45 protein-coding genes are annotated in these 57,671 nt (G+C 33.1%); 21 read left to right on the forward strand and 24 right to left on the reverse strand.

The features are described 5' to 3' along the window. Window positions 1-2,345, reverse strand: a 2,345-nt coding sequence (locus ACRBBL_RS16685; protein WP_431370208.1) for a TonB-dependent receptor domain-containing protein, incomplete at its 3' end; no start/stop codon positions are given. Window positions 2,346-2,548: 203 nt separating this feature from the next. On the opposite strand from ACRBBL_RS16685, the gene ACRBBL_RS16690 reads away from it, so the two are divergent. From ACRBBL_RS16690 to ACRBBL_RS16725, 8 genes are all read left to right on the forward strand, one after another. Next, entirely contained in the window at window positions 2,549-3,586 is a 1,038-nt protein-coding gene (locus ACRBBL_RS16690) for a sensor histidine kinase (RefSeq protein ID WP_431370209.1), read from the forward strand. After that, complete coding sequence (locus ACRBBL_RS16695) at window positions 3,583-4,293, forward strand: LytR/AlgR family response regulator transcription factor (protein ID WP_431370210.1); 711 nt, start codon at window positions 3,583-3,585, stop codon at window positions 4,291-4,293. Before ACRBBL_RS16690 ends, ACRBBL_RS16695 begins: the two co-directional genes overlap by 4 nt. A 523-nt stretch (window positions 4,294-4,816) precedes the next feature. After that, entirely contained in the window at window positions 4,817-5,521 is a 705-nt protein-coding gene (locus ACRBBL_RS16700) for a toxin-antitoxin system YwqK family antitoxin (RefSeq protein WP_431370211.1), read from the forward strand. Between the two features lie 162 nt (window positions 5,522-5,683). Continuing rightward, a complete protein-coding gene (locus tag ACRBBL_RS16705) occupies window positions 5,684-6,055 on the forward strand; it encodes a BlaI/MecI/CopY family transcriptional regulator (protein WP_431370212.1) in 372 nt (123 codons plus the stop codon). After that, complete coding sequence (locus ACRBBL_RS16710) at window positions 6,052-8,760, forward strand: ankyrin repeat domain-containing protein (protein ID WP_431370213.1); 2,709 nt, start codon at window positions 6,052-6,054, stop codon at window positions 8,758-8,760. Before ACRBBL_RS16705 ends, ACRBBL_RS16710 begins: the two co-directional genes overlap by 4 nt. 255 nt (window positions 8,761-9,015) lie before the next feature. Continuing rightward, complete coding sequence (locus ACRBBL_RS16715; protein ID WP_431370214.1) at window positions 9,016-11,121, forward strand: flavin monoamine oxidase family protein; 2,106 nt, start codon at window positions 9,016-9,018, stop codon at window positions 11,119-11,121. A 171-nt stretch (window positions 11,122-11,292) separates the two neighbouring features. After that, window positions 11,293-12,987: a patatin-like phospholipase family protein gene (locus ACRBBL_RS16720; RefSeq protein WP_431370215.1), complete on the forward strand. Its 1,695-nt coding sequence runs from the start codon at window positions 11,293-11,295 to the stop codon at window positions 12,985-12,987. Window positions 12,988-13,400: 413 nt separating this feature from the next. Beyond that, window positions 13,401-17,996 (forward strand): immunoglobulin-like domain-containing protein, encoded by a 4,596-nt coding sequence (locus ACRBBL_RS16725; protein WP_431370216.1) that lies wholly within the window; start codon window positions 13,401-13,403, stop codon window positions 17,994-17,996. A gap of 94 nt (window positions 17,997-18,090) precedes the next feature. Here ACRBBL_RS16725 and ACRBBL_RS16730 read toward each other — a convergent pair whose 3' ends face one another. Then, window positions 18,091-18,651, reverse strand: coding sequence for an ExbD/TolR family protein (locus tag ACRBBL_RS16730; RefSeq protein ID WP_431370217.1), 561 nt, complete (start codon window positions 18,649-18,651; stop codon window positions 18,091-18,093). A gap of 158 nt (window positions 18,652-18,809) precedes the next feature. Continuing rightward, window positions 18,810-19,031, reverse strand: a complete 222-nt coding sequence (locus ACRBBL_RS16735) for a hypothetical protein (protein ID WP_431370218.1) — start codon at window positions 19,029-19,031, stop codon at window positions 18,810-18,812. Window positions 19,032-19,486: 455 nt separating this feature from the next. Between ACRBBL_RS16735 and ACRBBL_RS16740 the strand changes: the two genes are divergently transcribed. Continuing rightward, a complete protein-coding gene (locus ACRBBL_RS16740; protein WP_431370219.1) occupies window positions 19,487-19,687 on the forward strand; it encodes a class I lanthipeptide in 201 nt (66 codons plus the stop codon). An 82-nt stretch (window positions 19,688-19,769) separates the two neighbouring features. Here ACRBBL_RS16740 and ACRBBL_RS16745 read toward each other — a convergent pair whose 3' ends face one another. Then, entirely contained in the window at window positions 19,770-20,906 is a 1,137-nt protein-coding gene (locus ACRBBL_RS16745) for a sodium:calcium antiporter (protein ID WP_431370220.1), read from the reverse strand. Window positions 20,907-21,116: 210 nt separating this feature from the next. Here ACRBBL_RS16745 and ACRBBL_RS16750 point away from each other — a divergent pair, with 210 nt between their 5' ends. The 4 genes from ACRBBL_RS16750 to ACRBBL_RS16765 all read left to right on the forward strand — a co-directional run bounded on the left by ACRBBL_RS16750 (window position 21,117) and on the right by ACRBBL_RS16765 (window position 23,753). Further along, the gene (locus ACRBBL_RS16750) at window positions 21,117-22,790 is read left to right on the forward strand and encodes a helix-turn-helix domain-containing protein (protein WP_431370221.1); all 1,674 of its coding nucleotides are present in this window, start codon (window positions 21,117-21,119) and stop codon (window positions 22,788-22,790) included. 109 nt (window positions 22,791-22,899) lie between these two features. Continuing rightward, entirely contained in the window at window positions 22,900-23,199 is a 300-nt protein-coding gene (locus ACRBBL_RS16755) for a hypothetical protein (protein WP_431370222.1), read from the forward strand. Window positions 23,200-23,291: 92 nt separating this feature from the next. Beyond that, window positions 23,292-23,501, forward strand: coding sequence for a hypothetical protein (locus tag ACRBBL_RS16760; RefSeq protein ID WP_431370223.1), 210 nt, complete (start codon window positions 23,292-23,294; stop codon window positions 23,499-23,501). A 27-nt stretch (window positions 23,502-23,528) separates the two neighbouring features. Then, entirely contained in the window at window positions 23,529-23,753 is a 225-nt protein-coding gene (locus ACRBBL_RS16765; RefSeq protein ID WP_431370224.1) for a hypothetical protein, read from the forward strand. A gap of 129 nt (window positions 23,754-23,882) precedes the next feature. Here ACRBBL_RS16765 and ACRBBL_RS16770 read toward each other — a convergent pair whose 3' ends face one another. The 3 genes from ACRBBL_RS16770 to ACRBBL_RS16780 form a co-directional block, all read right to left on the reverse strand. After that, window positions 23,883-24,146, reverse strand: coding sequence for a hypothetical protein (locus ACRBBL_RS16770; protein ID WP_431370225.1), 264 nt, complete (start codon window positions 24,144-24,146; stop codon window positions 23,883-23,885). Window positions 24,147-24,429: 283 nt separating this feature from the next. Next, window positions 24,430-24,645, reverse strand: coding sequence for a hypothetical protein (locus ACRBBL_RS16775; RefSeq protein ID WP_431370226.1), 216 nt, complete (start codon window positions 24,643-24,645; stop codon window positions 24,430-24,432). Window positions 24,646-24,731: 86 nt separating this feature from the next. Next, complete coding sequence (locus tag ACRBBL_RS16780) at window positions 24,732-25,421, reverse strand: pseudouridine synthase (protein WP_431370227.1); 690 nt, start codon at window positions 25,419-25,421, stop codon at window positions 24,732-24,734. Between the two features lie 124 nt (window positions 25,422-25,545). Between ACRBBL_RS16780 and ACRBBL_RS16785 the strand changes: the two genes are divergently transcribed. Continuing rightward, window positions 25,546-26,088 carry a DinB family protein gene (locus tag ACRBBL_RS16785; RefSeq protein WP_431370228.1) on the forward strand — a complete coding sequence of 181 codons (543 nt, stop codon included), beginning with the start codon at window positions 25,546-25,548 and terminating at the stop codon, window positions 26,086-26,088. Between the two features lie 28 nt (window positions 26,089-26,116). Here ACRBBL_RS16785 and ACRBBL_RS16790 read toward each other — a convergent pair whose 3' ends face one another. From ACRBBL_RS16790 to ACRBBL_RS16815, 6 genes are all read right to left on the reverse strand, one after another. Further along, the gene (locus tag ACRBBL_RS16790) at window positions 26,117-28,318 is read right to left on the reverse strand and encodes a PepSY domain-containing protein (protein ID WP_431370229.1); all 2,202 of its coding nucleotides are present in this window, start codon (window positions 28,316-28,318) and stop codon (window positions 26,117-26,119) included. Window positions 28,319-28,330: 12 nt separating this feature from the next. After that, complete coding sequence (locus tag ACRBBL_RS16795) at window positions 28,331-28,825, reverse strand: DUF2271 domain-containing protein (protein ID WP_431370230.1); 495 nt, start codon at window positions 28,823-28,825, stop codon at window positions 28,331-28,333. Window positions 28,826-28,829: 4 nt separating this feature from the next. After that, window positions 28,830-30,332, reverse strand: a complete 1,503-nt coding sequence (locus ACRBBL_RS16800; RefSeq protein WP_431370231.1) for an ankyrin repeat domain-containing protein — start codon at window positions 30,330-30,332, stop codon at window positions 28,830-28,832. A 3-nt stretch (window positions 30,333-30,335) separates the two neighbouring features. After that, entirely contained in the window at window positions 30,336-31,241 is a 906-nt protein-coding gene (locus ACRBBL_RS16805) for a DUF6607 family protein (RefSeq protein WP_431370232.1), read from the reverse strand. A 138-nt stretch (window positions 31,242-31,379) separates the two neighbouring features. Continuing rightward, window positions 31,380-32,009: an HmuY family protein gene (locus tag ACRBBL_RS16810; RefSeq protein ID WP_431370233.1), complete on the reverse strand. Its 630-nt coding sequence runs from the start codon at window positions 32,007-32,009 to the stop codon at window positions 31,380-31,382. Window positions 32,010-32,028: 19 nt separating this feature from the next. Next, entirely contained in the window at window positions 32,029-34,116 is a 2,088-nt protein-coding gene (locus ACRBBL_RS16815) for a TonB-dependent receptor plug domain-containing protein (RefSeq protein WP_431370234.1), read from the reverse strand. 298 nt (window positions 34,117-34,414) lie between these two features. Here ACRBBL_RS16815 and ACRBBL_RS16820 point away from each other — a divergent pair, with 298 nt between their 5' ends. The 6 genes from ACRBBL_RS16820 to ACRBBL_RS16845 all read left to right on the forward strand — a co-directional run bounded on the left by ACRBBL_RS16820 (window position 34,415) and on the right by ACRBBL_RS16845 (window position 41,298). Next, window positions 34,415-35,980, forward strand: a complete 1,566-nt coding sequence (locus ACRBBL_RS16820) for a protein adenylyltransferase SelO (protein WP_431370301.1) — start codon at window positions 34,415-34,417, stop codon at window positions 35,978-35,980. A gap of 91 nt (window positions 35,981-36,071) precedes the next feature. Further along, complete coding sequence (locus tag ACRBBL_RS16825; protein WP_431370235.1) at window positions 36,072-37,823, forward strand: hypothetical protein; 1,752 nt, start codon at window positions 36,072-36,074, stop codon at window positions 37,821-37,823. Between the two features lie 94 nt (window positions 37,824-37,917). Continuing rightward, the gene (locus ACRBBL_RS16830; protein ID WP_431370236.1) at window positions 37,918-39,138 is read left to right on the forward strand and encodes a bifunctional alpha/beta hydrolase/OsmC family protein; all 1,221 of its coding nucleotides are present in this window, start codon (window positions 37,918-37,920) and stop codon (window positions 39,136-39,138) included. A 255-nt stretch (window positions 39,139-39,393) separates the two neighbouring features. Beyond that, complete coding sequence (locus tag ACRBBL_RS16835; protein WP_431370237.1) at window positions 39,394-40,416, forward strand: hypothetical protein; 1,023 nt, start codon at window positions 39,394-39,396, stop codon at window positions 40,414-40,416. Between the two features lie 159 nt (window positions 40,417-40,575). Then, window positions 40,576-41,025 (forward strand): KTSC domain-containing protein, encoded by a 450-nt coding sequence (locus tag ACRBBL_RS16840; protein WP_431370238.1) that lies wholly within the window; start codon window positions 40,576-40,578, stop codon window positions 41,023-41,025. Window positions 41,026-41,106: 81 nt separating this feature from the next. After that, complete coding sequence (locus ACRBBL_RS16845; protein ID WP_431370239.1) at window positions 41,107-41,298, forward strand: cold-shock protein; 192 nt, start codon at window positions 41,107-41,109, stop codon at window positions 41,296-41,298. Window positions 41,299-41,407: 109 nt separating this feature from the next. Here the strand turns inward: ACRBBL_RS16845 and ACRBBL_RS16850 are convergent, their stop codons facing one another. The 9 genes from ACRBBL_RS16850 to ACRBBL_RS16890 form a co-directional block, all read right to left on the reverse strand. Then, entirely contained in the window at window positions 41,408-43,111 is a 1,704-nt protein-coding gene (locus tag ACRBBL_RS16850; RefSeq protein WP_431370240.1) for a cytochrome P460 family protein, read from the reverse strand. 95 nt (window positions 43,112-43,206) lie between these two features. Beyond that, the gene (locus ACRBBL_RS16855) at window positions 43,207-43,848 is read right to left on the reverse strand and encodes a thiamine phosphate synthase (protein WP_431370302.1); all 642 of its coding nucleotides are present in this window, start codon (window positions 43,846-43,848) and stop codon (window positions 43,207-43,209) included. Window positions 43,849-43,852: 4 nt separating this feature from the next. Continuing rightward, complete coding sequence (locus ACRBBL_RS16860; protein ID WP_431370241.1) at window positions 43,853-44,464, reverse strand: DEAD/DEAH box helicase; 612 nt, start codon at window positions 44,462-44,464, stop codon at window positions 43,853-43,855. A gap of 67 nt (window positions 44,465-44,531) precedes the next feature. Further along, entirely contained in the window at window positions 44,532-46,490 is a 1,959-nt protein-coding gene (locus ACRBBL_RS16865) for a serine hydrolase (protein ID WP_431370242.1), read from the reverse strand. Window positions 46,491-46,634: 144 nt separating this feature from the next. After that, on the reverse strand, window positions 46,635-47,357 hold the full coding sequence (locus ACRBBL_RS16870; RefSeq protein WP_431370243.1) for a T9SS type A sorting domain-containing protein: 723 nt from the start codon (window positions 47,355-47,357) through the stop codon (window positions 46,635-46,637). Between the two features lie 144 nt (window positions 47,358-47,501). After that, a complete protein-coding gene (locus tag ACRBBL_RS16875) occupies window positions 47,502-49,682 on the reverse strand; it encodes a T9SS type A sorting domain-containing protein (RefSeq protein ID WP_431370244.1) in 2,181 nt (726 codons plus the stop codon). Between the two features lie 56 nt (window positions 49,683-49,738). Beyond that, the gene (locus tag ACRBBL_RS16880) at window positions 49,739-50,953 is read right to left on the reverse strand and encodes a multidrug effflux MFS transporter (protein ID WP_431370245.1); all 1,215 of its coding nucleotides are present in this window, start codon (window positions 50,951-50,953) and stop codon (window positions 49,739-49,741) included. A gap of 1,210 nt (window positions 50,954-52,163) precedes the next feature. After that, complete coding sequence (locus ACRBBL_RS16885; RefSeq protein ID WP_431370246.1) at window positions 52,164-52,394, reverse strand: hypothetical protein; 231 nt, start codon at window positions 52,392-52,394, stop codon at window positions 52,164-52,166. 16 nt (window positions 52,395-52,410) lie between these two features. Further along, window positions 52,411-52,620, reverse strand: coding sequence for a helix-turn-helix transcriptional regulator (locus ACRBBL_RS16890; protein WP_431370247.1), 210 nt, complete (start codon window positions 52,618-52,620; stop codon window positions 52,411-52,413). Between the two features lie 193 nt (window positions 52,621-52,813). On the opposite strand from ACRBBL_RS16890, the gene ACRBBL_RS16895 reads away from it, so the two are divergent. Then, entirely contained in the window at window positions 52,814-53,011 is a 198-nt protein-coding gene (locus ACRBBL_RS16895) for a hypothetical protein (protein ID WP_431370248.1), read from the forward strand. 128 nt (window positions 53,012-53,139) lie between these two features. Here ACRBBL_RS16895 and ACRBBL_RS16900 read toward each other — a convergent pair whose 3' ends face one another. Both ACRBBL_RS16900 and ACRBBL_RS16905 read right to left on the reverse strand, forming a co-directional pair. Next, entirely contained in the window at window positions 53,140-55,806 is a 2,667-nt protein-coding gene (locus ACRBBL_RS16900) for an NACHT domain-containing protein (RefSeq protein WP_431370249.1), read from the reverse strand. A gap of 474 nt (window positions 55,807-56,280) precedes the next feature. After that, window positions 56,281-57,549 carry a M18 family aminopeptidase gene (locus ACRBBL_RS16905; protein WP_431370250.1) on the reverse strand — a complete coding sequence of 423 codons (1,269 nt, stop codon included), beginning with the start codon at window positions 57,547-57,549 and terminating at the stop codon, window positions 56,281-56,283. Window positions 57,550-57,671: the final 122 nt, after the last annotated feature.

The following is a 57,671-nucleotide window of genomic DNA, read 5'->3' on the forward strand; positions in this document are numbered from 1 at the left end:
CCAGAACCAAAATTATACGTCAATGAAAGTGTAAACTTGCGCACTTCCCAACGATTTTGCCATTCCGTTCGTACATTATCTTGTTCCGTAATACTTCGCCATCTACTCGTTTTAAAGATGTTATCGGCTCTGACTAACAAACGTAGTTTTTCATTAAAAAAGAACTTTTTAATACGAAACGACATATCATACGAAGGTTTAGAAACCGTATTTCCATTACGTCCACGACCAGAATAGAAGCTATTCCAATACACTGTCCAATCATTTTTTAAATTGAATGTTTGATTAATGGTTGCATACCAATTCGTTCCAGTTTCATCATAACGAAAGTTTGGAACCTCTGATCGTGCGTGATTGTATGAGAAATCGCCATAAAAATCGATATCCCAAAAATTGAAGGGTGAAACAGAAGTATTCAATGAAATACCAACATCTTCTGAAGTGGCAATATTCGCCTGAAACATCGTTGTAATTTGAGTCGCTTCATCATAATCAAACACACGATCCATCATGTCATTAGTGAATTTTGCATAGATAGAAGCAGCTGTCTTTTGCTTATAAACCCACGTAAAATCTAACGAATGTGTGAATTGTGGCTGTAAATTCGGATTTCCAACTTCCACATTATACGTATCTACATATTCGAAGAAAGGATTTAATGATAAATAACGTGGACGCTGAATTCTTCTACTATACGAGAATTTAAACTGATTGTGATCTAAATTATGATTCACACTAAACGATGGAAAGAACGATATGTAATTATCTGTATTTGAGGTTGCTGCCGTGATGGAAGTGGCGTCATAATCTATATATTCGGCACGCAAACCTGCTTGAAAACTCCAATTTTTACGATTATAATTCATGATTCCGTACAAAGCACCAATCGATTCTTTGTATTCCAATTCATTGCTACGATTGGTGTCTAACTCAAAATTTGTATTTGTGGTACGTTCAAACAACATATTGTTATAATCGTTAGACACATAACTATATTTTAAACCTGTTTCAAGTGTAAATTGATCGTTTAATTGCTTTTCATAATCGATTCGTGTGCTTAGAATATTGTATTTCGTTGGATTGTCATTTCGAATAATCTCTGGATTTCTATATTGTTGATTGTCAGCTACCGTAAAATACGAGTTTGTCGTAGTTTGATCTTGCGCATTTGTATATGTTGCATAATTTAATTGTGCATCAAACTTTGTGTCCAAACTATCGGAAGCATAACTGTAATACAAGTTTCCTGTCAAACGTTTATTGTTTTCATCGAGCGAATTGTCTAAAATGGTAAAACGTTCGTAATTACCATTATAAAACTCATTTGTACGTCCTTCTGTGACTTCATTACTATTATAAATATTGAAATTCCATGAAGTTCCTACGGTTGCATTTTTTGAAACAGCGTACGAAACACCAAGCTTTGACGTCAGACTTGTAGAGATAGGAAACCAATCGTTGATTTGATCCAAAGTGGTTTGCAAATTTGGTTCTTCAATAGATTGTACTACGTTTCTGTGATTTACAGATTCAAAATAACCGTAATAAATTCCAGCATTCAAATTCCACTTTTCTGTTTGGTTGAACAAATTCAGTCCATAACTATTTTTAATAAACTCTGCATAGCCAACAGAACCATACACATTTCCTGTAAACCCAAGATATACAGGCTTTTTTAAGCGAATATTTAAAATTCCGCCTGTGCCAGCTGCATCGTATTTTGCAGAAGGATTCGCTATAATTTCTACCGCTTTGATGTTATCGCCAGCCATGGTTTTTAAATACTGTTTTAACGCATCGCCAGATAGGAGAGAAGGTTTTCCGTCAATTAAAATTTGTAGATTTCCATCACCACGAAATAGAATGTTCTCATCCTTATCCAAACGCATACCTGGCAATTTGCTTAAGGTTTCTAAGGCATCGTTTCCTGCGCCAATTCCCGATTTGTCAACATCGACAATCATTTTATCGCCTGTCATTTTTATGAGTCGTTTCTTTTGTAGAATGACTACAGCATCCAGCTCAGATGCATCTACCGTAAGAGAAATGTTCAGTGTTTTTTCTGTAGAAGTTTCCGTAAATGTTTCACTTTTAAACGTTACATAACCAAGTGTTTCTACCTTTACATAAAAAGTTGCAGTATTGAATGTAATACTATAATTTCCATTTTCGTCACTATACGCATAGCCAAGTAAACGATCTGCGGAAGCGTCAAAAACAGTAACAGCAGCAAGTTGAAGCGTTTCGTTTGTATTTATGGCTGTAATGGTTCCTTTCAGTGTTGTTTCTTGCGAAAGCATTATTGTAGAAAAAAAAAGTGTGAAGATAATGATGAACTGTTTCATGTTTTTTGATTTTGATTAGGTCAAAACTAGGTTTGAAACGACGTATAAAATGGCAAAAAAGTTGAGCGTATAAAAAGCCATGACGAAACCCTAAAACCATTCCACTAGATATTTTGTCGGCTCTTTTTTAGGTTTGATATAATAAAAAGAAGTGTTTGTCCTAAAAACACAAGAAACAGTAAGAAATAAAATACATTTGTGTTATGGAAATTAAAAAGCATTGGAAATATCATGTTATTTTGGGTATTGCACTTTTACTCTTGGAATGGTTGGAAGACTATACTATTAACGGAATGAAAGGCTTAATGACCAATTTTAGTAGTGAATATCAAGGTTTGCTCATTACATTTTATCTGTGTTCCGTTGCTATTTACTTTTTAAATTTCTTTGTAATTGCTCCTAAATTATTATCTAAAAAACGCTTGATTCCTTTTGTTTTAGCGGTTTTTGGAATGATTTTACTCTTTGCAGGATTGCGGTATCTTACACAAGAAGTGATTCTATTTGAAATTACGGGCGAACACAATTATTACAACAAATCGCGCCAATTGATTTATTACGTTTTTGATAATTCGTATTATGCAATCAAACCAATTTTATACAGCACAATTGTGTTTTTAGTGTTGCAATACAATGAAAATAAAGACAAGATATTTCAGCTGAAGCTGGAACGTAACAAAGGCGAAATCAGCTTTTTAAAGTCACAAATAAGTCCACACTTTTTATTCAACACATTGAATACTTTTTATAGTGAATTGATTGATAAACAACCAAATACAGCCAAAGATATTCACCGATTATCTGAATTGTTACGCTATGTCACCTATGAATCTACACAGGATTATATGCCGCTGAAACAAGAATTGAAGTTTATAGAAGATTATATGTATTTTTATAAAATTCGTTTTGAAGATCAGTTGTTTGTCAATGTTACAATTGATGGTGAAATAGGTGACAAGCAAGTGCCATCGTTGGTATTGATTCACTTTGTGGAAAATTTATTCAAACACGGAATTGTGAATGATGAAGAGAGTCCTGCGAAAATTTCTATTTCAATTGAAAAAGATTTTTTAACCTTGACGACGAAAAACAAAGTGTTGTTTTCAGACAAATATATGGACAATGGTATTGGCGCTGAAAATGTTCGAAAACGTTTAAAAGCGATGGTTAACGATCAATTTGAAATCAAATATACCAACGAAAACGGACAGTTTGAAGCCTTTTTAAAATTGCCACTATGAGTACAACTATAAAATGCATCATTGTAGATGACGAACCGCCAGCAATTCGCTTGTTGGAAAAGTATGTAGCAAAAGTGTCGTTTTTAGAATTGGTGACTTCGACCACAAAACCATTACAAGCGTTACAAATTCTTGAAAAGGAACAAATTGATTTGGTATTTTTGGACATTCAAATGCCGGAATTATCGGGAATTCAGTTGTCGAAAATCATCAACAATAAAACAAAAATTATATTCACTACAGCATATCCACAATTTGCGTTGGAAAGTTACGATTTAGCTGCCGTAGATTATTTACTAAAACCCTTTGAGTTTGAACGTTTCTACAAAGCCGTACTCAAACTCAACGAACCTGTAAAAACTGTTGAACCTTCGACCATTACAGACGATTTCCTATTCGTAAAAACTGATGGTAAAAACAACTTTGAGAAAATCTACATCAAAGATATTCAATACATTGAAGGTTTAAAAAACTATGTTGCTATTCATTTAGTAAACAAGCAAATTATTACCTACAATACCTTAAAAAACATTGAAGAATGCTTGCCGACTTCGATGTTTATCAAAACTCATAAATCGTATATCATTTCCTTATCGCACATTACTAAAACGGATTCTAATTCGGTGTATATAAACGAGCATACAATTCCTATTGGTGATACGTATAAAAAGGGATTCTTTGATAAAATACAGGAACGGAAACTTTAAACTCTTAATAGCTATAAACGTCAGTTCGAGTACTTGTGCTGAGCAAAGTTGAAGCATCGAGAACAGCTTTGAAAAACAAGTACTTCTCGATACAATTCGCTTAGGCGAATCACTCGAAGAGATGTAGAGAAATCAACACGTCAGTTCGAGTGGCAAATCTATGATTTGGTGTATCGAGAACAGCTTTGAAACGAAAATATTTCTCGATAGCTCTATTGAGCGCAGTCGAAATACAATTTTTCTTCATTGCATTCCGAAAAACCACTCCAAGAGACGTTCGAGGTTTATAATGCAACTATGATTCGTCTTTACGAGCGTAAGCGCGGTAATCTCATAGACTCACTTAGCTTTTAGATTGTTAGATTAATTTCAAACACGAGTTCGAATATTTCTACTGAGTTAAATCAAAATATATAAAAGTATTTCCAAAGAAAAATGCTAACTTTTAACCGTTCTTAATACTAAACTTCTTGCAGAGTTTTACTTGAACTGACGTCTTGAATATTTAATAAACTAAACAATAATGGAAGATTTAATAAAAAAGCATAGAAAAATTCTTAAACATTATAATATTGAAAATTTCGATTTATGTATTAGTGCTATATTTTGTGTAGAGAGTATTGAGAATATTGAAAAAACCTTAGTAGAATGTAATAATGCACTTTTAGGAATTCCATTCAATCAATATTTACAAACTCCAGGTGAAGGTTGGAGCGTCAATATTGATCCAGAGAATATAGGAGAAAAACTTGTAGAAGTAGAATTTATTTATACCGATGAAGCTGAAAGTGTAAGTAATATTCCTTTATGGTTATATAAGTCTCTTTTAAATGAGAGATACATGCATATTAAAGATAAAGAGCTATTTTATTGGAATAACCAAGTAAAAAGAAAAGGATGTTATCTAAATGGATTGCGAGAAGGACTCTGGATTGAATATTTTGATAATGGAAATATAAAAAGTAAAGGAAAATACGAAAAGTATAAAAAAATAGGAATTTGGAAATATTACTATTTTAATGGTCAGATAAAAGAAGAAAGAGATCATGAAGTGAAATTTCATTTTATTTCACAAAAGTTATGGTATGAAAATGGACAAATAAAGTCCAATTTGGATTGGGATGAAAAAGAACAATGTTTTAATGTTATTCATTACTTTGAATCTGGAGAAATTAAATCTACTCAGTTTCTAAATAAGGAAGGTGTATCAATAAGAAAATCACTTTAATAATTTGCAATAGCATAATAGCAAGTTGAATCTACTAACTTTTTAGTAGATTTAACTTTTTAAAAATCAAGTATTTAAATTTTTCTTAATAAAATTACCTACTAAATAATTAGTAGTTCTACTAAAAAGTTAGTAGGTTTGCAATGTAATCTTTTAGAAACTATGCAAAAACTAACGAAGAGAGAAGACCAAATTATGCAAATCGTATGGCGATTAAAAACTGCTTTTATTCGCGATATTATTGAACAACTTCCAGAACCAAAACCACATTACAATACAGTAGCTACTATTGTAAAGATTTTGGTAAAGAAAGGTGTTTTGCAATCTGAAATGATCGGGAATACGCATCAATACAGCTCTGCAGTAGATTTTGAAGCGTATCGAGATGATAATTTGGGAAGCATAAAAAAGAAGTTTTTTGGCAACTCTTTTCCGAAGATGATGGCGTATTTTGCCAAAGAGGAAAATCTCTCTGAAGCAGAAATTGAAGAATTAATGGACATGATTAAATCTAATAAAAACAAGAAATCATGATCGCAATTCTTCTAAAAGCATCCATTGCATTACTCATTTTTCTAGCATTCTATAAATTGTTTCTAGAAAGAGAAAGTTTCTATACAGTAAATCGCTGGTATTTAATCATTTGTTTAGCCTTAGCTTTTGTGTTGCCTTTTATTTCGGTACCACAATTAGTGTCAAATCAAGGGTATATTTCGGAAGTTATTACGTCTATCGAAACAGCTAAAACTCCTGAGAAATCTGTAGTGCTAATTCCAGAAGAAACAACTTTAAAAGAAATGTTTCGCAATGAAGAAACAAAGAACCAAGCTATAGAGAGTACTACAAACTCAGCTGTTTCAACGATTTCAACACCATCATTGTCTTTATTAGATTGGATTTTAGGAATCTATTTCTTTGGTGTGATCGTTTTTGCACTGAATTTACTGTTTCAAGTAGTAAGTATTTGTCTCAAAATCATCCGTGCAGATGATAAAATACATGACGAAAATGCAATTATTATCAATCATCCGAGTATCAAAGAACCTTGTTCTTTCTTCAACTATATCTTCATCAATCCAGAAAGTTACGATTATAAAACCTATGAACAAATTCTAGCGCACGAACGTGTACATGTAGATAAGAAACATAGTGTAGATTTATTATTTGCTGAATTGGTAAAAGTATTTTTATGGTTCAATCCGTTTGTATGGATCTACCGAAAATCAGTTGAAAAAAACATTGAATTCCAAACAGATGCTGCATTATTAAACAATGATATGATTGAAAATGATCAGTATCAGTTGAGTTTGCTAAAGATTGCCACGTATACAAAGCCGTTAACCATTACGACGAATTACAATCAATCATTAATCAAAAAACGAATCGTAAAAATGAATTCAAAAAAATCGAATCCGCATAGCTATTGGAAATATACGTTTCTAGCGCCGACACTAATTGTTTTAATTTTATTTTTAAACAAACCTTTAACAGCTGCTACTATAGAAAAAGCCATTATCGATACACCTATAGTAAATACGCCTGAAAAAGAAGAGTTAATTATAAGTGAAGCTGCGCCTAAAATAACAGCACAAAAACCATTAACTGCAGCCGAACTTGCCGCTTCTTCCGATTGCGCACGTTTGTTAAAAGCGATTGAAGACAATGATGTTGCCAAAGTTAAGGAACTTCTTAAAACGATAGATGCAAACTGTATTGACAAAAACGCAGGTTTTATAGAAACCCGTACAAAAAAATACACCTATCGTGAGCGTAAACCGCAAACACCTTTAGTTGGTGCTGCACGCATAGGAAATGTAACAATTGGTAAATTATTATTTGAAGCAGGAGCAAAAGCAAACTTTTATTCTCAAGAAAATCATCCACCTGTAATTGCAGCGGCTAGAAATGGTTCTGTTGAATTTTTAAAACTATTAGTGGCAAATAATGTAAAAATAGACGAAGCCATTACAAATCATGGAACTGCGTTAATTGCAGCAGCTCAAAAAGGACATTTAGATGCCGTAAAATATATTCATGGCCAAGGTGCAGACGTAAATAAATCGGTTATGAATGTGGGAACACCATTGATTGGAGCTTCCAGAAGTGAAAACATTGAGGTTGTCAAGTTTTTATTAGGCAAAGGTGCCGATGTTGACAAACATGTAATGAATGTAGGAACACCGCTCATTTACGCGGCTCGTACTAACAATTCAGAAGCTATAAAATTATTAGTTGCCAAAGGCGCAGATGTTAATAAAGAAGTTGCCAATGTGGGAACACCATTAATTTATGCAGCTCGCAAAGGGCATCCAGAAATCATCAAATTATTATTAGATAAAGGAGCTGATGTAGACAAACAATCGGCCAATGTAGGAACTCCAATGATATATGCTGCTCGTAACGGACATACGGAAGCTATTAAACTCTTACTAAACAAAGGTGCTAATATTGACAAACAAGTAGCCAATGTAGGAACTCCGTTATTATATGCCGCTAGAAACGGTAATATAGAAGTGATTAAATTACTTTTAAACAAAGGAGCCAATATTGACAAAGAAGTTGTGAATGTCGGAACTCCGTTAATTTATGCTGCAAGAAATAATCATGTTGACGCTATCAAATTATTACTAGATAAAGGTGCTAATATTGATAAAGAAGTTGCAAATGTCGGAACACCTTTAATTTATGCTGCACGAAATAAACATAAAGAAGCATTAAATTTATTAATAAAAAGAGGTGCAACGGTTGATAAAATTGTTGCAAACGTAGGAACAGCACTTTTATATGCAGCAAGAAATGGACATGTTGAGATAATTGAACTATTATACTTAGCAGGTGCAGACATGAATAAAGCTGTCCCAAATGTAGGAACACCATTGATTTATGCTGCACGAAATGGACATAAGAATGCTATACAATTTTTATTATTACACAAAGCAGACATTAATAAACCACTTCAAAATGTGGGAAGTCCACTAATTTATGCAGTACAAAATGGAAATGAGGATATTGTAAAACTACTGATTGATAGAGGAGCAGAAGTAGATTTAGACACACCAAATGTTGGCACTGCATTGACCAAAGCTGTACGCTCCAAAGATCAAAAAATGGCAAAATTATTACTAAATGCTGGCGCAGATCCTTATTATGTAACTGGTCATAATAATTATCCAATGTATTACGCTAAAAAGAATAATGATAAAGAAATGGAGAAACTTTTAGAACGTTACAAAAAATAAAACATCTCATCAATCAATTATAAAGCACGTTTTTCATCCTAACAGATGAGAAACGTGTTTTTTTATATTCCAAAACTACGATGAAATCAAATCTAAGTAGTCTAAAAACCTAAGAGCGCCAGCAATCCAAAAGCAAAGCAACGAATCTTATATAGACAAAATCACGTGAAAACGCCTATTGTCAATATCTATTGTGTTTGGTAACTTTGAAACTATCAGTTGTACAACTGATAATTAACCTCAAAACCATATTACATGAGTTATTTATCATTTAGCCCTGGAAATCAATCTACAGGAAAAGGTAAAAAAAAGAAAGGTTCTGTTCGTAGAGCTTTTTCTGATTGGATTATTGAAAACTACGGAGAAGACTACAAAGATACACTCCTTAAACAACGTTCGGAAACTGAAAATATCGGTTTACTGAAAAAACAAATTGTAGAAGTAAGTGACGAAAAAACACCTTTAGTTGGAATTATTGGTGGAGGATTTGCTGGAATGTATGCAGGACTCATTTTACAATCGTTAGGAATAGAATTTGAAGTTTTTGAAGCTTCCGATCGTGTTGGTGGACGAATTGACACGTGGTACTCTACAGACTACGATCCTAAAAGTAAGGATAATAAAGGACTATATGGAGAAGTAGGAGGCATGCGTATTCCACAATTCTCAGACGATATGTTGCCTGTGCAGCATTTGGCCTTATCATTAAACTATGTGTTGGAACGCAACGGATTGACAGATAAAATGCTGCGTTGGCGTAAATTCTATTACAACTCAGACTATCAACGCTTGCGTTATAATAATATGAAAGATCCAATCATAGCGAAAAATGCGAGTTTAAATTCCTTAAACTTTGGAAAAACACAAGGAGGCGATTTACCAGAAGTTTGGGTGACTGAAAAAACAGACGAAAACGGAAACAAATATTTGCCAGTAAATGTCATTTTAGACAAAGTAAACGGTCCATTCTTAGAAGCAATCAATAAATCCTTTGAAACTGGTTTTGCGAAGCTGATGCGTTATGACAATTACTCCATGTGGGCATATTTGACAAATGTGTTCACCTTGGCGGATATGGAAGAATACTACGATCCTGCAATGGGCGCACCATGTGAAAATTTATCATACAATATTGCGAGTTATTTAGAAACTTTAAATGTTGGAACTGGTATGTACAGTGTTTCTTTTGTGGAAATGGTTATTGCTGTATACGATTGGGATGGAAGTAAAAATTCATACGATCCTTCCGATCCAAATGTCTATATGATAACGATGAACGAAGGAATGCAGCATTTTCCAGATGCTTGTAGAACCGTTTTAAATCTTGAAAATGGTGTTACAGCAGATGATGGATATCTGTCGAAAGTATTGATAGGAATGGAAAAAGGTCAGAATAACGAATATGGATATTCACCGCCAAACCTTACCAAAGATGCAGAGCCACCAAAAACAGTTCCGCCAGCAGATCCAAAAGGAAGTGCCAATACAAAACCTGTAGAACGAAAAGAAAAGAAACGTGTCTTTATGAAACATAAAGTAACACAAGCTGAATATGACGCTAATTTGTTTGACAAAAATGGAGGAATGCGTTTAAGCATTGAACATACACATGAAAATGGTAAAAAAGAAAAACTCCATAAAGAATATGCTTATGTAATAAGTACATTACCAAACGGTGCATATTTAAATGGTCAAAAACACAAAAACTTCTTTGAAGGATTGTCATTTGCAAAAGCCAGAGCATTGCGTGAATGTAACTATATGCCATCATTCAAAGCATTTATCACATTCAACAAGCAATTTTGGAAAGATGTTGGTGAACGTCAATATGAAACAGGTTTAGGAGTTTCTGCCAGCGATCGATCTAACAGGCAAATTGTATATCCATCGTACGGATATGATGCTCAAAAAGGAGTATTACAAATCTATTCTTGGGCGCAAGATGCAGAACGTATGGGCGCATTAACAGATGAAGAACGTGTAAACGAATGCTTAAAAGGAATTCAATTCATGTATCCAGAAATTGATATTTACGAACACTTTGCAGGTTATGATGACGGAACCACTACAAAAACATGGTTTTGGGATCAACATGCAGGCGGTGGTGCATTTGCATTATTCAATCCAGGGCAATTCAAAAACTTATATCCAACACTATTAACTCCCGAATTTGGTGGTGCACTAAATATTGCTGGTGAGTGTTGTTCTGTACATCACGGTTGGATTGTTGGCGCATTAGATTCAGCATACAACTCTGTGTACAATATCTTAGAAAAAATGAAGGCTACAAAACACATTGTTAAAATGAAAGCTACTTGGGGCATACTAAACGCACCAGATATTGCAGCAAAAAAGAAATAGTACACATAAAAATAACAAACAACTACATACTAACAACTTGTAGTAAATTCAAAAAGGAAAGCCTATTAAAAGCTTTCCTTTTGGGTTTTATAGGAGTAAATCATTATATTTGAGAGACTTCCCCAATTGAATATAGCCTTTATAAAGAATAACTAACCATATATACCTATTATGTCAAAAGACTTTATTCCCTTTAAAAACATTGGACTTTGTTTTAGTGGCGGCGGTTATCGCGCTACATTCTTCTCTTTAGGAGTTGTTTCCTATTATGATAAAATTCAATATCAAGGAAAACCATTGTTGGATCATGTAGAAGCCATCAGTACAGTAAGTGGCGGAACATTGTTTGGTGTAGCATTTTCAAAGGCTTCTCAACAAAAAGACTTTGATTTTAAAACATTTTTCAATGAATTTTACGATAATTTCAAACCCGGAAATGACAAACTCCTAGAAACTGCCATCGCAAAACTTGGCGATGATCAGGTTTGGAAGGACAATCCGCATAAGAAACGTTCACTAATCAATTCATTTGCGTTAACCTATGCAGATATGGACGTGTATAAAGGAAATTTTGATCTGTTTTTAGATAAAGAACAACTATCAAATCTAAAATATGTCTGTTTCAACTCAACAGAATTCTCGTTTGGTTTGGCGTTCCGATTCCAAAATTGTGGCATGTTTGCTAACAAACCATTAAACAACAAACATTTAAATGAACTAGAAGGACAGTTGCAATTAGGAGACATTACAGCATCTTCTTCTTGTTTTCCTTTAGGGTTTGAACCATTAGTTTTTCCTGATGATTATATAAAAGATCAAAACTCATCCGCATATAAAAATGTAAAAAGTTTAGAACGTTTTGCCGATGGTGTCGGAATTATGGATGGAGGAATTGCCGATAATCAAGGAATTGGAAGCATGATGAACATTAGCTTGGCTAGAAAGCGTGACGATGAACTCAACAAAGAACTTGACTTAATTGTGGTAAATGACGTAGGTAGTTTTAAAATGAACCCTTGGCAACCAGAAGCAAAAAAGAAAAATGAAAGTGCTAGTATAAAAAGTGTTGTCTCAAAAGTATTAGACTATTTTAAAATTAAGCCTTTATACTTAATCATATTAGTTTTAGGTATACTATTGATGGTGCTTAATTCAATGGAAATCTTCAAGGGGCAAGCATGGCCTGCCTTATATATAGTAGGTGGAATCATTACAGGAATAGGTCTACTACTAACTATTTTTGGATTAGTAGCTGGAATGGCAAAAAGTTTTGCAATTCGTTCCGTAAAATCATTATTCAATAAAAACATACCAGCACCATTAGTAGATGATGTATTAAGTTTCCGTAAACTAAGTGTTGGTTTAATTCAACGAATGTTAACGGAACGTATCTCATCTACCGTAATTATGGTAAATGATATCTTTTTAAAGCAAATAAGACGCTTAAACTACAAATTACTGTATTCTGATCCTAGTTTACGACACAGAATCATTACATCGACTGTATATGAATTAAATGGTGAAAAAACGGCGTATAGCAAATCATTCAGTTTTAACAAAAATATTAATCCTGCGCCAAGCACATTATTAACAAGTGTTGGATTAATAGCATCCGAAATGCCTACGACACTTTGGTGGGATGAAAAAGATATTCAAAAAGACCGAATGGACGCATTGATTGCCTGCGGTCAGTTTACCTCATGTTATAAGTTGATGGATTATATTTTAAAACTAAAAAAGAATAAAAAAATAAAACTTTCTGAAGAAGAGGTTGTAGCCATTGATGCTTTGTATGATGCCTTAGAAAAGGACTGGAAACAATTCAATGAAAACCCTTTATTTCATGTAAAATCACTAAAACACTAATACATAGTTTCTTACCTTAAAAGGGCGTTTTTCGTTAAAAACGCCCTTTTTTATTGAAAAATATTTAAAAAACGGTTCAATAAAACAATATTGTACGTTTATACCTTAACAACTGTAAGGTAATTTAAATCTTTTTGAGTTCTTTATTCTTTAATTTTATAATAATAGTTATCATTTCAAAGATGAAAACATACACTTAATCGATAAACCTATACCTTTTAACGATGTTTTTTGTGCGGTCGACTAAATACTTTAGAGATCACTTTAAATGAGACTAGCTTTATAATAGTGTTGAAAATAGCCCTCGAAATACACATTTTGCCCTAAATGCATATTTCAAAACACTGAACTGTTTTAATAGAATATTTTCCCAAAAATTTTCTTTTCGAACTTAACCTAACTATCAAAAAACTATGAAAAAACTATTACACTTAGTTGTACTATGTTTGCTTGCATCTTATGTTCAGGCACAAACACCAGGAGTATCAACCTTTTACGAACAAACACAAGGAGATACACGTAATTACATTGAATACATTCCAGGGAACTTACCAATAATCATATCTGCCCCTCATGGCGGTGTACAACAATCAGGAGAAACTATTGGAGGAATTTTTTATCCGGATAACGACAGCTCATTGCCCGATAGAAGTTGTGGAACTAATGAAAGAGATGATAATACAGACATATTAATACGCGAAATTCAAAAAGAAATCTTTGAACTTACAGGTTGCTATGCACATGTAATTATCAATAACTTGCACAGATCAAAACTCGATCCGAATCGTGAAATCAATGAAGCAACTTGCGGTAATGCAAATGCTACAGATCATTGGAATGCTTTTCACGGATTCATTGATCAGGCAAGTGCTTCAGTAGAAGCAAACTGGGGAAAAGGTATCTATATTGACTTACATGGGCAAAGTCATTCTGTTCCTAGAATAGAAGCAGGATACAACATTACTGCAGCAGAATTGAACTCTTCAGACTTAAATTCTGCCGGGATCATCAATAAATCTACAATACGCAATCTTGTAAACAATAATCTAAACAATTTAACACACGAACAGTTAATACGTGGAAATAGTAGTTTAGGTGAGATGTTTCAAAATGCATCAGGAACATTTTATGCTAGTCTAGGACATGCAGGTTGTGGAAGTACAAATGGCTACAGAACAGTGCCTAGTGCTACCAATAATGGTGGAGGAACCTGTGATGATACGCGTCCAAACGGAAATGCATATTTTGATGGTGACTTTTACAACAACCGTAGACACGGATCTGGAAATGGAACAAGCGACGGAACTGGAGGATCAGGAAATATTGATGGAATTATGACAGAAGTGAACCGACGTGTACGTGATTTAGGTACATATAATGGTCAAGTGTATGATTCTCGCCCGCAAACTTTAGTGCCATTTGCAAAAGATTATGCAGCTGTTGTACTGAACTTTATCAATACACATTACAACAATTATGCTAAGTTTCAATATATGGCAAGCATGTATGCTATTAATGGACCAAGTCCAACACCAATCCTTATAGGTAGACCAAACGGAACATTCTCGGCTCCAGCAGGACTTGCTATCAATGCAGCCACAGGAGAAATTGACGCAGCAAACTCAACTGAAGGAGTATACGAAATCACATATACAACAGGAACATGTGGCTATTTTACAAGCTCGCAAACTATTTCTATTGTTGCAGATCTTTCACAAGATACAGAGCCGCCAACAGTTCCCGGTAGTTTGTCAGCCGTAAATGTCACCGAAACGACTACAGATTTATTATGGACAACTTCCACAGATAATGTAGATTTAGTTGGATATAACATATATCAAAATGGTACATTACGAGAAACTATTGCTCCAGTAACAAATTTTGTTGTAACCAATTTAACGCCAGACACAACTTATGCATTTACCTTAACGGCACTCGATTTAGCTGGAAACGAATCTGCGCCTAGTAATGAAGTAACAATTACAACGCTACCAAACGTGGTATTGAATTATTGTACTTCTGCAAGTACAAATGTAAATGACGAATTTATCAGCAGAGTACAATTAGGAGATATTGACAATGCTTCTGGAGCGCAATTCTATTCAGATTTTACAAGCATATCTACGGAACTAACTAAAAATGGACAATACGTACTAACAGTAACTCCAACTTGGACAGGAACTGTATACAATGAATCGTATGCAGCTTGGATTGATTACAATCAAGATGGTGACTTTTCAGACTCAGGAGAACAAGTATGGACACAAACAAATACACAAGAAACTCCTGTAAGTACAACAATTACAATTCCGACTTCAGCGCCAAATGGAATGACAAGAATTCGTGTTTCAATGAAATACAATGCATTACCAACACCTTGTGAAACCTTTACGTATGGAGAAGTTGAAGATTATACTGTAAATATTGTTTCAGCCGAACCAGATTCTTCTCCACCAATTATCACATTATTAGGAGAAAATCCAATTCAATTATTTGTAAACGATACTTATACAGATGCTGGAGCTACTGCTATAGACAATGTAGATGGTGATATTACAGACTTAATTGAAGTAACTGGAAGTGTAAATACTGCTGTTGCAGGAACGTACACATTATTTTACAATGTAAGAGATGCCGCAGGAAATGAAGCTGCTCAAGTAACAAGAACTGTCAATGTTGTAGAACTTGTTGACGATACTCCGCCAACAATCACGCTAAATGGAAGTGGTTTTATAAGCTTAAACGTAGGTGATACTTATACAGAATTAGGCGCCACAGCAACAGATAATATAGACGGAGACATTACAGCAAACATTAGCATTAGCGGAAACGTTAATACAACTACAGCAGGAATGTATGTGGTACGTTATAATGTAAGTGATGCGGCAGGAAACGCTGCAGCAGAAGTAACTCGCGTTGTAAATGTATTGGCAGATACAACAATTCCTGTCATTACTTTAAACGGAAGTGAAGCAATCAATCTAAATATTAATGATACCTATACAGAATTAGGCGCAACAGCAACAGATAATGTAGATGGTGACATTACGGCAAATATTAGCATTAGCGGAACAGTTGATACGTCTACACCAGGAATTTATATAATTCGTTACAATGTAAATGATGCTGCTGGTAATGCTGCCGCAGAAGTAACTCGTACCGTAACTGTGCTAGCAGATACTACAATTCCAGTTATTACCTTAAACGGAAACGGAACAATCAACCTTAATGTTGGTGATACGTATACAGAATTAGGCGCAACAGCAACTGACAATATTGATGGAAATATTACAGCAAACATCAGCATTAGCGGAACAGTTGATACTGCTACAGCTGGAGTGTATGTAATTCGTTACAATGTAAATGACGCTGCTGGTAACGCTGCCGCAGAAGTAACTCGTACTGTAAATGTAATAGCAGATACTACAATTCCTATTATTACCTTAAACGGAAACGCTACTATCAACCTAAATGTTGGTGATGCGTACACGGAATTAGGCGCAACTGCAACAGACAATATTGACGGAGACATTACAGCAAATATTAGCATTAGTGGAACTGTTGATACGGCTACAGTAGGAGTATATACAATTCGTTACAATGTAAATGATGCCGCTGGAAACGCTGCTGCAGAAGTAACTCGTACCGTAAATGTAGAAGAAGTAAGCATTGGTTGTTCTAATGGAATAGATACATTCCCATACACAGAAAGCTTTGAAAATACACTTGGTGGATGGACACAATCTACTCAAGATGATATCGATTGGACATTAACGAATGCCAGAACACCATCAAACGGAACTGGACCAGAAAGTGCTAACGATGGAAGTTACTATCTATTTGTAGAAGCTTCTGTAAATGGAGGTGGATATCCTGACAAACAAGCTATATTAACATCTCCATGTTTCGATTTAACACAATTGACACAAGCAACATTTAGTTTCAATTACCACATGTATGGAACAGATATGGGAACATTAGATGTAGAAATTAGTGAAGATGATGGCGCTACATGGACTTCAATCTGGACAAAAACAGGAAATCAAGGAAATGCTTGGCAAACAGCTAATTTAAACCTCTCAACATATACAGGAAGTAATGTACAAGTACGCTTCAATAGAGTAACTGGAAGCACTTGGAGAGCAGATATCGGAATTGACAATATTAGTCTAATCGATGAAGAAATTACGGTTGAAGGTTGTGCTAACGGAATAGGAACGTATCCATATACTGAAAGCTATGAAAATACATTGGGTGACTGGACACAATCTGGACAAGATGATATTGATTGGACAGTAGATTCAAATGGTACACCATCAGACAATACAGGTCCTACAACTGCAACAGATGGAAACTTTTATATTTATGTGGAAGCTTCTGGAAATGGAACAGGTTTTCCAAACAAACAAGCAGTAATCAACTCACCATGTTATGATTTAACAAACGAAGCTAGTGCTTCATTCAGCTTTAGCTATCACATGTTTGGATCGAATGATATGGGAACTATTTCGCTAGAAATTAGTAATGATAATGCATTGTCTTGGACAACTATTTGGACAGAATCTGGAAACAAAGGAAACCAGTGGTTAAACGTAGACCTAGATCTTGCTGCTTATGTTGGCGGAAGCGTTCAATTACGATTCAATAGAGTCACAGGAGGAACTTGGCAAGCAGATGTTGCTATTGATAATATAGCATTAAATACAACATTGGCCGCACGTCAAGAAACGACCACAACAAAAGACAAGGAAGATGCTACTATAATTGTAGCTTCAAGCGGAGCAAATACAATGACTATTTTTCCAAACCCAGTTCGTGGAAACGTATTAAACGTAAAACTAGATCATGGAACGGTTCAAACATATAAAATTATTAACCTATACGGACAAGCAATAACTTCTGGAACTGCAAGCAATCAAATACAGGTAAACAAATTACCGTCTGGTGTATATTTCATTGAAATCTTTGATGGAGAAAACACATTGACAAAGAAGTTTATCAAACAATAATGTAAAAGCTATTTTACTAAACTACAAAAGCCCGATATGTATGCATATCGGGCTTTCATTTTATTCAGTTGAATCAAAGATAATTGAATCATCATCAATTCAATTCTGCTTCCGTAATTCGAAATGGATACGATTCTTTGAGTATTTTAAGTTCTTCCGCAGTCAAATCTTCAACTTCCTTGTTAAACTTAGTTTTACTCAACTCTTTGCGCAATTCGTAATATGCACCCATTAATTCGTTTTGCACGTTAATATACGCGTCGTACGTAGCTTCTCGATCGGTTTCAATGGCAATGATAGCTTTCTTTGGACTCTCAGAAGAATCTTCTTTTTTATCACCTTGGCAGTAATCGCAAGATTGATCTCCATTGTTGTCTAAAAAAACTTTGACATTTTCGCGCAATTCATCTAAAGAAATAATTTCATTGTTTGCCATTAATTGATCATTTCGATTCAATTTAATCGTAAAAACATTCTTCTTAGGAATCTCTGCATTACAATCCACACCTTCGGGACAAGGTTTCGGAATTACACTACGAATACCTTGATCTTCCTCAAAAGTAGTAGTGACTAAAAAAAAGATGAGTAATAAAAACGCAATGTCGGCCATAGAGCCTGCGTTTACGCCGGAATTGGTATTTCTGGACATTTTCATAATAAATCGGTTTTAATGTTAATGCTTTAATTGCATCAAAAGTAATGCCGAATAGATTTTATTATGAACTAGGAATGAATAGGGTAGATGTGAAAATGACCCAAAAAGAATTCAATAAAACAACATTAAATCGAATGCTTTTTGGGCACTTATTTCTATTATGGACAAGGTACATTATGTTCCCAATCTGACCAAGAACCAGTTCCTATTCCTAAAAAAGAAGGTCTGCATCTTACCATACATAATGATAGTCCGGCTTCTTGTTCAAATGGACTCATTGGCTCATGAAGGTATTCACATTTTTTTCCTCCATTTACAGCGTTTTGTTCGCTTTTGCTCAATTGTTGAACACCAGCTACGTTTAAAAGATTTTTTAGCATAATTTAAAAATTAATATCAGCTCTGAAATATTGGTAGTCAGAGTTTCTACCATAAAAATGATTTCCCAATAATGATTTAAAACTATAGGATAAAGGCTCGTAAAACAATGAAAAGCTATCGGATTTAAATAAATAAGACTTCAAAAAAGGGTTCAAGAAACACATGAAGTATTGATCGTAAAAACATGCGAATCAGTAGCTTAAAAAACAATTCTGTCTAAACATATATAAAGTGATTCTTTATAGAATTTTCATTGCTATAAAAGAAGATGATTCTCTAGTTTATTTGATAAAATGGAACAAAAAATTAATGAGGTTTTTATCTTTTTGTAGTGAAAATTTGAATGAGACCCAACAATTTATAAATGACGACTACTAAATTGACTTTTAGAAGTTCAATACTTTTTTAGATACCAATTTACTGCTAATTTTAAAGAAACATAAAATCCTTTATTATGAAGAAAAATAAGAATTTACAAAAAATGAAATTAAACAAAACAGCAATTTCAAGACTATCGCAAAACGAAGTTACTGGTGGAGTTACAATTACAATTACAACTACAATTGATACTCTTAACACAATTACTTTATGTGGTACACATTGTCAAGCTAATACTGTTGACGATTATTCCTGTACCTTTTGTACAATTGCCTAATCTAATTTTTAAAAGCGAGTTTCGACTCGCTTTTTTTGATCATTTGAGTACAAAAAAATCGAGGGCAGCAATCTAATTCAATCTAAAATAAACTACTAAAGAAATTAGAAATTCCTGAAAGGACATCAGAAATACTTGTCACAACTGCCAAATCACTATTCACACCTTTTAAAACAATATAAATTACAAAAAGTGCATATAACGTAATTAAGAAATAACCATGTGTTTTTTTAATAGCTTTTGGCACCAAATAAATAAAGAACGCTATAATTGTAATGATTAAAAGTAATACTCGTAATTGTCCAACGTTTTCTAAAGTTTCTGGACTCATTGTGATAGGTCCGTAGATAAGCGTAAAAAGAAACAACGGAAAACCAAGCGCAAAACAGATATCAAAAATATTGCTTCCCAATGCATTGGCAACTGCATCATCATAATTTCCTTTCATAGCATCTTTCCAAGAAATAATAGTATCTGGAACACTTGTAGCAGCCGAAGCCAATACAACCGAAACAAAATACACAGGCATGCCAATAGCATTCCCAAATTGTTCGCAAGCTTCCACCAACCAATAACAGGCAATTCCGATAAAGAAAACAGAAACCAACATTAAAGCCCATGCTCTTGTTAGGTTTATCTTTTTCGCCCCCAAAACAGTTGTTGCAAAATCTCCTTTAAAGAAAGCGACTGTACGATTTCCGCCATTCGCAGTAGCTTCATAGTCATTATCAATAGTTCCAGAACCTTGACTCAACAACATATACGTAATATAAATTGCATACAAAAGCATCAATATAAAACCGTGATACCAATACAACGTAGTATCTGTAATGAGAAGAATCAATACCAATTCGCATAAAATAAGCGAAATTCCATCACGTTTTATCACTTTTTTAGAAACATCAATACGATCAACAATTCCTTTACCAATCACAGCCATAATCACAACTGCGGGAATAATCATAGCATTAAAAACGGCACTTCCAGCTGTAGTTCCAATTCCGCCCGAAAAACCATCTTTATCTTTCAATACAAACAGAAAAAATAATGTGGTAAACAATTCTGGTAGACTACTTCCTATAGCATTAATTGTTGCGCCTTTAATACCATCTTTCATATTTCTACCCAAATAATCAGAAGCCATTTCAAAGCCGTCGCATGCACGCCAAATAATAATACACGTGATACAAATTAAGCCAAACGCAGAAAGTATTTCCATAAAAATAAATTAGAGCACAAAACTACAGTTTTCAATAGACATTTAATGATTAATACCATTTACAATTTAGAAAACGTTGATAGATAAATTATATCTGTAATAAATTAACGATTCATGATTATTTATTTGCTATAAATTTTAGACATTGTAACAGATTTAAAACAATTGATCTTTTCCCGAATATCTTAGTTTTTTTAAAAGGGCTTATTTATGAGACAATTACTATTAGTACTATTTTATGCTTTTCTGAGTTTTGCGAATGCACAGGATACTATATCAAACAACGAATCATTTGATAGATTAATACAATCATCTAAAGATTCTATACATGAAAATGCTTCTAAAGCATTAGATTATGCACTACAAGCAAAGGAACTGGCTCTAATTAATGGAAATGATGAACAGTTGATTAAAGTGTCTTATTATATTTCCAAATGTCAAAACAATTTAGCCAAAAACAAACTTGCCTTACAAAACATTGAACTTGCTATACAACAAGATAAAACGATGCAAGATGCGCAGTTTTTGTATAAATGTTTCCTTTTAAAAGGGAATATTCTTTCAGAATTGGGCCAAGATTCTAAAGCGCTGATTGCTTATTTGAAAGCGACTGAATACGTCAAAAGTATCGGGAATATTACTTATGAAGTTGGATTGCTTACAAGTATTGCTTTTATAAAAAAAGCACATAAGGATTTTAAAGAAGCCATTACTATATATAAAAACATCTTAAATACTTTAGAAAGTAATTCAAATACTTTAAAAAGCCATAATTTAAGATATTACAGACTTCTAACATTGATGAATATTGCTGATGCCTATTTATGGATAGAAAAACCAGATGACGCAGAAATCTATAACAAAGCCGGATTGAGCAAATGTTCTGATACGGTTAGCAAATGGGCATATTATCCTTTATTAATGAATAAAGCGATCATATTTTATCAAAGAAAACAGTACAAAGAATGCACGTTATTAGCGAAACAAATTAGAGATTGTACAAAAGTCAATACAGAAGGTTTATATCTTACGTCTCTATTTTATCTTGGAAAAAGTGCTTATAAGTTAAATGACTATAAACAAACTATAGACTATTTAGAAAAAGCGCAGCGTAAAATAAACGCTTCAGATAATGTTGATTTGAATGAAAAAGAGATGCATGAACTCTTAACACTTGCGTATCATAAAGAAAATAAACATGAAAAATCACTATTTCATTTTCAAAAATATACAGCCTTAGAAAAAAAGCAAAGTATAGAAGATTTAAAACTCAATAATGAAATGCATGAGCTAGTTGATGTTTCTCCCTTAAAAACAGAAATAGACACACTAGGAGAGGAGTTAACAAAGCAAACAAAGAGTCATAAAAAGTATTTCATTTTATCTATACTCTTAATTCTTCTTTTTATTGCTAGTCTGGTATATTATAAGCTAAGAGAAAAATCTACAAAAAATAAATTTAAGGAACTTCTCAAAAAAGTCTCTGAATTAGAGAATAATCAAGAGAAGAAAGTAGTGCCTCAAAAAGATAAAGTATCTGATGAAAATGTGAGAGTAATTTTAGATAAGATTGACAACTTCGAAAAAAATGAATATTACTTATCTACCGAATGTAGCTTAAGTTTTATGGCTGAAAAATTGGAAACGAATCCTACCTATTTATCCAAAGTAATTAATAGATATAAAAGGAAATCATACACAGCTTATATTACAGAATTACGAATCAATACAGCTTTAGTACGATTAAAAAATGATAAAAAACTTCAATCGTATACAATTAAGGCTATCGCAGAAGAGTTTGGATTTAAAAGACAAGAGACTTTTTCAAGAGCTTTTAAAGCACATACAGGAATACATCCATCTCAATACTTGAAAAATCTTTAACAAAAACAGCAGATTTATTGATAAATCATGATTTGTCAATAGTATAATTTTTGTTTTAGTTCAATATTTCTTTGCTTCATCAGATATTAATCATTCAACATAAAATATTATGAAAAAAAAGAACCTAAAAGGACTATTACTACACAAGTATAGTATTTCGAACTTAAGTTTACTTCATCAAAAAATAGGAGGAGATATTGAAACAGTAACTACAGAGCTAGGCACAACAAGTCCTAATACTGTACTATCCATTAATCCAGAGTGTACAATTGTGAATATGTCCGATATAGCTGATTGCGCTTTTACTGGCATGTATACTGTATGTAACACAAATACTGGAGTTACAAAAGCGCAACCTCCAACAGAGCATCAAGAATGTCCTACGAACGATACTAATATAATATACTGAAACGCTTACAAATCATGATTCATCAACAGCTTTGTTTTATGTTTTAAAGGAAAATTGATTGCTTTACATCACTAATTTTAAACATAATTATGATGAAAAAAAAGAATCTAAAATCATTGAAACTAAACAAGAAATCTATTTCTAGTTTTTCTGTCTATGGAGGCGAACCTGTGACAACATGGCGTTATTGTGAATTACCACCTGAAAGCTATCTAGAATGCCAACCAACCCAGAAAGAAACAGTTGCAAGGATGTGTGGGACAACAATTCCAACAACAACCTGTCCATCAGTATACTGCTAATAATACAAAACGTAAAACAATGTAATCATGAAGAAAAAAATAAAAACATTAACACTAAATAAAAAAATAGTAAGTGATCTGCAAAAAAATATAAAGGGAGGAGAAGAAGATAACGCCTCAGGAGGTATACTATGTAAAACGTATACGCAGGCTCCACTTCCTCCAATCACAATACCTGCAGATGCATGTAGAGATACCATACATAATTGGTGCGATTCACGATTTGGTGGTTGTGAATCTTACTACTGCTAGTTTAGCACCTAAAAGAAGTGAAAAGACAAGATATGATAAAAGCATATCTTGTCTTTTAAAAATTATTACTTTGGCAATGGGCAAACATATACATAGAATTACGTATAGATCCCATAATCAATAGTTAGACTAGTTACAAATTATAGGGGCACAAGTGTGTGGATGTATCACAGATGCACAATTATTATCTCCCAGGCTAGTAGCTTTATATGGCCGACACCAAAATGTAGCAGGACAAGCGCCAAGTGATTCGCATCCACCAGCTAATGTATTATCTGGGCAATCGTTTTGATCCGCAGTTTTATTGACTACTCCACCTGAAAGGCTACGATTTTTGAAGTTACTAATCACTTTTTTGTTGAATTGTAAACTCTTTAAATGTTGTTTTTTCATAATATATTTGATTTTAATGTTACTATTCAATCTTCAAGAAATGTTCCAAAGTTTACGTATAAAAAATAATTTTTTTTTGATATATATTTAGGGTAAATTCTAGTAAAACCGTTTTGAAATCTCTTGCTAATATTTTGAAAATTCACAATCAATAGGAATCTATTTTTTTAAAAAATAGTGGAGCTTTTAAAAGAAATAAGAGTTCTTTCAATAGACAATAAATAATTTAAAGGAAGAATATAAAACAAAAGAAAAAAGCGAGTCGAAACTCGCTTAAAATGAACTATAATACCAAACAACATTCAATAAAAATATTGGTTATCGATATTGGTTCTTCTGGACATGCGCCTAATGATTTACACCCTATAGCTAAAGTATTATCTGGACAATCTTTTACATCAGCAGTTAAATTTGCTACGCCACCAAAAAGGCTACGATTTTTGAAATTACTAATAACACTTTTGTTAAATGATAAAACTTTCAAATTCCTTTTTTTCATAATAAATTAATTTTAATGTTATATATCCTGTAGTTAAGAATTTGAAGTTCTGTTACCCATAATTTACACGAAAATGTATAAGATTCTCAAGATAAATTCCAATCAAATTTTTCGGCAATTATATGCCAATGTCTTGGGAACGGACACTGAATCACAACAGGTTTATTTAAAAACGGATGTGTAAACGAAAGTGATGCAGCATGCAAAAACAAATCAGAAACCTCAAATTCCTCCTGAAACATTCTGTTATGAAAACGATCTCCGTATTTTGGATCGCCAATTAATGGATGACTTATTTTATTGAGATGAATTCGCAATTGATGCATTCGACCTGTTTTGGGAAGTAATTTAACCAAGCTATATCGCGAGGTTTCAAAAGGCTGCACAGGAATCGGTAAGCTTATAGTAGAAAGTGTCTTGTAAGCTGTAAATGCTTCTTTATGTACATTTGCGTCACGACCTTTTACAGCTGAGTCAATTTCACCTGTATCTGGAGAAAAGCCTCGTACAACGCCATAATACACTTTCTCTATTTGATTTGTAACGAATAATTCTTGAAATGATGAAACAAACGTTTTCTCTTTCGCGCAAAGCACAATTCCCGAGGTTTTTCTGTCCAAACGATGCATAGGGAAGTAGCTTTTTCCAAACTGTTCATCAAGCAATTCAAGCAATGTTTGCTCCTCAGCTTGATTTCGTGCCATCGACGAATGATGCACCAACATATTATTGGGTTTTGCTACAGCAATTACAAAATCGTCTTCGTATAAAATCATGTGCAAAACTAACAAACTATTACACAAAGCACATAGGTTTCTTTGACTTTGAATAAGATTGTTGTAGTTTTAACTTGAATCAATTCCAGCTAAAAGCAACAGACATTGAAATCCGAAAAATACCATGAAACAACTATTAATTCTCACTTCAATATTTCTATTCACTTCATTCACAACTCCTTTGGTTGCACAACAAGATGATTTTATCAAGGAATATTTGGAACGATTAGAAAACTCAAAAAAGTATTTAATTCTAGTAGCTGAAACAATGCCAGAAGATAAATATGACTACAAAGCATCGCCAGAATCATTGACGTTTGCTCAAAACTTATTACACATTGGATATGCAATGGATTGGCACAGTCAGTCCTTACTAGGCGGTCGAAAAGCCAGAGTTTGGAAAACAGATACCGAATTTAAAGTTGCCAACAAATCCAAAAAAGAAATGATTGCTTTAATCAACAAAACATTTGATGAAGCCATCAAACTAATCACAGCATTTGATGTAGATAAACTTAGTGACAGACTGGATTACTTCGGATTGAATAGAACGAAAAGACAAATTTTATTATTACTCTCAGATCATATAACGCATCATAGAGGACAAATGTTGGTGTATATGCGATTAAACGGACTTGTGCCGCCAAGATATGTGTTGTTTCAGTAAATAAACTAGTGATTCTTATATATTGAATTTAATAACAATCTGTTTTAATTTGCTCCATATTTTCAAATTCACTCAATGGCAAACTTAATTTTGATCTTGTAATGATTTCCAATATGTTTAACACTTGATTTTGCATCGCTACTGAGCCACAAATCATGATAACACCTTCATTTTGTAAAACAGTTGCTATAAAATTTTGTTGTTGCTCAATTATATCTTGCACATATTGTTTTGTTGCAGTTTCTTGTGAATATGCAATATGTAAACTCGTCAATTGATCAGAATCGAGTCCTTTGTCTAAAAATTCTTTGTATACATTAACAGACGATTTTGTGCGTGTTCCCCAAAATAAATGCAGTTTTTTAGCGTCTTTATTTTCATCAATCATTCCTAAAAATGGCGCAATTCCAGTTCCGTTGGCAATCATAATAATCTCTTTTGAATCGCTAGGTAAATGAAATTCATGGTTACGTTTTATGGTAGCTTTTGTAGTATCATTTTCGGATAATTGACTCAAATACGTAGAACACAAACCAAATTCGTGTTTTTTCACGCTTAAAACAATAGTGCCATCTATTTTACCTATGGAATATTGTCGTTCTACCAAATCGTTTTCTGGATAGAATGATAACAAGTCGCCTGATTGAAATTTTTGCTTTTTTGTAGGTTGAAGTCGAATTAAAAATGTAGCATCTTCGTTTATATCTGAACGCTCTATAACAGAAAAGGAGTTTAATTTTTTCAGATTGATGTTTGCTTTTGGTTTTTTGATTTCAATCGGAATTCCAGTTTGTTTTCCCCATTGTTTAGACCAATCTTCAAAAGCAGTAAACGATTGATTGTTTATTTTAAACACAGGCATGACAGCTTTAAAATTAGCATGTGCATTCAAGAGTATATCTACTTCAACAGCGTATTTACAATAATCAGGATACAATAATGAACCAAAACCAACAACAGAATATTGAATGGTATGTTGATGTTTTGTGTTTTGCAATAAACGTTCAAAATGTTTAGCATTACTTGGTGCTTCTCCTTCGCCATATGTTGACGTCATTACTACGATATGCTTAGCACTTTTATAGTTTGTATATGCATTTAATTGCGTTATAAATACCTTTTTTCCATTCGCGAGAAGCGCATTAAAAAACAGATTTGCAAAACGATAGGTATTTCCAGTTTCTGAGCCTACTAAAATGATAAACTCAGCAATATCTTTATCATGTGTATTTTTAGAAATTAAGCTCTTTTTGGTACGTTTCAAGGTCATTTTGAAACCAGAATACATGAAGAAAATCAAGGCGATACAAGCGAGTAGTAAAATAATAGCCCACAAAATAGTTCCTTGTCCTGTGTGTAATAGCAAACTCCATTGAGAAGCAATGGCAACCCACGGAAGCTGATATGTACTCAGAATTTCTCCTGTATATTGATGTACTTGTAATTCTTTATTTGTGAGTTTGATTAAAAAGTAGTCTTCGATAGCATCTGAAAATGGAAATTCAATTGTTTTTACTTCTGATAGAGTTGTATTTTGGAATACTTCAAAATCTGTTGGATGTACTTTTTGGGGAAGTGTTTCTGCAAATTCAACGTTTTGATGCGAAACTTGATAGGATGGCAATAAGGAGAACTTTTCCAATGATAAATAAACTCCTGTAAGTGTGATAATCACCAACGGAATCCACATGATTTTCCCTAATTGAATGTGATAATATTGCTGAAAATTCTCTTTGACAACTTTTGTAAAGAAACGACGAATTCCACCTTGTCGTTTTGCTATAAGAATGGTTCCTGTAAGTACGATTAAGAAGAGTAAAAAAGATACAAAACCAACAATAAAGCGTCCTGTACTTTTTAAAAATAAAGAACGATGTAGGTTAGTGGCAAACTTGAAAATTGGTGCTTTTTCAACAAGATCACCCAACTTTTCCCCTGTTGTTGGATTGATGTAAAACGTTTCACTAGCGCCGCTTTTTGTAATTACAGATGCAATGACAAAATCATCATTGGTTACTTTTACGTCAATGACTTCATCATACTTTTCTTGAAGAACAGAAATAGTATTCGCAATAGATATTTCATCTAAATTCTTTACTGCATATGGTTCTAACTGATTTGAAATAGGCTCAAACGCTAGAATAATTCCTGTTATAGAAGCAATTGTTATAAATAGGGAAGAAGATATAGCCAACAATAAGTGGCTATATCTCCAGATAGAAATTGTCATTGATGAATGTGTTTATTGTGGAATCATTCGAATGTATCGAATAAACCCTTTTCCAGTCACTTTGCTTTTTACAGTTGCTGATGTAAGTTCAAATTGTACGTCGTCGGTATAATATTCTTGATCTTCCACAGCAGTTTCAAAACGTATTTTATAACCTGCGTCAATTTTATCATTCGGAATTTCAATCACACTAATTTTTCGTTCGCCACCGCTAATAGTTTCTCCAGTAATGGCATCAATATCGGGACGCCTTTTTCCATGAAATTTCCACCATTCTGTAATGTCTGAATACCATTCGTTATCATTTCCTTGTACGTATAAGGTTTGCACATATTCATCCTTAGCATTCAACAAAGAAATTACGATATACGCGCCTTCGCCAGTATAGTTTTTCATTTGAATCATGCATTTATATTTAGAACTTTCTACAGTAGTGCTAAAACTCGTAAGCATACAAACAGAGAGTATACAAACAAAGGCCGTTAGTAGTATTGTTAACTTTTTCATGTTTTTATTTTAAAAATGTGAGATCTATTTTTTCTTGTTGCAATAACTCATTTTCTGCTGCTAAATCGTATACACTTTCATCAAAAGTTGTTTTTTGAGACGTATCGGCACCAATAGAAATTAAATAGTGTAGAATCTTCGCGTTTTTAGCCTTCATTGCCGCAATGTGTAATGGTGAAATACCATCTTTATTTTGCTTATTTACGTTGACTCCAAGTGAATGTACATATTTAATTAACGCGATGTTTTCTGAATCTAAAGCCAAGTGAAATAAGGTGTTTCCGTTTGGTTGAGGCTTTAAAAAGTCAAATCCTTTTGCTTTTAATAATGCTAACTTTTTATTGAAATTTTCCTGTTTTTTTGAATTGAAATTTTTCAATAGATAAAACCCAAGATTGTTCTGTTCTTTGTCAACAACCGTAATATCAGCGCCTTTATTCAACAAAAGCGACACAACTTTAGGTGAATTTCTATAAACAGCATTTGTTAAAGCAGCTGCACCTTCTTTGTTTTGATGATTGATGTTTTTTACCTGTGAAGCCAAATAACGAACGATTTCTTCAGTATTTCGATATGCAGCATATAACAGTGGTGTATTTCCATCTGTATTGGCTTGATTTACATTGACACCTTTGTCCACAAAATACTTGATAAGGGCCAAATCTTTAGACTTAGAAGCCAATGAGAGCAATGGTGTTTCGCCATCTGTAGTTGTAATATTTGGTTCAATTCCCAATGAAGCTAGATATTTGAATGTTTCTAATGTATTCACCTTTCTTCTTAATCCGCGACTTGCAAAAATAATAGCATTTTCATTCTTTTTACTTAACGTTTTGTAATCAATTCCTTTTTCAATTAAACGTTTCATTAGTGGAATGTTTCCTGCTTTTGCGACATAATTGAAAATTCCATTTCCGTTATGATCTGTACTTTTCAATGAAACTCCTTTTGAGATAAAATAATCAATAATCTCAAAGTTTTTAGCGAAAGGTGCTACTAACAAAAGTGCATTGGCACCGTCATTGTTGGTATCTTTAGAAAAATTTGCTCCACGAATGAGACAAAAATTATACAACTCAGTATTTAACTGACCTGTAACAGCAGCAAAATTTGCTACAGAATATCCATGACTATCCATAATATCTGTTTTCGCACCTTTCTCAACTAAAAATTTCATCATTTCTAGGTTATCTCTATAAGCAGCCCAAAAGATGTATGTTCTTCCATCATGCGTGAGTTTGTTTACATCATTTCCCTTTTTGGAAAGCAAGTATTTGATGGTTTTATTGTCTGTTTTTTCAATCAATGCCATTGAGACAGCATCAAACATATTTCGATCGAGTTCAGCAATATCGTTTCCTTTGGCTATTTTTTGATCAATATCTGCAATACTTGGATTCGTTTTCCAATACGCTCTACTCAAAAATTCATTGGATTGTTGCGCAATACCAACTCCTACAAATAGAAATAGCATACTTGCTGAAAGTATTCTAATAGTTTTTATCATCATTTATTTCTTTACGAATGATTCAATCACTGTACTTATTTCTTCTTCTTTTTTGATTTCATCTGAGAATAAATACTTGTACAATGCTTTGTTGTCTACTTTTGCTTCTAGTGATAAATCTGTGTTTCTATTGTAAACTTCGTTCCATTTTTGACGAACTGTTGCCCATTTTAGTTGGTGTTCCTTCCACCAATCAGCAGCAGCTTTACAACGACTATCTGCTACTTTTTTATACACATTGTATCCTTTTTCACTAGCAATGATGACATCCTCTTTTCCAGCTTCTCGTACTACTTTTAAATTGTCTTGATCGTGTACCCAACCATTGTTTGTAATTTCATGTCGGTTGCCACGAACAGTTACATTATAATCACTACGCTTTGTATATTCACGTCTTGGCAATGGCGCATCGGTTGTGTTTTCCCAGTAGCTTTTTCCATCAACATGAACCCAAGTTCCAGAGCCTTCATAGCGTGGACTGTCATCTACTTGAAACACTTTTTGCGTCCATTGTTTTTTTACATCAGATTTAGACTTTTCTTCAAAAACCCAATTATTATCTCCATTATACATGTAGAAATCAGTGTTTTGATACAACCAATCTTGACGCCAATGCTTCACAATGTGTGGTTTAGCAGGGTTTCCAACTTGTAATAAATGCTGAATAGAAACTTTATTTTTTTCATCAACAACAAGTTCTGCCCATTCCAAACCTGTAGCTATTTTAGTTTTTGAAGGTTTGTATAAAGAGTCTTTACTATGCTGAAATGTTTCTGCAAAATTGAAGGTTACTTCAAAGCAACCACACATTTCTTTGATCGCGTTTCTGTCTTTTTTCTTTTTACTCTGTGCACTTGCTATATTGATAGCAACAAGCGATATAACGAGTAGGAGTATGTTTTTTTTCATTTTGATACGATGTTTAGAGTTAAAAGGCGCAGTTTATGATGGCTACGCCTTTTTTAAGGCTCGAGAAACATTCTAAAATCTATTTTAAAATAATAGGTATTCTCGAAAAATAAACCTCACTTTATAAGTCTTTATAGATTAAAAATTTGTCACATTATCGTTTGGTTGATACACATAGTTAAATGTGAAATAGCGACTTTCATTTACAAAAGCATCAGGCGCATCAGGTGCATCTTTGTAATAGCTTAATATTTCAACTTTAGCATATTTTCCGTCGTGTGTTTTAATAACCAATATTTTTCCTGGAGTAGGATTGATTAAGTGTGTTGGCGGACCAGCATACGTATACCAACCATTTCCGCTACCGCTAGGTATTGCATAACTTGAAGTAATATCTTGTACTAAATTTTCAGTTTTTACTTCAGTTACAGAACTCATGGTTCCATCTTCAATATATACTGCTGCATTTCCTGTACGTGCAGGTTCATCGGTAGTTCCTAAAGATGCGCCTCCATTAATAATGATTGAAGTTCCTCTAAAAGCAATATCCCAATCTGTATCACTTGTGGTAGCTTGACCAGTTGCAAAATTAAATTTGGCAAAAGTACCCGAAACAGGTTGTCCTTGTCCTCCGTTTTGTGGCGCATGTAGATTGCTTATTGTTTCTGAGTTTACAGGTAGTAATTGTGGCGTGGTATCATCGTCACTACTACAAGCGATACTTCCTATACATAGTAAAACAAGGGTTAAAAATTTAATAGTTTTCATGATTATTTAGTATTTATATTTAAAATTGAATTGTTAGGTTTCCGTATATAATTCGTCCAGCAATATTGCTGATGTTTTGTGGATCGGTAAAGTCAAAAAGATTGTCTACGCCAACACCAAAAGTGTATTTGTCATACATTGTTTTATTGAATGCGATATCCCAAATTGCATATCCGTTTACAAAATTGTCGTAGCTGTCTAAATATCCGTTTCCGTTAGAATCAGCTATACCGTATTTGCTTCGATATACAGTTCTGATATTTGCGTTTGCGTTCCATTTGGGAATCTTGTAAAATAGTTTTCCGTTTGCCATGTGTCGCGAACGATTGAAGAGTCCGAAATAATCAGAAGTTTCTAGTTGAAAAGACGGAGAACTTAGACTTTCTCTAGCAAATACTTGTCCGTTTTCAAAACCATCTTCCGCTGCTTTATCTTTTGCAAATAGCAATTGATATCCTGCTGAAAACTGTAGATTCTTAATTACTTTCCAGGTTGTAGAAAACTCCAAACCTTGTGTGTATACTTCGTTTACATTGGTATAACTAAATACATTTTGTCCGTTGGTTTTATTGGCAATGATTCGTGTATCAATCAAATCATCAATTGTATTTCTAAATACATTTAGTTGAAATGATAGTTTGGATGTTGGATTGTAATCCAATCCGATATTAATAGCAAGCGAACTTTCTGGTTTTAATTCATCTGAAAAAGCACTTACCGGCACTATTTGATTGGCAATTTGTCCTTCTGCTTCTAATTGAGCAATAGCATCTGCAACTGCATCATATCCTAAAACAGTATAACCGACTGTAGCATTGGTGAAATTAAAATAGAGTTGTCTGAAATCTGGTGCTTTAAAACCATATCCTGCGGAACTTTTTACGGCTAATTTTGAGTTTATTTCATAACGAGCTGCCAATTTTGGACTGAATTGTGATGCGTATACATTATGATTATCAAATCGTGCACCGACAATTACATTTAACTTATCTAATGGATTTCCATCGTATTGCGCATATAGGTATGGAGCTTTGAATTTTGGAGTTTGATCAAAAAAAGTACGATCCAGGGTTTCATACGTATATCCAATTCCTGCGATGTATGCTGTTTTTTCAGAAGCTTTATAAACCGTGCGCAATTCTGGTCGAATCATGGTTTGATCGAAAAACGATTCACTAAACCTTGTATTGCTAGCATTATCGTTTAGAAACTCAGAAGCATCATAATTTGTAGCATAAAACTCCAGTGAACTTTCCCACTTATTATTAAATGCATGCGCTAATTTGGTGTGAATGTTCCATTCGTTAACGTCACTTTCTCCCTGTAAAGTTTCTGAAGCAATATTGTCTTGTGTTTGCGTGAAGAAGCGACCTGAAACTAATAGATTTGTTTTTTCTGAAAAATCATACGTTGCTTTTGAAGATATCGTATAGTTTTCAAATGGTTCAACTGTATTTGCAGTCGTATTTTCGTTTAAATCAAAACCGCCACTGCTATAACGATTTACAAAACCTGAAATACTGAATTTGTCATTTTTATAACCAATATCGGCGCGAGTGTCATAGGTTTCAAATGAAGCTGTACGCTGTTGAATACTTCCTTTTATACCATATTTAGGAGTTTCAGTAATGATATTAATTACTCCACCAAGCGCTTCATTTCCATAGAGCGAAGAAGAAGCACCTTTTATAATTTCTATTTGTCTGATGTTTCCAACCGTAATTCGATCTAAATCTAAAGTTCCAGCTGAACGGCCAATTAATGGAACACCATCTACTAAAATAAGTGTATACGCAGCATCTAATCCTTGCATCTGAATTCCTTCGCCACCACCAAAATCGGGAACAGTAATTAAACCGCTTTGTTCATTTAAAATATCACTCAAACGAACTGCATTGATGGCTTTTAAATCCTTTTTTGAGATAATTGAAGCCGATAGTGGGAGTGAAGATAGTTGTCGCTTTGTTCGTGTTGCTGTAATTACAACATTGTCTAATCTTTCTATCTTCAATGAATCTTTTTCTAGAGTTTCAGGCTGTTGCGAATACATACAACCTGTCAAAAGCATGAAGAAATAGAATAGAATATTATTTTTATTTAGACTCATTACATATAATTTGATTGCAAATATATATTTTATTTTTATTCAATCTAAATAAGAACAGTCTTTTTTTGTTAAAATTTTTAAGTGACTATTTGATACCGATTTATAAGTCGTGAGGAAGTGCTTTTAAGGGCATTTTAATTTGTTATTTGAAGAGAATTCATGTTAAAAGAAACTTTTCGAATTAAAAAACTTTGTGTACACAGTGTTTTATTCAACAGATGTTAAGTAGTATCTTTACCATACTTAAAAAAAGAACGCTTATTTGTATATTAAAAGGCGTTTAAAGAAGCATTGCCATATCATGAAACTCAATATAAAAGATACATTCAATAAAGAATTACCGGCCGATCCAAACAAAAACAATACGCCACGAAAAGTATTTGAAGCCTGTTATTCATTTGTAACTCCGAGAATTCCATCCAATCCTAAAATGATTCACATTGCAGGTGAAGTTGCAGAAGTGCTCGATTTGGAACGCGATACACATTCGGAAGAATTCCTTCATACATTTTCTGGAAAAACAGTTTACCCAAAAACGAATCCGTATGCAATGTGTTATGGTGGACATCAATTTGGACATTGGGCTGGACAATTAGGTGATGGAAGAGCGATCAATTTAGGAGAAATTCGTTCCAATGGGCAACAATGGGCATTGCAACTCAAAGGAGCAGGAGCAACGCCATATTCACGTACAGCTGATGGTTTTGCCGTATTGCGTTCGTCCATTCGTGAACATTTGTGTAGTGAAGCCATGCATTATTTAGGTGTACCAACTACACGTTCATTATCATTAGCTTTAACAGGTGATGAAGTATTGCGTGATATGTTATACGACGGCAATCAAGCATACGAAAAAGGTGCTGTGGTTTGTAGAGTAGCGCCAAGTTTTGTACGCTTTGGAAACTTTCAAATCTTAGCAGCTCGAAAAGATCATAAAAATCTTAAAAATTTAGCAGATTATACGATTAGAAATTTTCACAAAGACATTCAATCTGAAGGAAAAGAAAAATACATTGCATTTTTTCAAAAAATAGTAAATGCTTCCTTAGAAATGGTGTTGCATTGGCAACGCATCGGATTTGTACATGGTGTAATGAATACAGATAATATGTCTATTTTAGGACTCACAATCGATTACGGTCCGTATGGTTGGTTGGAAGGATACGATCCAAATTGGACACCAAATACAACTGATAGTAGAAATCATCGCTATGCCTATGGAAATCAGCCAGGAATCACATTGTGGAACTTGGTACAACTGGCAAATGCCTTATATCCGTTGATTGAAGACGCAAAACCACTGGAAGATATTTTGGAAAATTACCAGAAAAGTTTTGATCTGAAGTATGTGGAGATGATGTCTAAAAAGATCGGTTTAACTGAAAAAAATGCTGAAGTTGAGGAATTGATTGAAGATTTAGAGAAAAATCTACAGCTAACAGAAACCGACATGACCATCTTTTTCCGCGAATTGCCACGCATTCAGAAGAAAAATACGGCACAAGAAGCTTTTCAAAAAATACACAAATCGTTTTACAAGCCTTTAGAATTAGCAGGAGCTACCACAGATGCTTGGAATGTATGGTTTACAAAATACATTGAATTATTACAAAAAGAAGAAGATAGAGACGAAACTCGAAAATTCAAAATGTATGAAGTCAATCCGAAATTTGTATTGCGTAATTACATGGCACAACTCGCAATTAATGCAGCAGACAAAGGAGATTACTCTGTTATCGAAGAATTATACGAAGTCTTAAAACGTCCGTATAACGAGCAGCCAGAATATGAAAAATGGTATGCAAAACGACCAGAATGGGCACGAAACAAAGTGGGTTGTTCTATGCTTTCGTGTAGTTCGTAAAAGTTTGTTGTTTGGTGGAAAATCAGGTGAAATCACTGGTTATTAGTGTTTTAAAATTACATATCTTAAAGCCACTAAATAACTAACCATTATGAAACTAATAAAAACAAACCAATCAACGTATTATCAATTATTTTTACTTCTGTTATTTTCATTCTTAGTTTGTACAAGCTGTAGGACAAAAGGAACTGTTTTAGCATGGAGTAAAGCAGATACACCAGAACAATTCCCGGAGGCTAGTTTAAACTTACCAAAAACAGGCGTTTGCTTTTCTGGCGGCGGTACACGTGCTATGAATTGTGCTATTGGACAAATGAAAGGTTTAGATAGTATAGGGCTTTGGGATGATATTGGATATATCTCAGCAGTTTCTGGAGGATCGTGGGCTTCTACCATATTTACCTATTATAGAGATGGAGCAGAAAATGACAAACAACTGCTAGGAACTATCATGGCTCCAGGAGATATTACTTTGGAAAATCTTCAACAAATGACAAAAGGCTTTATGGGAGAAGTAATAACAAAGAGTCTTATGGATGATCTTTTTGGACGATTAGGTTTAGATTTGATTTCTCACGGAATTCTTCAAAAAATGGACTTTATTTGGATTGATGGAATTGGACATACTTACCTAAAACCATTTGGACTCTACGATCCTGAACATCCTAAATATTTTACGCTCGATATTGCAACTAGAGATGATATATTAGCTAGAAACCCTAAACTGAAAGCATCTGATTTTATAACTGTTCATAAACAAGAAGGAGATATAAAAAGACCATTTTTAGTGGTAAACTCCAGTCTTTTAGGACCCAATAAAGATTTGCCTCTTCGAAATCCAGAAAACTTATCCGTTTTTAATTATACGCCATTATATATTGGATCTAATTATCCATTAAGGATTACAGATAAGGAGCTTATTTTTGGTAAAACCGTTCATTTTAATGTTGGCGGCGGATTTGTAGAACCTTTTGGTTTTGGAAGCGATTTACTTTCTTCCCAAAACAGACAACTTTCAAATACGGATGCGACTCCATTACGTGTAAAACTCGCAAAAAAACGCTTTGAAGCAGTTGACGCAACAGGAACGAGTAGTGCAGCTTTTGGAGCAATTGTAAGTTCAAATATATTTTTACAATTATCCTCAGATATACTATTAGGTTATTCGCTAGATCATTTAATTCCTGAAGAAGAATATTGGCCAATTTCAAAAAGTGGTGTCGTTCAAAAAGCAGAAAAATACCGTTTTACAGATGGTGGAAATTTAGAGAACTACGGACTCATTACCTTGTTACAACGTGGTGTTGAACGAATAGTCGTTTTTATCAATACAGATACACCAATCACTGTAGATTTATCGCCAAGCGCTAATTGTCCGCCACAAGCAAGTCAAATAGATAGTGATTTATTTCCACTATTTGGATATCCTATAGGAAATCATATCAACAATCAAATTTTTACAAAAAAAGATTTTAAGACAGTATACGATGGTTTGAGTACTGCCAAAAAAGAAGGCAGATCAGTTATGACAAAAACAACATTGAGAACTGTAAAAAATAAATGGTGGGGAATTCCTGCTGGGCACAAAGTTGAAATTTTATGGGTGTACAATGAAACAGTTCCCGAATGGCAAAACAAATTAAAAGAGCCAGTATTAAATCAAATCTGTCTAGGTCCAAAAGGTCAATTTCCAGATTTTCCTTTATACAAACTTATCTTTGAGAATGGTTTGACAAAAGGAATTTCATTGACAAAAGCGCAAGTAAATTTATTGTATCAATTAAGTGCTTGGAACGTATATAGTAATAAGGAAGTTTTTGATTTTATAAAGAAAAAGAAGTAAACTATTTGTTTTTCAACTGTTTATAGCTATTCGTAATGTTTCGTATTTTTATCGTACTAAACATGTATTCGATAATAGTTGAAAAGACAAACCAATGAAAAGCACAAAACTCCAAATACAGAATAAAAAAGGGCATAACTTAAATGCATATTTAGAATTGCCTGCGAATCAAAAACCACACTATTACGCCATTTTTGCACATTGCTTTACATGTAGCAGTAGCTTAAATGCCGTAAAAAATATCAGTAGAACGTTGACAACACATGGTTTTGGCGTGGTACGATTCGATTTTACAGGTTTGGGTAGGAGTGAAGGCGAGTTTGCAGAAAGCCATTTTTCTGGAAATGTAGAAGATTTAGTAGCAGTTCATGAATATATGAAAACTAATTTTCAAGCACCTAGTTTATTAGTTGGTCATTCGCTTGGTGGCGCAGCAGTATTGGTTGCAGCTTCGAAATTAGATGATATAAAAGCAGTAGCTACCATTGGCGCACCGGCAAATGTAAGTCATGTAAAACACTTGTTTTCGCACGATATTCATAAAGTTCAAGATGATGCAGATGTTCAGGTGAATATTGGTGGAAGACCGTTTGTGATTAATAAAGAATTTGTGACAGATTTTGATAAAACAGACTTACCTACAATCGTAAAAAACTTGCGTAAACCTTTATTAATTCTGCATTCGCCAACTGATACGATTGTTGGAATTGAAAATGCAAAAGAATTGTATGTAAACGCACATCATCCGAAAAGTTTTGTGTCGTTAGATAATGCCGATCACTTATTAATGCAAGAAAGAGACAGTCGCTATGCTGGAAATATGATCGGATCTTGGGTTGAGCGTTATTTTCCAAAGCAAGAAAACAAAATGTTAGATACCGAAGGCGAACACTTAATCGGGCATTTGAATTTGGTAGAAGATAATTTCACCACTAAGATTCAGATGAAAAATCACAATTTAATTGCAGACGAACCTATTTCAGTTGGTGGAGATGACTTCGGACCTTCGCCATATCAATTGTTATACGCAGGTTTGGCCGCCTGTACAACCATGACACTAAAAATGTATGCCAATCGTAAAGGTTGGGACTTACAAGAAGTGTTTGTATACATTTCGCACAGTAAAAAGAAAAATACAGAACTTGGTATTGAGATGGAGAAACCAACACGCATAGACTTTATTACGAAGAAGTTAAAATTTGTTGGTGATCTTTCAGACGAACAAAAACAACGCTTAAAAGAAATTGCAGCAAAATGTCCTGTTCATAAGACCTTGGCGAGTCAAGTCGTGTTTGAGAGTGAAGTTGTTAACTAGACTTACTTAGATTGTTGGACTTCTTAGATTCTTAGTTTTTATATTTTATCATTACTATCTGATTGCCTGTATGGATTTTATTTTCAGGTGTTTATACTCGTTGCGTAAGAATTTTTTTAACTTTAAATTTACCAAACTGCAAATCATCAACTAGGTAATATTTCTATCTTAAGTTTGATATTCAGTTTGAATTTCATGGCAAAAATCGATAGTAAATCGTCATGAAAGTTAATTAACGCATCTAAACCAATTCGTATGCAATCACAATTAATGCAGGTATTCTCTGCAGCCTTTCAAGAATACACAACGCAAATTGATGACAAAGGGAAAAATTTATATCAAAACTTATTTGAAGAATATTTTGGTGAACGATGGGAAGCGCCTGCTATCACAGATGCAAACCCAAAAATTGAATTTCCAGAGTATTCAGAATTGTTAGCCTCAAATTCGCCAATTGTATGGAAACATGTCAAAATTGGCACTTATGATCATCCTCCATATTGTTATAGAGAAGATGATGGCAAATGGCAAGGTTGGGAATATGATATAGCAGAAGCTGTAAAGGAAATTATCATAAATCATTACAGTGAAATTGCTACATTAAATTTTGAATGGATTGCTGCACCAATAGAAGAAGAAGACCTTCCAATGGACGGTTCAGACAACGATGATATTAAAGAAATTCTGTTAGAAGGACTTAGAAATAAAGAATATCACATGGTATTTTCAGGTACCTTAGTAAAAGGAGATCAAACAGGAAATATGATGGAGAATGCTACAGAAAAGGAAGAAGACGATTATGAATTTGGTGCTCCTACCAGTAATTTTTATGTAAGTGGTTTGTACACCGGAAGAGGCAATTTTGGAGAAATCCCTGTTGATTCAGCGGAACTGATGCTTAAAAAGTTCGCAGAAAACAGCACCGAAGAAGCTCCTATTCGTATTGTTCATACTTCAAATGGTGGACAAACTAATATTGCCGCAAATGTAGGCAATTGGATTACTAACAAATACAAAGGAGAAGTTTCTGATTGGGATGTTCACATTCCGTCACTTTTTACCCTTATTCAATATGGAGATCCGCATATTTACATTGGAGACATCTTGCAAATTATGGTCATAGCAAAAGATAAAAAGAATTATCCAAACCTTCAAAACCTAAAACTCAATTTTGATGCTTTCAATAGTACTTCTGACTCGGAAGCCATTTCTCCAGATGAACCAGCTTCAGGAAAACTGCCTATGCAAATTGCTCCGTATGCGCTTCTTACGACTTAATTGTTTTATAGACTTACTTAGATAGTTAGACTTTGTTTCATCTTTGATTTGCTGAGAGGTCAAAATATAATAATCGAAAACAGCTAATTCTTTTATTCAATTCTATAGCAGTTCATTAAATATTAAGATGTACTTTCGCCGCTTCAAATAAAATTTGACATGAAACGCATAAACGAATACAAGAAACTCTTTGGAGTCGAAAACGAAATCGAGTTAAAGACCTTAAAGAAGAGTTACCGTAACTTGGTAAAAGAATGGCATCCAGATAAGTTTCAAAATGGAGATGCTTTACAGGAAGAAGCAGAACTCAATAGCCGAAAAATTATTGACGGATATCATTTTTTAGTAAGTATTGCACCAGAAACGAAAGAAAAGAACTTGCCAGAATATACAGAAACAATTACTAATTCAGCTATTGCAGATTACCAACACAAAGGTTTATTGTTAGAATTGACTTTTACTGATGGTGCTACGTATGAATATTTTGGAGTTACCAAACAGGTTTTTCAAAAAATGATGAGTGCTGGGAATCTAAATCGTTTTGCAAAACGTAATATATACCCTAAGTATATGTATAGAAGAACGCAGCGCACATTAGAAACTGCATAATAAATAAGCATACATACTGTTGTCATTCTTGGCACAGTAATTGAATAGAAATAAGTATTATTAAAAATTAAATATATTACAATGAGTAAAGGAACAGTAAAGTTTTTCAATGATGCCAAAGGATTTGGTTTCATAACGGAAGAAGGTTCAAACAAAGAACATTTTGTTCACATTTCAGGTTTAATCGATGAAATTCGCGAAGGTGATGAAGTTGAATTCGATCTGCAAGAAGGAAGAAAAGGTTTAAACGCAGTAAACGTCAAAGTTATTTAAATATATACTTCAAAGTTTTACAAAAGCCCATCAATGATTGATGGGCTTTTTTTATGGGCAAAATTTTGTAAAATAATTAGTTCTTTCGATAGAAACTGAATTTATAGCACTATTTCTTTTTATCACCAGCATTAAAAGGTGTATCTGTAATAACAGGTCTTTTTCCAAAATTAAAACTGAGCATTCCATCTCCATTTCCTTTCCAGTTCATATGACAACTAATACATCCTTGTTGATCAAAACTAGCAGAATCTACAGGGCCAAATGGTCGTGCTTTTTCCCAAAACCAGCGTACAGTACCATTTTTATCTTTCGCCTTATACATAATGGTTAGTTCTACCAAGTCACTAAAATGAGGTTCGCTTGGAGGAGTTGTTCTATAATTTTCTTTTAAAACAATACTTCCAACGGGCAAAGTAGTAAGTGTTTTTGGATTGTCTTTGTATGCATTTAAGGCAATATCGTTCACATAAATTTTAATCATTTTCCCATGAGGATTTTCACCAGGAGTCGCTTTACTAAAGACATTCCATTCATCGTCGGGCCAAGTTTCCCATTTTTTATAAGGATCAACGCGCATCACATATTTTAATAAGTCTGGTCCATTAGGTGCAGGCAATTTTGCAACAGGATTTTTTGCTCTTCCCATAACCCAACTAAAATCTGAATATTTTGTAGGATTCGAAGAACGGGCAAATGCATGACAACCAATACAACTACTCGCTGTTTGATTAAAAGTCTCCATGCTACTATTTGCTAAATTTTGTAATATAGGGTTTCCAACTTTAGTAGTATCTGTAGGCCATTGTACACCAATAAGTTGGTAATGTTCCCAAACAGATTTTTTTGCATGTAACTTTTTTTGATAGTTTGCATTTGCTTTTTTAACCCAATCAGGAATAGGATTTTGTCTGGTTACTTGTGTCATTATTTGCTTCGGGCAATCAACTTGTCGGCTATTATTTTCACAAGAATCGATGGCTTTAGATGGATCATAAAAAGAAGGTGTAATTCCAGCTTTCTTTGTGGCTTCGGTTTCTACATTATCATTTTGCTCAAAAGTCATCCATACAAAATTTGGATTAGATGGTGTTTTGTAAACAATATGAAGTCCCACCAATCCGACTAATTGTTCTGAACAGTATTGTATATTATTTTTCACTATTTCTGGGAAAGAATCCTTTTGAATAGAATCACTAGCAGGAATGTACACAATAGCTTTAGAAGTATAATAACGACTTGTATCATCTTTTTTGGGATCTAAAATCCGCCAAGAAGCTTTCAGTTCCATACTTCCCACAGGAAATTTGATATCACTTCCAGCTTGTTTTAAAGCATTATAAAATTGATTTTTTAAGACATATTCAAACATTGGTTTGTTCATATACACCTCATAATGTACCAAATTGGAATTTTTATCAATAAGCACGCCACCAACTGCTTGATTTGTTTCCGTAACTAACGGACTTATTTTTGAAGTGGTTCTTAAAATTTTATGATTCATATTAATCGAATCACATACGGTTTGGTTTCCTGAACTTGGTTTTCCCCAAGCAGCAGGCGTTTCAGCATTGGGTAAAAAGATATCATAGGCTTCTTTGTAGTTTTCCCAAAGTGTTCCAGTTCCATCTGTTGTAGGTGTATTAATTGCTAAAAAAGTATCCCATGCAAACGTAGCTGCTTCATTTGATGTTGCTCCAGAACGTAAGTCTGTTGGGAGTTTATCACTTATAGCAGCATATTCAGGCTTAGCAATATCTTTACAACTAGTTAGTAAACAAAATAATATGAGTACATAAAAGAAAGGCTTCATGGTGGCAAGTTTTTTGGTTTTCGCAACATAAGATACTCTATATATACGACATACACTTAAAACAAGCTTTTAGTAGCTAAAAATCATTCCATTCTTCACTTAAATGTATAGCGTTGTTCTTCTGTTGAAGATGCTTTTAGTAATTGATGAAATGTCTTTATGGTATTAAAATTTCGGGTAATTTCTCCAGAAGCCGCAATTCCAGAAACACCGGTTTCTAGTATAGCTGTAACATCTGCTGTGGTAATGCCTCCAACACCAATAATAGGTGTTTCGGTGTTTAATTCGTCTATAATTGCCCTGTAACCATTTACACCTAAAATCGGAGGTAAATTGTCTTTGGTTGTTGTAAATCTGAAAGGGCCTAAACCAATATAATCGACTTCTTTATTGAGTAATTTTTCACAGTCTTGCAAGGTGTTTGCTGTACCGCCAATCATTTGCCAAGTGTACACATGCTTTCTTACAATCGTAGGGCAGGAGTCTATTTTTTCTAAATGAACACCATCTGCCTTCACTTCTTTTGCTATTTTATAATGGTCGTTAATTAGCAATCTTGTTTGAAAATGAGCTGTGATTTCTCTAGCTTCTTTGGCTAAGTTTAAAAGTTTTTTATCTGAAACATTTCTAAAGCGCAATTGTACCAATTCTGCACCAGATGAACATGCTCTTTGAATATTTTCCAATTGTTCTTTTGGAGAATCACCTTGTGTTATATAATGTAATTTAGGTATCATCATACTAGACAGCCACTATTTTAGAATATTCCATAAAGTGAGATTCAAATCGTTTTAGTATCGGATGCATTTTTTCAGAATATACAACATACTGACATTTATCTATACTGTTTGTAATAGACATCAATGCTGTATATGCTGATTTTTGAATTAGAAATTCGGCATCATCAACACTAAATATTTTTAATTGAGAAGTATTTAATCCATTTAATAACAACAACTTATTCATAGCTATTGGCGTAGAAATAAGAATGTCTATACCTTCAAATATTTCTGATTTTTGTATGTCAACATGAAGTTGTTCATATCCTACATATACTCGTAACGAAGTATGTTTTGTGTAGGTTAAGAATGCATCATATAGTTCTAAAGCTTTTTCTTTATTTTCAACTATAATTACAGCTCTTGGAGCATTTCCAACAGCTTCACACTTTAATTTGTGTAACGTTGTAAGGATCAATGCGGTTGTTTTTCCACTTCCTTTTAAAGCTGTGCAATAGACATTGGCGCCACTTTTTATGACAGGAATGCTTTTGCTCTGAAAAGGAGTTGGCGTTACTATTTGGAGAGCTGCTAACTTCTCTTTTATATCAGCATGTAATTTTTTAAAAGGCATAGGAATAAAGAACTAACTGTTTCGTGCAGTATTTATACTAATTGCGGCAAATATACTGCGTATGTCCTTAATCATCACAACTATGCTCAACAATTTTGATTGCTTTTAAATCGTTCCATACAGTATGATGTTCCTTTTTAGGCGAAATTCGAAATACCAGAATTGATTTGTTCTTTTTAGGACACAGTTTTTGTTCTACATGAAAATATAATACCAAAGGCTTTCTAGTAATAAAAGTATCGTAAATGGTTGCTTTCCCAACAAAATTTCCATCATCATTTTTTGTGATTTCTACTGTAGTTTCAGGCAATACAAGGTCTTTTTCTTTATTTACACCTTCTAATAAACCATCATAATACTTTTTAATGTATTCTGTTACTTCTGATACTTTTAAGGTATGATTGATATTAACTTTCCAAGCAAAAGCATAGGTCCAAAAATAGGGGCTTTTGGTATCATTCCATCCTTTTGGGAATCGAGCATCTTCAAAACCTTTCAATTCAATATCCTTGGCAAAATGCAATGGAATTGCGAATAATTCTTTTCCCCAAGTATCTTCAGTTTGTAAAAGATCAGTACTATAGGTAACGCCTAGTTTTGCAAGCATTTTAATCGCATTATTATTATTTAGATTTAATGCTAAAGACTTTTTATAATTTGTAATCGCTTCTTCATTTTCCCCAAGTGTCATTAATGCTTCTGCATAACTATCATACGGATTATCTTTATTGGGAAACACTTCAGTACTTAATTTGAAAATTTTAGCCGCATCTTTGGCATTTCCAGCATGCAAGAATTTATATCCTGCTATAATAAGCTCTTGTTCACTTACATGATATTCTGGTGAATTTTTATGTTTTTGATAATACGCAATACCTTTGTCAATCCCTTTATTTTCAATAGTTTTAACCATAAATTTTGCTAAAGGGATTGATGGTAAATCGTATGGTTTATCATATAATATTCCTGTAATTGCTGTGGTTATGGAAGTTCGAAAGGAATGACTTGTATTATTTAAAATTATGATTGAAGCGTTACGAGACGGAATTCTAGTATACAACGAACGAAAACCACCAATAGAACCACTATGACCTGTAGTTTCTACAATTTCTTTGGTAGTACCAATCGGTTTATCTCTAATTTCCCAGCCATATCCATAATGCGCATTATGATCAATAATATGCTTTTCAAAAAGCATGTCCATATATTTTTTGGGTAATAATTTTTCAGTATTCAATGCTTGATCCCAAAGAAAAAGGTCTTCAATTGTAGTGTAAATTGCTCCTGCAGCATACGCAGAAGATTTGTCTGTACTATCATTGTCATAGTATTCCCCAAAACTTTTGTTATAGCCAGACGCCATGTTTTTAATAATTGGTCTGTGTCTGTGAAATCCAGAGTTTTTCATTTGTAACGGATCAAATATCCTTTCTTTCAATAAGTCTTCATACGTTTTTTTAGTAACAGTCTCCATAATGTATCCCAGTAATGTATAGCCATTGTTACTGTAGGCAAAACGAGTTCCAGGTGCAAACTGAAGTGCTGCACTTGAAAACTGATGCACCATGTCTTTTGGTTTGTTGTATATTTTATCATCAACACCACGATCAAAACCAGCAGAATGGGTGAGTAGATGATGAATTGTAATTAGATCACCATTTGCTTTAGGATACTCTTTTAAATAGGTTGAAATAGGTGTGTGCAACTCCAATTTACCTTCAGCAACCAATTGCATAATGAGCATGGATGTAAAAGATTTGGTTATCGAAGCAATTTGAAACTTTGTATCTATTTGGTTGGGAATATCCCATTCCATATTCGCCAATCCGAAAGCTTTCTTGTAAATGATTTGACCTTGATCTGCCACTAAAATTGTACCGTGAAACATGTCGTAATCTGAATACAACTGAACTAGCTTATCTATTTTAGTTGCTTTTTCATTTTCGCTTTTTACTGGTGTTTTTGTACACGCAGGAATTGATATTATGAATGCCAAAAGCATTGCAATACATGAGATTTTCTTCATAATTATTTTTTATCATCTAATTATTCGTAAAACTAGATTGTACAAGAATATGAAGTGTCAAAAAAATGTAAAAGAAGTGTCAATTACTGTAAAATAGTGGCATAAACTACATGTAACTAATCCTAAAATTGGAAACTCAGATTTCTAGTTCTTCATAAACTTTTCTCTAAATTTCCCGGTTGGAGTTACCATTTCAAGAAAATACAATCCTTTTGAGAGTGTAGAAACATCTATTATGTTGTTTGTGTTTTTAATTTCTTTAATTCTTTGTCCTTGTATGTTGTGAATTACAAAAGATTTAATTTGGACAGTTGCATTTGATACAAAAAGTTTGTCTGTCGTAGGATTGGGATAAATTCGTATGTTTGAAATACTATTCTCTGTAACACTTAATGGTTGACTTTGCAAGTAGATTCCGCTAAACAACGGATTTTCTAAGTCTAAATAATCAACACCATTTGCACTATGTAAATAATACTGCATAAAATTGTCTAGCATCCAATAAAATCGACCTTCCCAATTATCGTAAGCATCCGAACAATAATTTGTCTCTGAAGAAAAGTTGCTTAAAATCATTGATCCGTAATCATTCTCACTATGATTAAAAGAAGAAGCTTCAACTTGAAAAGCATTACAGCCACTAAAACCAATAATATTTATAGCATCTGTTGTATCTAAAAATGTGATGGTTCCTACTTCAGTAATCGTTGGCGGTTGTGTATACGGAGTAGAAACAAAATCATTAATTACCTCAATAATGTACCATGTACGGAGTAATTGAGCATCTTGCGAATGTACTTTTGTAGTAGTGAAACATAAAAATAAGATAAAGATGAATTTGGTAACGTTTTTTCTTTTAGTGTACATAATCGGTTTTTGGTATAATTATAAAATTACTAATTATTATGTAATAAAAACACGTAATATAAAACTAGTTTTCAATCTTTTATGTGTCTTATAAGTATTAAAATATTGTTATAAAGAATGAAAATAATATTTTATTTGGGATATCTAATTTTTAATCACTTTTTCTTGAAGGATAATTTTTCCTGTAGAATTGTATGCTTTCACAAAATAAATCCCCGTTTGTAAATTAGGAAGATTGATTGTTTTTTGATTAGAATTAATCGCTTCTGTAAACAATAACTGTCCTTGAATACTGTATAAATCTACTTTTGAAATTTGATCGTTTTCCGTTTGAATCGTTAATTGATTCGTGAATGGAACAGGATAAATTTTTGTTGTACTTACTTCAATTTCTTCTGTGCTTAATACTCCATTGAAATAGTCGTTTGCTTTGTTAAAAGCTTCTACACCAATTTGCGCTCCAATAAGACGTCCACGAATATCATCGATAGGAGGATGAATTCCACCCCAAATTCTCGATAAACTTGTCTGATCTGAGGCATCACGATAGGTTGCCCATTGTAGTGTGAATGGCGCACTCGGTCCTTTTTCAAATACTAAAAAATTGTCTTGTGGAATGTCGAAAGTTCCCATTCCGCCAGGGAAAAATTCATCACCAGTTAGTAAAGTCAATACTTCTGCGGCAGCTCTTGAGAACGTTGAATGCCCAGATAAATATCCAGCAAATGGAGGCGTTACAAAGGTTCCGCGTTGGTATGGCCACCATTTTGTTGCTAAAATCCAATCAACACCAGCAATATCTTGCGTCGGATCAGTTATATAATCAGGTCCTTTCCAAGCGTATACTTTTATTTTGCCAACATTTTCGTCAGCATCTCCAGCTAATGGATCGCCAGTTTCTATGAGTTCTATATAACCAGGAATTAACGGTAAACCGTGCGGATCATAACTTGGAAGTGAAGCATCTGTACTTTGTCCTTTTCCAGCCATATACCGAATGGCAGAAATTGGCCGTATATAGTCGTAATATCCTTTTATTCCCCACGTATTAATCGCAGCATCATGCATCGCGCCACCGAGCGCTAAGTAACATTTTACATCCCATTCTAAATCGCTTAAAGACAATCCCGAACCATTCATCTTTTTTTCTGTTAATGGATGATCGCTCACATAGTTCATAATCGTAAACCAGTGTCCTGGAGGCGTTTCAGAATCAGGTCCATCTGCCCAAAATTCGGCCAAAACACGTGCATAATCTGACCTTTTTACCATTTGAGATGCGTATGGCATATTTGTCACAGGGTTTAGAGCGTGTCCTGTACTTGGATCGCCACCATTTACAATATCATAGAAAGCTTTGTATTCTTCAAACGTTTCTGGAAATGCTGTAGTTGGTAGATTTCCTAGCGCGCCAGGCGAAATATCAATCATTGTATTATCGGCAGGATCTAAATGAGAAGACCATAACGAAACTAAGGCAAAATGCCACTTGTACGGATCGTCGATACCGTCTTCATTAGATTCTAGAATGTATTCTGGTGGTCCTGGATCGCTGTATACATAACAGTCAAATCCATTGTCTATAATCTGTAAATTATCATAACTTAAGGCAAAAGGATACACTTGTCCCCATTCTGGACTTAAAAAACTTGGTGTGTTTAATGGATAGGCATTTCCACTTTGATCTATATATACATCAAAGGCCAACGGTTGCCATTTATTCGGATCAATATCATTTGTATCTTCGTAAATTTCCAAAATTAACGGATTGTTTACAGGTTGATAGTGCTCGTTTGCATAATCATTCTGTTCATTTGATCCATCTTGCAAACCAAAAGCGATAATTTCATCTGCCAAATGATTTCCCAAGGCGGCGTACGAACCTGTACTATAATCTGTAGACGTGAAACTTACATCATAGCTATATGATTCAAACAATGTTTGAAAACTCGCTAGGGAAGTGGTAGCACCTGGAGAACTTGCAAAACGATGTGTTAGCAAGCGATACATTGCATAACTCATAACTTCGTGTCGTGCTGCTGCAATATCTGTTGGTGTAGCAATTCCTGTAAAAGTACTTGTATATGTTCCATACGTTTTTCCTAAAAAGACTGTTTCGGCAGTTGCTTCAAATAGTGCCCATGCGTCATACATTGCTATTGAACTGTGAAATAAGTTTCGAGCATGTACGGTTGGACGTGCAAAATCGCCACGAATGGCATTTAACAATTCTTCATTCCATTCGCGGGCTACAGAATGTTGTGCTTGAAGTACTGGTATAGCTAGGAATAGACTTAAAAAAGCCGCTATTATTATCTTTTTCATTTTTGGTTGATCGAGGTTATGCTGTAAACTTAATTAAAAGATTGTTTTTTTACAAACTATGTCGTTGACAATGAAGCAGTTTTTGTCACTTTTTTTAAAATTACTAAAATTAAGATAGAACCGCATCCACAGATTAAGAAACCAATGAATAGAGGAGAAGCTGTCGTTTTAACAAAACCGCCAATATAAGTTGCTATAGGAACTGCCATAATTGTAGACGTAAAACCGTTTATTGCAGCACCAACGCCTGCAATATGTCCAACAGGTTGCATTGCTAACGAGCGTAAATTCCCGAAAAGGAAACCTATAGAGAAAAATTGAATTCCGAAAAACGATACTAATACATAAACATTAGGATTCGGTTTGCCGTAAAAAAGGATTAAATATATAATTGGAATTGCCGTAAAAGAAATCAAAAAGGCACGAACCAATTTGTACATTCCGTATTTTAAGACAAATTTTCCATTTAAAAACGTAGCAAATCCTACAGAAATTGCCAATGCTGCAAAGATGTATGGAAACTCTTCAACCATACCATATTGATTTTGAAATATGTCTTGTGAAGCGCTTAAATACACCATAAACGAACCTGTAATAAATCCAGAAATTAGAGTAAAAGCGATAGAAGTTTTAAATTTTAAAAATTCTTTTAAACCATTGATAAATAATTCTTTAGATAGTTTTATCTTATTCTCTGGATGAAGTGTTTCTGGTTGTCGTTTCCAGAGCCAAATCATGATGATTGCTCCAAAAATTAATTGCCCGTTAAAGATTGATTGCCAACCAAAGTTATCTAATAATAGTTTTCCCAAAGCAGGAGCTACCACAGGAACTAAGATGAATATTGCTACAATAAACGACATAATTTTTGCCATATAATCGCCGCTAAAACTATCACGAACCATTGCAATACTTATTGTTCGTGGTGCAGAAAGTCCGATTCCTTGTAACACACGTCCAATGATCATGACTTCAAGACTTTGTGCCATTACGCAGACAAAACTAGCCAATACAAACAGAATGAATCCCATGTAAATTATGGGTTTACGTCCAATACTGTCTGATAATGGTCCAAAGATTAGTTGTCCGAAACCTAATCCTAAGAAAATCATTGTTATTAGCTTTTGATTGTCAGCAGGTTTGGTTGTACCAATGGAAATACCAATTGCATCTAAAGCTGGTAAAATCGCATCAATAGAGAGTGCTACAATAGACATCAATGATGCCATGAGTATAATAAATTCAGTCTGCGATTGCTTTTTTGAAATCATTGCGCAAAAGTACGGCTTCTCTAGAAGTTTTGTTGTTTTTCTTGTGATTATATATATTGTTATTTCGATTGAATAGTAACTAGAGAAAATTTACGCATGTAAAATATGCTTTAGGGAAAACTATTTTGTTTGTGATTGGAATTTTGATGGCAGACAGGATTAATAGCTTCAATCAACCAAGACAGTCAAATCATGAGAACAATAATTTAATCAAACAATTTATAATTGTAAAAGTGCAGTTTGGAATTCTTGTTTTGATAAAGATCATAAATCAAGAATGGCTTCATTGCAATTTTTTTAAGTAGATGTGTACGGACAATCGCTTAATGCTATGCGTGTACTAGTTTAGAGAGAGAACTATTTATAGTAATTAGAATTAAGACTCGGAAAAGGGCAATACAGTGTAGTTATCAAAATATTCTATTTAACATAATATAAATTATGGTACAAATACTATATATCGTAAAGTAGGATAATCAGCGTATTTGTAAACCATAATGATATTATGCTAAATATCCCAGAACCTTTGTATTTGCTACCAGAATCATTGTGCTTGGGTTTTGAACCTTTATTTAATAGGAACGCTTCGCTACATAATTCTTTGTCCCATAATTTGTCGTTATGCAAAATTGCCGCGCGCAAATGCTTTATTGCTTTCATAAAATCAAATTGTTATTACAATTTATTTTATACGCAATTTGCCAACGCTTTCCAGCCGCATAAAAGCTACTTTAGAAATTCTATACAAACATCTGTTATAAGAGAATCTTTCCGTTAGAAAAAGTTTTAAGACCTTCACGTTAGCTTGTCGCATACTTATAAAAATTTTCTGCAAAGAATTTTATATAACTATGCTAACTGTTCGTTTTCATAAAAACCTTTTTTTGCTTTTCGTTATGTTAAATAGCTTTTGAGTTTTGATAAGAACCTTTTGTAGTTTTTTACTTTTCTTTTTCTTGATAAAAAGAAACAAAAATCAAGACTGCATAAAACTTTGGAAACAATTACGGCTCGCTCGCTATATTCTAGAAGCGTTTATATTTCTTTAGATTGTTCTAGAAATCAAATACTATACAGAAACTTTAACAACAATATTGCTTCATCTCTAGAATATGGACGCTCACTCACCTATTGTTTTCGCCAAAGTTTTCTGAGGTCGTTTTGACGCTTGCGTTTAGAGGTTATTCTTTTGTGAAAACTGGACAATGAATTACTTCTTAGTGCCCTTAAATTCTTTTATGGCTTGACAAACTCTATAGAATTCTCCGTTTAGTGCCCAATCATTAAGACTATTTAAATTGTCTTCATCCATATCTTTTATTTCAGATATTATTTCATCAACATTTTTTTCTTTTAAATATTCAAGCAATCTTCTTTTGGTTGCTTCTGCTGCTTCCAATAATCTGTTAATTGAATTCTCGTGTTCTTCTTTATTAATCATTTCTGTTTATGTAAATTTATTCTTTTGTAGAAACTAATAACTCTCGAATATCCACATCTAATATTTCTGCGATCTTTTTTAAGTCCTTTAAATGTGGTTGGGATTTGTTATTGCAAAATGCAGTTACAGAAGTTGTGCTTTTTCCAAGTTGTTCCGCAAGCCAAACTTGCGATTTTCCTTGGATTACTAATACTTCTTTTATTCTATTTATTCTTTCTACTGCCATATTTGTTACTGTATTCTTCTCTAAATATATAATACATTCTTATTAAAACATAAGTTTATATTACATTTTATTAATTTAAACTTGTGTTTTTAAAAAATAAATTATAAGTTTGAGTTAACTTTATGTAAGTATAAATTATATAAATGTAATTTTCAGTTAAATATTTATTGTTAATAATTTTATTCCAAACTTTATGCCATTTCCAAAATATACAAAAGCAGACTTAGAAAAAATCGTATATACACAATTAGAGAACCTAAATGCAATTCACGATTTACTTAAGATTATGAAACTCCAAAATGAACTTATTGAGAATGCGAATAGAAAACTAAAAGACGAAATTATAGATTTTAAGAAACGAGTTAATTATGGAACTGGGAAGTTTGAGTAACTTGAAAAATCAGATATACAATAATAGAACAATTAGTTTCTTTTCTTACCCCTTGCTTTCAGGTAACTGATAATCAATTAAAAAAAATTGTAGGATATTGATTATATTTTAAGAAATTATATTATTCATTAACTCCAATCTATATTCTTCTCTACTAAAAAACCTTCACTATCCATCATAATCTCTGGGTTAGTATTAAAGTAACTTAAGTCATCTTTATATTGATTAATAATAATTGAGATTTTTTCAATTTCATTTTTAGGTCTTAAAGAAACTAATTGTTCTATTTTGGACATGTATTCCTTACTAAGAATCTTATGACCAATTGAATTAATTAACCAAGTTAAATCATCACTCATTTGGGCAAAGAAATATAAAGTCTCACGCCACCATTGAAATTTACTACCTAGGAATAATTGAATATTAATACCTCTATTAGAAACTAGTTCCATAGCAGCTAAGTGTTCTTGATATCTAAGATGACCAAAACCATACTTTCCTCTTTCTGACATTGGAACTAATATATTACATGGGTCTATTAATTCACGTAAAGCTATTTTAGATTCATCCGTAGTAAGTCTATTCTTCAATATATTTATAGTTATATTTTCTAGAATATTAATCGTTTCTTCTCGCTTATTATTAAAATGTAAATAATATGCGATTTTTTTTGATAAATATTCTAAATTTTGAGGTGTTGTTGTAATTCTGGTTTTAATATTTTTTACGTTATCATAGTAACCAGTTAGTAATTTTAATCTATCGTTATAAAGAGTTATCTCAGTTTGAGGTAATGGTAATTTATGTTTTGCCAGAACACATAAAGTAGTCGTTAATAGTGGATTTCTAGTTATCTCATCTATTCCATTATTACTTTCAAAATGTTTTTTTATTTTTTCTGTTATGTTTTTATCACCTCTGTCAAACCATTTATCAATAAATTGATTTCTTTGTTCTCTTGTAAATGGAAGAAGAGTTACAGTAAAAGAGTTTAATCGTTCTATAAATGAACCTGACATTCGGGAAGTAACTATTACCTGAATATTTTTATGATATTTTTTTATTATAAAATTAATTGCCTCAGGTAACCATTCATTATATCTGATAGCTTCATCTAAGCCATCAAATAAAATTGTAACCTTTTTGTTTTTTAAAGTATTTGTAAATTCATAGTTACTTATTTTAACTTCTTTAAAACGAAGGTATTCACATACAGCTTCATCAAAATTAGAAATTTTATAATCAATTTTTGTACTATTAATATTTTGTTTCCAATTCTCTACTACTTGAGAAAGTGGTGCCCATATTACGATATTATCGTTTATTTTTTCTTTTGACAATGCATACATTTGTAAACTTGTAGTTTTTCCTCCACCTGCATGTCCCAATAATGTAAGATTAATTCCTGTGTCAAATACCTTATCAATAGATAACTTAAATCTTGTTTTATTAAAATCTAATCTAAATAGGATACTTTTATCAAAACCTAAACATTCTATAAACTCATCAGTGTTTAATAAAATTGAACTAATATTAAAGATTTTAGAACAATGATTCATGTATTCTCTCAACTCAATTGTAGTTGGTTTTGTCTTATTAAACATGTCTAATTTTCTTAATATAATTTTCTTTTGATACTCAAGCCAAATACCTAGTTTCTTACCATTTAACTTAAATTCATATAAAGGATAATTAATTTCATCATCATTAAAATAAGGTTTAGCTTCTTTTTCTAATTTCTTTAGATTCAAATCTGCTATTATCCATGGTTCAATATTTTTTCTTAAAAGCTTTATATCTTTCTTTAAATTATTGATTTTTTCCTGATTTTTTTTAGTTAAAGACTTTTTCTTTTCAAGAACATCTAAAGCAACTAACTTATTTTTATATGATTCAATATAATCAGGATAAGTTTTAGCCAATTTTAATAGTAATGTTTTAAGTTTTGAAAATTCCTTTTCTTTTTGTTTTTTAATTTTTATCCATTCATCATACTCTTTAATTTCTTTATTGAAATTAAACTCAATTTCTTTGATCGATAAATCAATAAAAGAATCAATCAATTCATCGGGTAACATAGAAGTTTTTTTTCTAAAGATTTCCCAATCATTTTGATCAAGAAAAAATTTTCTATCTTCTCCACTAAAAGAATTGTTAAAAAATAGTTTTGTCGAAGACTTTCCTAAAGAAAAATCTATATCAGTATATATGCTTTTAATTGGTATTTTGCTATCAAAACCTAATGCCTTTAGTAATATTTCATTATTTAAAGTTTCCGTTGAATAGTGAGAAAAATCTATTTCAGTATCAATTAAATTATTAACAATCGATGGACAGTGGCGAATTAAAAGCTGAGCTAATTTTATTCCATCAATTATTCTAATCTTTCGATCTAATAAGTCAGGAAACATATCAAATCTACTTTTAATATTCTTTGAATCAATTTCAAATGAAGAAATTAAAATAACCTCAAATGGCGAATGAATACTCTTATCAGAATAATGAATATTTTTTTTAAAACACATTGTTAATTGGTTCACTATTGTTTGAAGACTTTTAGAATTACCTGCACTATTTGAAAATTTGAAATGTTTTACTTGAGCTACACTTAATCTCAATTCTTCAAAATTATCATTCTCCCAAATAAGTAAGTCTTTTCCTTCTTCATCTGTCCCGCCATAAAATTCAACTTTTATAAACCCCATTTTTTCGAATAGAGGCTTTATGATAGTCAATGTTAATTCATTTTCTGGTATGTCTTGAAGTTCCTTACATAATCTCCGTAATACGTCCATATTAAAAAATAAGTTTTTACTTACTAATATAGTGATAATATAACTGTATTTTGATAAGTGTTATAAAAAAGTATAATGCTAATTGAAATCTGAACTCTTCTATTCCCACTCCACAACTATTCCGCTTCCCTCCTACACTTCGACAAACTCAGTGTAAACTAGTCGCAAAAAAAAATGTTTACTCACATTATTTTCATTTGATAAATCGGAGTTCATGAATGCTCCGCATGTCATTACCTTTTGTGAAGAAACTTTTCAGTAATAACTTTTTAAAAATGTGAAGAATAAACTTTGCTTTTCGCCTAAGCAAAATAACATAACGCAATAACATTATAAAACACTTATGTGTTATCATAATAAGCCATTATGTAAAATTGCTTTTGTGTCGTTTTATACTTAAAGATCCTTACATGACATAAAAATTAAAGTATTTATTTTTATGTAAAGAATCCTTTAATAGTAGTACTGGAATTTTTAGCTCTTGTAAAATTCAGCAAATACTTTTATAATAGCATCATGATCTTTAACACCGCACATTTCTCTAATACTATGCATAGATAACATTGGATTTCCAACATCTATCGTTGGGATGCCTATTTTTGCTGCAGTCATAGGACCAATGGTAGATCCGCAGCCAATATCGTTACGGCTACAAAAATCTTGAAAAGGAATATTTGCCTTAATACACAATTGCTTGAACTTTGCTATCGAAAAAGCATCGGTAGCATAACGCATGTTGGCATTGCTTTTTATGACTGGTCCAGCACCAATGTGTGGTTTGTGATTGCTATCGTGCTTTTCAGCATAATTTGGATGTACCGCATGTGCCATATCAGCTGATATAAAAAATGAACGTGCAACGGTTTGAAAATAGGTTTCTTCGTTTGAAGAAATATGACCATGAATACGTTTTAAAGTAGCTTCCAAAAAGTTTGAATTAGCTCCGTTTTGCGATTCTGAACCAATTTCTTCATGCTGAAAGTATACAGCCATTTGTATGTTATTATTTTCAGAATCAGCTATTTTTAAAGCTTCAAATGATGCATGAACACTGGCTAAGTTATCTAACCTAGGCGCAAAAATGAACTCTTTATGAATGCCTCCTAAACTCGATTTTTCAGCATCAAACAGAAATAAATCCCAACTAAGTATAGTTCCAGAAAGTCCTGTTTCTTTTTTAATCCAATCTTCAAATTGCAGGTCTTTATCAAGCCCAATAACAGGAAACATATGCTCTTGCGGGTTGGGTTTAAATCCTTCCTTATTTACTTCTCTATCTAAATGTATTGCCAAGCGAGGTATGCGTAATCTTTTTTCTATTTTAATGATTTTTTGTGCTAACTCACCATTTTCAGTTTCAATAATTATTCGACCACCAAAATACAGGTCTTTGTCAAACCAACTTGTTAATAATACACCTCCATATATTTCAATATTTAATAACTGATATCCTTCTTTTGTTGAAATAGGATTATTTTTTATTCTTAGACATGGTGAATCGGTATGTGCTCCAATAATAGAAAATGCATAGTCACTTGACCATTTCTTAGGTGTTTTGAATATGATAATTGATCCTTCTGCTCTTGTTACGAAATACTTACCTCCTTTTTCTAACGACCAATTGGCTTCTTCCTTTAATTCTGTATAATTTTGTTTAAATAATTCATTTTTTAAATTTTCTACAGCATGGAATGCCGTTGAACTTTGATCAATAAATTCTAAAAGACTCTGGGAATAAGACATGTAACGTGTTTTGTTTAAAAATTTAGATAAAACACCAAGTTAATTAAATTCTCTATTATAGTCTATTGATTTATACCCAAAAATTATATTCAAGTTGCTACAGCAATTTGTTGAAGAAGAGA

This window comes from Kordia sp. (assembly GCF_050633145.1).
GTDB lineage: Bacteria > Bacteroidota > Bacteroidia > Flavobacteriales > Flavobacteriaceae > Kordia.

Coding starts and splice junctions, on each gene's coding strand:
- ACRBBL_RS16690 (WP_431370209.1), top strand. CDS start 2,549: ATGGAAATTAAAAAGCATTGGAAATATCATGTTATTTTGGGTATTGCA.
- ACRBBL_RS16695 (WP_431370210.1), top strand. CDS start 3,583: ATGAGTACAACTATAAAATGCATCATTGTAGATGACGAACCGCCAGCA.
- ACRBBL_RS16700 (WP_431370211.1), top strand. CDS start 4,817: ATGGAAGATTTAATAAAAAAGCATAGAAAAATTCTTAAACATTATAAT.
- ACRBBL_RS16705 (WP_431370212.1), top strand. CDS start 5,684: ATGCAAAAACTAACGAAGAGAGAAGACCAAATTATGCAAATCGTATGG.
- ACRBBL_RS16710 (WP_431370213.1), top strand. CDS start 6,052: ATGATCGCAATTCTTCTAAAAGCATCCATTGCATTACTCATTTTTCTA.
- ACRBBL_RS16715 (WP_431370214.1), top strand. CDS start 9,016: ATGAGTTATTTATCATTTAGCCCTGGAAATCAATCTACAGGAAAAGGT.
- ACRBBL_RS16720 (WP_431370215.1), top strand. CDS start 11,293: ATGTCAAAAGACTTTATTCCCTTTAAAAACATTGGACTTTGTTTTAGT.
- ACRBBL_RS16725 (WP_431370216.1), top strand. CDS start 13,401: ATGAAAAAACTATTACACTTAGTTGTACTATGTTTGCTTGCATCTTAT.
- ACRBBL_RS16730 (WP_431370217.1), bottom strand. CDS start 18,651: ATGAAAATGTCCAGAAATACCAATTCCGGCGTAAACGCAGGCTCTATG.
- ACRBBL_RS16735 (WP_431370218.1), bottom strand. CDS start 19,031: ATGCTAAAAAATCTTTTAAACGTAGCTGGTGTTCAACAATTGAGCAAA.
- ACRBBL_RS16740 (WP_431370219.1), top strand. CDS start 19,487: ATGAAGAAAAATAAGAATTTACAAAAAATGAAATTAAACAAAACAGCA.
- ACRBBL_RS16745 (WP_431370220.1), bottom strand. CDS start 20,906: ATGGAAATACTTTCTGCGTTTGGCTTAATTTGTATCACGTGTATTATT.
- ACRBBL_RS16750 (WP_431370221.1), top strand. CDS start 21,117: ATGAGACAATTACTATTAGTACTATTTTATGCTTTTCTGAGTTTTGCG.
- ACRBBL_RS16755 (WP_431370222.1), top strand. CDS start 22,900: ATGAAAAAAAAGAACCTAAAAGGACTATTACTACACAAGTATAGTATT.
- ACRBBL_RS16760 (WP_431370223.1), top strand. CDS start 23,292: ATGAAAAAAAAGAATCTAAAATCATTGAAACTAAACAAGAAATCTATT.
- ACRBBL_RS16765 (WP_431370224.1), top strand. CDS start 23,529: ATGAAGAAAAAAATAAAAACATTAACACTAAATAAAAAAATAGTAAGT.
- ACRBBL_RS16770 (WP_431370225.1), bottom strand. CDS start 24,146: ATGAAAAAACAACATTTAAAGAGTTTACAATTCAACAAAAAAGTGATT.
- ACRBBL_RS16775 (WP_431370226.1), bottom strand. CDS start 24,645: ATGAAAAAAAGGAATTTGAAAGTTTTATCATTTAACAAAAGTGTTATT.
- ACRBBL_RS16780 (WP_431370227.1), bottom strand. CDS start 25,421: ATGATTTTATACGAAGACGATTTTGTAATTGCTGTAGCAAAACCCAAT.
- ACRBBL_RS16785 (WP_431370228.1), top strand. CDS start 25,546: ATGAAACAACTATTAATTCTCACTTCAATATTTCTATTCACTTCATTC.
- ACRBBL_RS16790 (WP_431370229.1), bottom strand. CDS start 28,318: ATGACAATTTCTATCTGGAGATATAGCCACTTATTGTTGGCTATATCT.
- ACRBBL_RS16795 (WP_431370230.1), bottom strand. CDS start 28,825: ATGAAAAAGTTAACAATACTACTAACGGCCTTTGTTTGTATACTCTCT.
- ACRBBL_RS16800 (WP_431370231.1), bottom strand. CDS start 30,332: ATGATAAAAACTATTAGAATACTTTCAGCAAGTATGCTATTTCTATTT.
- ACRBBL_RS16805 (WP_431370232.1), bottom strand. CDS start 31,241: ATGAAAAAAAACATACTCCTACTCGTTATATCGCTTGTTGCTATCAAT.
- ACRBBL_RS16810 (WP_431370233.1), bottom strand. CDS start 32,009: ATGAAAACTATTAAATTTTTAACCCTTGTTTTACTATGTATAGGAAGT.
- ACRBBL_RS16815 (WP_431370234.1), bottom strand. CDS start 34,116: ATGAGTCTAAATAAAAATAATATTCTATTCTATTTCTTCATGCTTTTG.
- ACRBBL_RS16825 (WP_431370235.1), top strand. CDS start 36,072: ATGAAACTAATAAAAACAAACCAATCAACGTATTATCAATTATTTTTA.
- ACRBBL_RS16830 (WP_431370236.1), top strand. CDS start 37,918: ATGAAAAGCACAAAACTCCAAATACAGAATAAAAAAGGGCATAACTTA.
- ACRBBL_RS16835 (WP_431370237.1), top strand. CDS start 39,394: ATGCAATCACAATTAATGCAGGTATTCTCTGCAGCCTTTCAAGAATAC.
- ACRBBL_RS16840 (WP_431370238.1), top strand. CDS start 40,576: ATGAAACGCATAAACGAATACAAGAAACTCTTTGGAGTCGAAAACGAA.
- ACRBBL_RS16845 (WP_431370239.1), top strand. CDS start 41,107: ATGAGTAAAGGAACAGTAAAGTTTTTCAATGATGCCAAAGGATTTGGT.
- ACRBBL_RS16850 (WP_431370240.1), bottom strand. CDS start 43,111: ATGAAGCCTTTCTTTTATGTACTCATATTATTTTGTTTACTAACTAGT.
- ACRBBL_RS16855 (WP_431370302.1), bottom strand. CDS start 43,848: ATGATACCTAAATTACATTATATAACACAAGGTGATTCTCCAAAAGAA.
- ACRBBL_RS16860 (WP_431370241.1), bottom strand. CDS start 44,464: ATGCCTTTTAAAAAATTACATGCTGATATAAAAGAGAAGTTAGCAGCT.
- ACRBBL_RS16865 (WP_431370242.1), bottom strand. CDS start 46,490: ATGAAGAAAATCTCATGTATTGCAATGCTTTTGGCATTCATAATATCA.
- ACRBBL_RS16870 (WP_431370243.1), bottom strand. CDS start 47,357: ATGTACACTAAAAGAAAAAACGTTACCAAATTCATCTTTATCTTATTT.
- ACRBBL_RS16875 (WP_431370244.1), bottom strand. CDS start 49,682: ATGAAAAAGATAATAATAGCGGCTTTTTTAAGTCTATTCCTAGCTATA.
- ACRBBL_RS16880 (WP_431370245.1), bottom strand. CDS start 50,953: ATGATTTCAAAAAAGCAATCGCAGACTGAATTTATTATACTCATGGCA.
- ACRBBL_RS16885 (WP_431370246.1), bottom strand. CDS start 52,394: ATGATTAATAAAGAAGAACACGAGAATTCAATTAACAGATTATTGGAA.
- ACRBBL_RS16890 (WP_431370247.1), bottom strand. CDS start 52,620: ATGGCAGTAGAAAGAATAAATAGAATAAAAGAAGTATTAGTAATCCAA.
- ACRBBL_RS16895 (WP_431370248.1), top strand. CDS start 52,814: ATGCCATTTCCAAAATATACAAAAGCAGACTTAGAAAAAATCGTATAT.
- ACRBBL_RS16900 (WP_431370249.1), bottom strand. CDS start 55,806: ATGGACGTATTACGGAGATTATGTAAGGAACTTCAAGACATACCAGAA.
- ACRBBL_RS16905 (WP_431370250.1), bottom strand. CDS start 57,549: ATGTCTTATTCCCAGAGTCTTTTAGAATTTATTGATCAAAGTTCAACG.